The sequence below is a fragment of the Nocardia tenerifensis NBRC 101015 genome (assembly GCF_000308715.1).
Classification (GTDB): Bacteria; Actinomycetota; Actinomycetes; order Mycobacteriales; family Mycobacteriaceae; genus Nocardia; species Nocardia tenerifensis.
On sequence record NZ_BAGH01000608.1, the window covers coordinates 1 to 55,205 of the forward strand.

Annotated in this window: 61 protein-coding genes and 1 pseudogene (1 of these 62 running past the window's edge); 33 read left to right on the forward strand and 29 right to left on the reverse strand. The window is 66.3% G+C overall.

Annotated features, from left to right (window positions below):
- Nucleotides 1-325: 325 nt before the first annotated feature.
- From ON39_RS42995 to ON39_RS46590, 3 genes are all read right to left on the reverse strand, one after another.
- Complete coding sequence (locus tag ON39_RS42995) at nt 326-2,341, reverse strand: hypothetical protein (protein WP_146251226.1); 2,016 nt, start codon at nt 2,339-2,341, stop codon at nt 326-328.
- Between the two features lie 170 nt (nt 2,342-2,511).
- A complete protein-coding gene (locus ON39_RS43000; RefSeq protein ID WP_146251225.1) occupies nt 2,512-3,756 on the reverse strand; it encodes a hypothetical protein in 1,245 nt (414 codons plus the stop codon).
- Nucleotides 3,757-3,838: 82 nt separating this feature from the next.
- A complete protein-coding gene (locus ON39_RS46590) occupies nt 3,839-4,825 on the reverse strand; it encodes an HNH endonuclease (protein ID WP_157195639.1) in 987 nt (328 codons plus the stop codon).
- Nucleotides 4,826-5,146: 321 nt separating this feature from the next.
- Here ON39_RS46590 and ON39_RS43010 point away from each other — a divergent pair, with 321 nt between their 5' ends.
- The 5 genes and pseudogenes from ON39_RS43010 to ON39_RS51630 all read left to right on the forward strand — a co-directional run bounded on the left by ON39_RS43010 (nt 5,147) and on the right by ON39_RS51630 (nt 8,435).
- Nucleotides 5,147-5,506 carry a hypothetical protein gene (locus tag ON39_RS43010; RefSeq protein WP_040742846.1) on the forward strand — a complete coding sequence of 120 codons (360 nt, stop codon included), beginning with the start codon at nt 5,147-5,149 and terminating at the stop codon, nt 5,504-5,506.
- A 132-nt stretch (nt 5,507-5,638) separates the two neighbouring features.
- Complete coding sequence (locus ON39_RS43015) at nt 5,639-6,733, forward strand: tyrosine-type recombinase/integrase (RefSeq protein ID WP_218006206.1); 1,095 nt, start codon at nt 5,639-5,641, stop codon at nt 6,731-6,733.
- Nucleotides 6,734-7,171: 438 nt separating this feature from the next.
- Nucleotides 7,172-7,447, forward strand: coding sequence for a MarR family winged helix-turn-helix transcriptional regulator (locus ON39_RS43020; protein WP_051187850.1), 276 nt, complete (start codon nt 7,172-7,174; stop codon nt 7,445-7,447).
- A 390-nt stretch (nt 7,448-7,837) separates the two neighbouring features.
- Nucleotides 7,838-7,957, forward strand: a pseudogene (locus ON39_RS51625) (hypothetical protein); the annotation flags it as partial.
- A 70-nt stretch (nt 7,958-8,027) separates the two neighbouring features.
- On the forward strand, nt 8,028-8,435 hold the full coding sequence (locus ON39_RS51630) for a glutamine amidotransferase-related protein (protein WP_373283795.1): 408 nt from the start codon (nt 8,028-8,030) through the stop codon (nt 8,433-8,435).
- 9 nt (nt 8,436-8,444) lie between these two features.
- On the opposite strand, the gene ON39_RS43030 is transcribed toward ON39_RS51630, so the two are convergent.
- The gene (locus tag ON39_RS43030) at nt 8,445-9,161 is read right to left on the reverse strand and encodes a TetR/AcrR family transcriptional regulator (protein ID WP_040742892.1); all 717 of its coding nucleotides are present in this window, start codon (nt 9,159-9,161) and stop codon (nt 8,445-8,447) included.
- Nucleotides 9,162-9,270: 109 nt separating this feature from the next.
- On the opposite strand from ON39_RS43030, the gene ON39_RS43035 reads away from it, so the two are divergent.
- Nucleotides 9,271-9,969 carry an NAD(P)-dependent oxidoreductase gene (locus tag ON39_RS43035; protein ID WP_040742848.1) on the forward strand — a complete coding sequence of 233 codons (699 nt, stop codon included), beginning with the start codon at nt 9,271-9,273 and terminating at the stop codon, nt 9,967-9,969.
- A 98-nt stretch (nt 9,970-10,067) separates the two neighbouring features.
- Here the strand turns inward: ON39_RS43035 and ON39_RS51080 are convergent, their stop codons facing one another.
- Nucleotides 10,068-10,193, reverse strand: coding sequence for a hypothetical protein (locus tag ON39_RS51080; RefSeq protein ID WP_255219348.1), 126 nt, complete (start codon nt 10,191-10,193; stop codon nt 10,068-10,070).
- A gap of 120 nt (nt 10,194-10,313) precedes the next feature.
- Nucleotides 10,314-10,472: a hypothetical protein gene (locus ON39_RS50315; RefSeq protein ID WP_169335971.1), complete on the reverse strand. Its 159-nt coding sequence runs from the start codon at nt 10,470-10,472 to the stop codon at nt 10,314-10,316.
- Nucleotides 10,473-10,552: 80 nt separating this feature from the next.
- Between ON39_RS50315 and ON39_RS43045 the strand changes: the two genes are divergently transcribed.
- Complete coding sequence (locus tag ON39_RS43045; protein ID WP_040742850.1) at nt 10,553-11,986, forward strand: ATP-binding protein; 1,434 nt, start codon at nt 10,553-10,555, stop codon at nt 11,984-11,986.
- 59 nt (nt 11,987-12,045) lie between these two features.
- Here the strand turns inward: ON39_RS43045 and ON39_RS43050 are convergent, their stop codons facing one another.
- From ON39_RS43050 to ON39_RS51085, 3 genes are all read right to left on the reverse strand, one after another.
- On the reverse strand, nt 12,046-12,723 hold the full coding sequence (locus tag ON39_RS43050) for a PAS and ANTAR domain-containing protein (protein WP_040742851.1): 678 nt from the start codon (nt 12,721-12,723) through the stop codon (nt 12,046-12,048).
- Between the two features lie 400 nt (nt 12,724-13,123).
- The gene (locus ON39_RS43055) at nt 13,124-13,501 is read right to left on the reverse strand and encodes a hypothetical protein (protein ID WP_040742852.1); all 378 of its coding nucleotides are present in this window, start codon (nt 13,499-13,501) and stop codon (nt 13,124-13,126) included.
- Between the two features lie 443 nt (nt 13,502-13,944).
- Nucleotides 13,945-14,232, reverse strand: coding sequence for an EthD domain-containing protein (locus tag ON39_RS51085; RefSeq protein ID WP_051187851.1), 288 nt, complete (start codon nt 14,230-14,232; stop codon nt 13,945-13,947).
- A gap of 9 nt (nt 14,233-14,241) precedes the next feature.
- On the opposite strand from ON39_RS51085, the gene ON39_RS51090 reads away from it, so the two are divergent.
- From ON39_RS51090 to ON39_RS43075, 3 genes are all read left to right on the forward strand, one after another.
- On the forward strand, nt 14,242-14,544 hold the full coding sequence (locus ON39_RS51090; RefSeq protein ID WP_246003030.1) for a MarR family winged helix-turn-helix transcriptional regulator: 303 nt from the start codon (nt 14,242-14,244) through the stop codon (nt 14,542-14,544).
- A gap of 81 nt (nt 14,545-14,625) precedes the next feature.
- Nucleotides 14,626-14,898: a hypothetical protein gene (locus ON39_RS43070; protein ID WP_040742854.1), complete on the forward strand. Its 273-nt coding sequence runs from the start codon at nt 14,626-14,628 to the stop codon at nt 14,896-14,898.
- 173 nt (nt 14,899-15,071) lie between these two features.
- Nucleotides 15,072-15,677, forward strand: coding sequence for a class I SAM-dependent methyltransferase (locus tag ON39_RS43075; RefSeq protein WP_051187852.1), 606 nt, complete (start codon nt 15,072-15,074; stop codon nt 15,675-15,677).
- 13 nt (nt 15,678-15,690) lie between these two features.
- Here the strand turns inward: ON39_RS43075 and ON39_RS43080 are convergent, their stop codons facing one another.
- Nucleotides 15,691-16,041, reverse strand: a complete 351-nt coding sequence (locus ON39_RS43080; protein ID WP_040742855.1) for a hypothetical protein — start codon at nt 16,039-16,041, stop codon at nt 15,691-15,693.
- Nucleotides 16,042-16,678: 637 nt separating this feature from the next.
- A complete protein-coding gene (locus ON39_RS43085) occupies nt 16,679-17,128 on the reverse strand; it encodes a MarR family winged helix-turn-helix transcriptional regulator (RefSeq protein ID WP_040742856.1) in 450 nt (149 codons plus the stop codon).
- 64 nt (nt 17,129-17,192) lie between these two features.
- Between ON39_RS43085 and ON39_RS43090 the strand changes: the two genes are divergently transcribed.
- The 4 genes from ON39_RS43090 to ON39_RS47995 all read left to right on the forward strand — a co-directional run bounded on the left by ON39_RS43090 (nt 17,193) and on the right by ON39_RS47995 (nt 19,475).
- The gene (locus ON39_RS43090; protein ID WP_040742857.1) at nt 17,193-17,561 is read left to right on the forward strand and encodes a VOC family protein; all 369 of its coding nucleotides are present in this window, start codon (nt 17,193-17,195) and stop codon (nt 17,559-17,561) included.
- 416 nt (nt 17,562-17,977) lie between these two features.
- The gene (locus ON39_RS43095; protein WP_040742858.1) at nt 17,978-18,493 is read left to right on the forward strand and encodes a YbaK/EbsC family protein; all 516 of its coding nucleotides are present in this window, start codon (nt 17,978-17,980) and stop codon (nt 18,491-18,493) included.
- 76 nt (nt 18,494-18,569) lie between these two features.
- Entirely contained in the window at nt 18,570-19,145 is a 576-nt protein-coding gene (locus ON39_RS43100; RefSeq protein ID WP_040742859.1) for a helix-turn-helix domain-containing protein, read from the forward strand.
- A gap of 162 nt (nt 19,146-19,307) precedes the next feature.
- A complete protein-coding gene (locus tag ON39_RS47995; RefSeq protein ID WP_083895062.1) occupies nt 19,308-19,475 on the forward strand; it encodes a DUF4236 domain-containing protein in 168 nt (55 codons plus the stop codon).
- Nucleotides 19,476-19,482: 7 nt separating this feature from the next.
- On the opposite strand, the gene ON39_RS43105 is transcribed toward ON39_RS47995, so the two are convergent.
- Nucleotides 19,483-20,793, reverse strand: coding sequence for an alpha/beta hydrolase (locus tag ON39_RS43105; RefSeq protein ID WP_040742861.1), 1,311 nt, complete (start codon nt 20,791-20,793; stop codon nt 19,483-19,485).
- Between the two features lie 57 nt (nt 20,794-20,850).
- On the opposite strand from ON39_RS43105, the gene ON39_RS43110 reads away from it, so the two are divergent.
- Nucleotides 20,851-21,384, forward strand: a complete 534-nt coding sequence (locus tag ON39_RS43110) for a helix-turn-helix domain-containing protein (RefSeq protein ID WP_040742862.1) — start codon at nt 20,851-20,853, stop codon at nt 21,382-21,384.
- A gap of 237 nt (nt 21,385-21,621) precedes the next feature.
- Here ON39_RS43110 and ON39_RS43115 read toward each other — a convergent pair whose 3' ends face one another.
- Nucleotides 21,622-22,839, reverse strand: a complete 1,218-nt coding sequence (locus ON39_RS43115; protein WP_110293730.1) for a helix-turn-helix domain-containing protein — start codon at nt 22,837-22,839, stop codon at nt 21,622-21,624.
- A 456-nt stretch (nt 22,840-23,295) separates the two neighbouring features.
- On the opposite strand from ON39_RS43115, the gene ON39_RS43120 reads away from it, so the two are divergent.
- From ON39_RS43120 to ON39_RS43155, 8 genes are all read left to right on the forward strand, one after another.
- Nucleotides 23,296-24,330 carry a polyprenyl synthetase family protein gene (locus ON39_RS43120; RefSeq protein WP_051187853.1) on the forward strand — a complete coding sequence of 345 codons (1,035 nt, stop codon included), beginning with the start codon at nt 23,296-23,298 and terminating at the stop codon, nt 24,328-24,330.
- Entirely contained in the window at nt 24,330-25,286 is a 957-nt protein-coding gene (gene mvk / locus ON39_RS43125) for a mevalonate kinase (protein WP_051187854.1), read from the forward strand. Before ON39_RS43120 ends, mvk begins: the two co-directional genes overlap by 1 nt.
- Nucleotides 25,283-26,299, forward strand: coding sequence for a diphosphomevalonate decarboxylase (mvaD, locus tag ON39_RS43130; RefSeq protein WP_040742865.1), 1,017 nt, complete (start codon nt 25,283-25,285; stop codon nt 26,297-26,299). The genes mvk and mvaD overlap by 4 nt, the downstream gene beginning before the upstream one ends.
- Complete coding sequence (locus ON39_RS43135) at nt 26,296-27,357, forward strand: phosphomevalonate kinase (RefSeq protein ID WP_040742866.1); 1,062 nt, start codon at nt 26,296-26,298, stop codon at nt 27,355-27,357. The genes mvaD and ON39_RS43135 overlap by 4 nt, the downstream gene beginning before the upstream one ends.
- Entirely contained in the window at nt 27,354-28,430 is a 1,077-nt protein-coding gene (locus ON39_RS43140) for a hydroxymethylglutaryl-coenzyme A reductase family protein (RefSeq protein ID WP_110293729.1), read from the forward strand. Before ON39_RS43135 ends, ON39_RS43140 begins: the two co-directional genes overlap by 4 nt.
- Nucleotides 28,427-29,659: a hydroxymethylglutaryl-CoA synthase gene (locus ON39_RS43145; RefSeq protein WP_051187855.1), complete on the forward strand. Its 1,233-nt coding sequence runs from the start codon at nt 28,427-28,429 to the stop codon at nt 29,657-29,659. The genes ON39_RS43140 and ON39_RS43145 overlap by 4 nt, the downstream gene beginning before the upstream one ends.
- Nucleotides 29,656-30,270: an isopentenyl-diphosphate Delta-isomerase gene (gene idi, locus ON39_RS43150; protein WP_040742867.1), complete on the forward strand. Its 615-nt coding sequence runs from the start codon at nt 29,656-29,658 to the stop codon at nt 30,268-30,270. Before ON39_RS43145 ends, idi begins: the two co-directional genes overlap by 4 nt.
- Before the next feature lie 222 nt (nt 30,271-30,492).
- Nucleotides 30,493-31,284, forward strand: coding sequence for an SDR family oxidoreductase (locus ON39_RS43155; protein ID WP_246003029.1), 792 nt, complete (start codon nt 30,493-30,495; stop codon nt 31,282-31,284).
- Nucleotides 31,285-31,291: 7 nt separating this feature from the next.
- Here ON39_RS43155 and ON39_RS43160 read toward each other — a convergent pair whose 3' ends face one another.
- Nucleotides 31,292-32,539 carry an MFS transporter gene (locus ON39_RS43160; protein ID WP_040742869.1) on the reverse strand — a complete coding sequence of 416 codons (1,248 nt, stop codon included), beginning with the start codon at nt 32,537-32,539 and terminating at the stop codon, nt 31,292-31,294.
- 86 nt (nt 32,540-32,625) lie between these two features.
- The gene (locus ON39_RS43165; protein ID WP_040742870.1) at nt 32,626-33,129 is read right to left on the reverse strand and encodes a DinB family protein; all 504 of its coding nucleotides are present in this window, start codon (nt 33,127-33,129) and stop codon (nt 32,626-32,628) included.
- Between the two features lie 400 nt (nt 33,130-33,529).
- Between ON39_RS43165 and ON39_RS43170 the strand changes: the two genes are divergently transcribed.
- Nucleotides 33,530-34,582, forward strand: a complete 1,053-nt coding sequence (locus tag ON39_RS43170) for a fatty acid desaturase family protein (RefSeq protein ID WP_040742871.1) — start codon at nt 33,530-33,532, stop codon at nt 34,580-34,582.
- A 62-nt stretch (nt 34,583-34,644) separates the two neighbouring features.
- On the opposite strand, the gene ON39_RS43175 is transcribed toward ON39_RS43170, so the two are convergent.
- A complete protein-coding gene (locus tag ON39_RS43175; RefSeq protein WP_040742872.1) occupies nt 34,645-35,451 on the reverse strand; it encodes an LLM class flavin-dependent oxidoreductase in 807 nt (268 codons plus the stop codon).
- Between the two features lie 923 nt (nt 35,452-36,374).
- Here ON39_RS43175 and ON39_RS43180 point away from each other — a divergent pair.
- The 3 genes from ON39_RS43180 (at nt 36,375) to ON39_RS49445 (ending at nt 39,830) form a co-directional block, all read left to right on the forward strand.
- Nucleotides 36,375-37,196 (forward strand): hypothetical protein, encoded by an 822-nt coding sequence (locus ON39_RS43180; protein ID WP_040742873.1) that lies wholly within the window; start codon nt 36,375-36,377, stop codon nt 37,194-37,196.
- Nucleotides 37,197-38,278: 1,082 nt separating this feature from the next.
- A complete protein-coding gene (locus ON39_RS49440; RefSeq protein ID WP_146251224.1) occupies nt 38,279-38,809 on the forward strand; it encodes an RICIN domain-containing protein in 531 nt (176 codons plus the stop codon).
- A 217-nt stretch (nt 38,810-39,026) separates the two neighbouring features.
- Complete coding sequence (locus ON39_RS49445) at nt 39,027-39,830, forward strand: glycine-rich domain-containing protein (RefSeq protein ID WP_146251223.1); 804 nt, start codon at nt 39,027-39,029, stop codon at nt 39,828-39,830.
- Here the strand turns inward: ON39_RS49445 and ON39_RS49450 are convergent.
- The 4 genes from ON39_RS49450 to ON39_RS43195 all read right to left on the reverse strand — a co-directional run bounded on the left by ON39_RS49450 (nt 39,827) and on the right by ON39_RS43195 (nt 41,883).
- A complete protein-coding gene (locus tag ON39_RS49450) occupies nt 39,827-39,994 on the reverse strand; it encodes a hypothetical protein (RefSeq protein WP_157195641.1) in 168 nt (55 codons plus the stop codon). The genes ON39_RS49445 and ON39_RS49450 overlap by 4 nt on opposite strands.
- Nucleotides 39,995-40,339: 345 nt before the next feature.
- The gene (locus ON39_RS49455; RefSeq protein WP_157195642.1) at nt 40,340-40,501 is read right to left on the reverse strand and encodes a hypothetical protein; all 162 of its coding nucleotides are present in this window, start codon (nt 40,499-40,501) and stop codon (nt 40,340-40,342) included.
- Nucleotides 40,502-40,745: 244 nt separating this feature from the next.
- Entirely contained in the window at nt 40,746-41,216 is a 471-nt protein-coding gene (locus ON39_RS46595) for an RDD family protein (RefSeq protein ID WP_157195643.1), read from the reverse strand.
- Between the two features lie 73 nt (nt 41,217-41,289).
- Entirely contained in the window at nt 41,290-41,883 is a 594-nt protein-coding gene (locus tag ON39_RS43195; RefSeq protein ID WP_040742875.1) for a helix-turn-helix domain-containing protein, read from the reverse strand.
- Between the two features lie 91 nt (nt 41,884-41,974).
- Here ON39_RS43195 and ON39_RS43200 point away from each other — a divergent pair, with 91 nt between their 5' ends.
- Nucleotides 41,975-42,934: an NAD(P)/FAD-dependent oxidoreductase gene (locus tag ON39_RS43200; protein ID WP_051187858.1), complete on the forward strand. Its 960-nt coding sequence runs from the start codon at nt 41,975-41,977 to the stop codon at nt 42,932-42,934.
- Nucleotides 42,931-44,148, forward strand: coding sequence for an MFS transporter (locus ON39_RS43205; protein ID WP_051187859.1), 1,218 nt, complete (start codon nt 42,931-42,933; stop codon nt 44,146-44,148). Before ON39_RS43200 ends, ON39_RS43205 begins: the two co-directional genes overlap by 4 nt.
- Nucleotides 44,149-44,221: 73 nt before the next feature.
- Here the strand turns inward: ON39_RS43205 and ON39_RS43210 are convergent, their stop codons facing one another.
- Entirely contained in the window at nt 44,222-44,953 is a 732-nt protein-coding gene (locus ON39_RS43210; RefSeq protein WP_051187860.1) for a helix-turn-helix transcriptional regulator, read from the reverse strand.
- Between the two features lie 300 nt (nt 44,954-45,253).
- Here ON39_RS43210 and ON39_RS43215 point away from each other — a divergent pair, with 300 nt between their 5' ends.
- Nucleotides 45,254-45,661, forward strand: coding sequence for a hypothetical protein (locus ON39_RS43215; RefSeq protein WP_146251221.1), 408 nt, complete (start codon nt 45,254-45,256; stop codon nt 45,659-45,661).
- Here ON39_RS43215 and ON39_RS43220 read toward each other — a convergent pair.
- The 4 genes from ON39_RS43220 to ON39_RS43235 form a co-directional block, all read right to left on the reverse strand.
- Entirely contained in the window at nt 45,651-46,832 is a 1,182-nt protein-coding gene (locus ON39_RS43220) for an acyl-CoA dehydrogenase family protein (protein WP_040742905.1), read from the reverse strand. The two genes, ON39_RS43215 and ON39_RS43220, sit on opposite strands and share 11 nt — an antisense overlap.
- Nucleotides 46,833-46,942: 110 nt before the next feature.
- Nucleotides 46,943-47,557 (reverse strand): TetR/AcrR family transcriptional regulator, encoded by a 615-nt coding sequence (locus ON39_RS43225; protein WP_040742878.1) that lies wholly within the window; start codon nt 47,555-47,557, stop codon nt 46,943-46,945.
- Nucleotides 47,558-47,637: 80 nt separating this feature from the next.
- The gene (locus tag ON39_RS43230) at nt 47,638-48,720 is read right to left on the reverse strand and encodes a winged helix DNA-binding domain-containing protein (protein ID WP_040742879.1); all 1,083 of its coding nucleotides are present in this window, start codon (nt 48,718-48,720) and stop codon (nt 47,638-47,640) included.
- Nucleotides 48,721-48,724: 4 nt separating this feature from the next.
- Nucleotides 48,725-49,141: a VOC family protein gene (locus ON39_RS43235; RefSeq protein WP_040742880.1), complete on the reverse strand. Its 417-nt coding sequence runs from the start codon at nt 49,139-49,141 to the stop codon at nt 48,725-48,727.
- A gap of 89 nt (nt 49,142-49,230) precedes the next feature.
- Between ON39_RS43235 and ON39_RS43240 the strand changes: the two genes are divergently transcribed.
- A complete protein-coding gene (locus tag ON39_RS43240; RefSeq protein ID WP_040742881.1) occupies nt 49,231-50,187 on the forward strand; it encodes a helix-turn-helix transcriptional regulator in 957 nt (318 codons plus the stop codon).
- A 115-nt stretch (nt 50,188-50,302) separates the two neighbouring features.
- Here the strand turns inward: ON39_RS43240 and ON39_RS43245 are convergent, their stop codons facing one another.
- Together ON39_RS43245 and ON39_RS43250 are read right to left on the reverse strand one after the other, a co-directional pair.
- Nucleotides 50,303-50,731: a DUF6010 family protein gene (locus tag ON39_RS43245; RefSeq protein ID WP_040742882.1), complete on the reverse strand. Its 429-nt coding sequence runs from the start codon at nt 50,729-50,731 to the stop codon at nt 50,303-50,305.
- A gap of 145 nt (nt 50,732-50,876) precedes the next feature.
- Entirely contained in the window at nt 50,877-51,887 is a 1,011-nt protein-coding gene (locus ON39_RS43250) for an NADP-dependent oxidoreductase (protein WP_063713487.1), read from the reverse strand.
- A 252-nt stretch (nt 51,888-52,139) separates the two neighbouring features.
- Here ON39_RS43250 and ON39_RS43255 point away from each other — a divergent pair, with 252 nt between their 5' ends.
- Entirely contained in the window at nt 52,140-52,769 is a 630-nt protein-coding gene (locus tag ON39_RS43255) for a TetR/AcrR family transcriptional regulator (RefSeq protein ID WP_040742883.1), read from the forward strand.
- Between the two features lie 58 nt (nt 52,770-52,827).
- Here the strand turns inward: ON39_RS43255 and ON39_RS51745 are convergent, their stop codons facing one another.
- Both ON39_RS51745 and ON39_RS43265 read right to left on the reverse strand, forming a co-directional pair.
- Nucleotides 52,828-53,352 (reverse strand): STAS domain-containing protein, encoded by a 525-nt coding sequence (locus tag ON39_RS51745; protein ID WP_083895065.1) that lies wholly within the window; start codon nt 53,350-53,352, stop codon nt 52,828-52,830.
- Between the two features lie 114 nt (nt 53,353-53,466).
- Nucleotides 53,467-53,937: a MarR family winged helix-turn-helix transcriptional regulator gene (locus ON39_RS43265; RefSeq protein ID WP_040742885.1), complete on the reverse strand. Its 471-nt coding sequence runs from the start codon at nt 53,935-53,937 to the stop codon at nt 53,467-53,469.
- A gap of 138 nt (nt 53,938-54,075) precedes the next feature.
- Between ON39_RS43265 and ON39_RS43270 the strand changes: the two genes are divergently transcribed.
- Nucleotides 54,076-55,205, forward strand: partial view of a PP2C family protein-serine/threonine phosphatase gene (locus tag ON39_RS43270; protein ID WP_040742886.1) — the 5' portion only. 52 nt of this gene lie beyond the right edge of the window; the window shows 1,130 of its 1,182 coding nt (coding positions 1-1,130); its start codon is at nt 54,076-54,078; its stop codon lies beyond the right edge, outside the window.

Below are 55,205 nucleotides of genomic sequence, written 5' to 3' on the forward strand. Positions count from 1 at the left end.
AAACTGCCCTCGCGAGGGCCGTCGATGAAGGCCTGCCAGGTCGACGGTTTGCCATCCTCGATGAGGGGGTTCCTCGACTGATGACTGTGGGTCCGCGTGCTGGTCGGGTGTACTGGTGGTCTGGTCGTGGGGCTTGGATCCGGCGCACCGCCAGTCATCCGACAACCGGATATAATCCTTCCAGGACCGGAGCACATGAGGTGCAGCGATTCGTCATCGCGCCAGTCCACCAGGGAGAGATCGGGGTTCGAGTCCCCGGCCGGCGCTCACCGTGCTCGTTCAATTGGCAGGACGCTCCCGCTCTACATGCAACGTAGACTGCCGCCTACAGGCGGTCCCAGCCCGTTGATGTCGGGCTGGTCAGATGGCCGAGGTTCAAACGCTTCCGCGTCCCGCTGCGAAGTTTCGCCGCAATCGTCGTTTGTCGTTCTGCCAGATGGCTGATGACCTCGATCGCTGTCCAACCGGCTCGCTCGGGCGCAGAGTTGACTGCCGGCCCGTACCAGTTACCTAGGAACTCCAGGGTCAAGTCAACGAGTGCACGTCCGGCGTGCACATCCAGCATGTCGGTCGAAGTTTTGAACCTTCCGTCGTGCAAGGCCGTGTTGCGCAGTACATACAGCCAGCTGAGGTTCTCTTCGAACCGCTTCGCGTTGTCCTCGATCCACTCGGCCAGAGATGCAGGAGCAGCCAACATCGCACGCCAAGTCTGTAGCCGCACCCCGGTTTCCCCACCTAGGCAGTCGGCAAGGGCAGCTAAAGCGTCGGCGGCAGCTCGCAGTTCCGGCTCCGCACCGCAGGGGGCAGCGAAAACATCCAGCCAGCGATCTGGATCTCGCAGCTTTCCGTCATCCTTGACACGCGTCCATGCATCCACCGCCGCACGATGCGACTCGACTTCCAGCGCCCATTCCAACTTGGCACGCCGATCGAGTACAGCGACGCGGGCTGCCTTCGCATGCGCTTCTAGCGCTGCGGCTTTCGCGCCGACGGCGGCCAGAGCCGAGGCCTCCCATTTGCCGGACCTGTTCTCAGCGGAATCGAAGGCGTCTCGTGCCGCCCGCACGGTAGCTGCCACCTGAGTGCGCATCCTCTGATGCAGGTCCACAAGCTGCTGGCGAGTTGCCTGAAGGCCCAGCGCGCGGGCCAGCTTATTGCAGTCGCCGGGCTTCACCTCTAGCGCCTCGAGTGCAGCCCAGCACAATCCTGCTGCCGTCATAGGAGCTTCGGTGACCCGGGCGATATGAGCGGTGCGCAAACTTTCGCGTAGTGCCGACGGCCAGTCGGTGGTCAGGGGCCGCACGAAGCCTGACCCTAGGACGGGCACGGTCAGGCGCAGCGCGCGGCCTGTATCTGGGTCGTAGGCGAGAGTTTCAGGGCGCATCCGGATTTCTGCGATCCGTTGCCCTGCCACGTACTGGTCGAGCGACTCCGATGCCTGCCGCCGACCGAGCGCCGCGGCACCGCCTAAGTCTCGGGTGCGGACGCTGAATGTCAACAGCATGTAGCCAGCAGCCTGGTCTCCCGACCAGTTGCGGCGCGTGGCGGATGCCGCCGCGGCAAGGCTCGCCAGCGCTTTCAGATCTGTCGTGAATCCGCCTGCACCTATCGCCGCCTCACCGGACGCGATTTCTACTGGGGCGGCTGCTAGGTCCATCAGGCTGGCCACCGAACCCAATGACGAGGCGCCTTCGACAACTACGGCAATCCGGAAGTCCCGAACTTCCGGCAGCAGGATCGCCCGCAATCGGTCGACGCCAATCGGACCTTGGCTCAGCGCGGTGCGCACATCGTTGACCAACTGCGGGTGCTGGCGATTCTCCATCATGCAAAGGGCGGCTACTTCCTGTGCCAACCTCCATGCGCTCGAACAAGGCATCCCCTGCCAGACCTTCAGGAAGTAGTCGACGAGAACGGTGCGCACTTTCGCCATATGTCCTGCCAACTGCACAGCAAAGACCGCGCAGTCCGACGGGGCCTTCAGACCTGTTTCCCCGCCGGCCGCAATGGTTCTCAGGAACTGAGTTGCGTCATCGAGCTCTTTCGCCGGGAACATCACACGCGTCGACTCGAACGCGGTCAATACTGAAGAAACCAACCGAAGCGACAGCCGTTCGAACGGCTGCGGAACCCTCCGGTCCGGTCGTGCCCGCGACTCCAACACAGAATGCACACGAGCGAGACCCGCGACTGCGGGCAGAGCAGAGACGACATGCCGGGTGAAGACAACGTCCGGATCGCACGCCGTCAACAGGGTCTCCAGCAAGACTTGTTGGTTGACGTCGAGTCGACCCGCTTCGCACAGCCGGATCCAGGCTGCTTGATCCCGCACCAGTGACATGCCCCGACTCTATGCGCACCAACCCGACCCAACGGCGTCTTGAGCATTTCTCCATCAAAGGCCGTTAGCGTATGCGGCTTCCGCCTGGTTCTGCCGCGCTAGGAAGCACTTTGATACGCCAGATCCGGTGAATCATTGCCAGCAAGTGCTGTCCAGGACACAATGCCGCGTCAAGGAAAGAACTGTTGCGGGCTGCTCATGGCCAACCGCCACTCGGCCCCGTCCTCGCCCGGCATTCCAGCGAATCCATCGACGGTATAAAGCACCATGCGGAATGTGATCCGGGTTTTCGTACCGTTCACCGTCGCATCGGCAACAACCTCGGCAGAGCTGGCTTGGGTGTACGAGACAGTGCAAATCTGGAATGAACTCAAGTTGTACCGCTGATATAGTTCACGAGCTTGGAAAGCACCAGCTTTCCTCCCGCTCACCCCACGCCCTTCCGGCTGCATGAACGGCACCACCAACGCCCACCGCCCGTGTTGCCAGGCGTCGAGAAACTGCGTCGTGCGTGCCACGAGTTCATCGGTATCGAAGCCGGAGTCACCCGCAGCGATCTGCGATGGCTGGAAGTCATCCTTGTATTGCCGGTAGCGCTTTTGGCGCTCTAACGCAGACAGCACTTCGCCCCAAGATGGTTTCGACTCAACGGGTTTCGACGCTTTCGCGGTTGCAACCGACCAATCAGCGACTGCGAACAGCATGTTCCATGCTTTCGTCGCAACCACGACGTTGTTGAAATTAACGACCGATCCGTGCACGATCCCGTGCCGGAACAGATCGAACACCTCGTGATCGATCCGCTTCTTGAAGGTCTTCCCGAACGTCTTCAAAACATGAGTGAGCCCCAGATGATGACCGACAATGCTGTCCCACACCGTCATACCCTCAGGGTCGCGAGATACCAGCCCCTTCCGGACGTCCGGCTCAAAGTCGTTGACGAACCCGTCCATCACAGCAATCAAATGCAAAGCACAGCTGTCGAATTGGCCAGCATGGTAGTGCTCGCGCGCTCTCTCGACTTGGTGCCAGCGATGCTTCATCCCGTCCAACTTCCGGATCTGCGATAGCCACCACTGGGTGATCTCCTCATCGCGGTAGAGGTCGATCAGGCGTTCCTCCGCGGAGGCGGCATCGGAGGTTTCAGACAACAGTGCTTCCACCCGATCCAGGCTGAGGGAGTCGTGGAACACCCAGTTACGGGCGCCCAGGCATTCGTAGAACTGGTCAACGACCACGACCAGTCGCTCCAATTCCTGTTCGGCTCGCAGAAGCTGGGCACGCTGGTCACGAACCACGAATCGTGTGACAACCTTCCCCACCTTGATCTTTCGGGACAGTTCCAGGTAGGTAGGAAGATCCCGCGCTGATCCGTAGGGCCGCAGATCACTCGCTCCAGGTGGCGTCGCTGACATAGCTCGATTCTATTACTGCAAACCCATGGGCGGCCACACGTTTTTGTACCTATCAGGTCGATTTCATGCAGCGATAGACACCTTACTTCGGCAGCAATCGCCAACGCTCAGGCTTCTTCCACATCGCTTCACAGAAACCCTCTATACACTTACCCTTGTCCGGATCATCGATAATCCGGAAAGCCCACGGACCTTGGAAGTCATATCCGTCATTTACTGCGGAATCAGCCACCAGCCTGGTGTCGAAGATAAGAGTGTGGAGCTTACGAGGTCCAGTGCCGTAGCCACCGCGCCATTCGGGTAGTTCCAGGTCAGGACGATAGCCGTGCTTAGTAATTTTTCCTTTTTCGTCGATGGTGACACGGATACCGTAAGGCGGTCGAACGTGGCCCGGCATGAGAGTGAATGTCATCCGGCGAGCAGTGTATTCGTTGATTTCGTCGGCAGGGTCAAATCCGAGTCTCCACCAAGTGTTTTCAGCGGAGACCCCGGTGCCATCGAGCGCAACCTCGAACATCTGCTCAAGGTCGAGGAGGAGCATGTCGAAACCTTCTGGGACGGAGTAGCCCTCCTCCTCCTCCTCTCCGCTCCGGCTGACAACGAACTCCTTCTTGACCGGATACGCAGTCAACACAACATCACCCTCGGCGATCTGGATCGCCTCAGCTAGACGAGATCGAGCAGATTGAACCAGTTCGTTTGCGGCGTCATCGACTTGGGCGGGACGACTGTCAGCGGCAAGCTCGCCGAACTTGGCATGGGCCCATCGCTCATGCTCGGCCTTTAGCTGTCGAAGGTGATCGACTGTATAGGTAATGGGCTGGTCGTCGACTTGTTTGTGGTGCACCTTGCACAGGAGGATGAGGTTTTCATACTTGTCGAGGTCCGAGCTATTGATCAGCCCTGCCCTGGGTCCCCCTTTGGACCGTGCAACGATGTGCGCCTCGTCCCCAACGACCGACTCGCGGTCACCCTTGGTCCCGCCCAGGATCAGAGTCGTCTTGCAGACCGCACAGGAGTTATGGGCGCGAGCCCACAGGATCTTTCGATCTCGATCTTCGATCGCCACACTCGAAGTGTCGCAAACCATTCAGCGACATCGCGACTGTGTCGCGATATTCGACCGACGGGCCTGGCCAGGCCGACGGCGCCACTAGCTTCGAACCAACTCGCCTGTGCAAAACGCCGGCGACGACATGGTCCAATGCGCCGTCACTGTTAGCGCATCCGGCGGTACGGCTGACCGCACCCTGGGCCGTGCTGTCGAGTGCCTCACCCCTGGAGGCAGCATTTGGCTCACCCCGTCACACCACAACCCCAGAACACACCCTCGCGCGGACAACAGCGCCACGCTGAACTGCAACGGCATCACCGCGGAAAAGTGCGTGCCGTGCTGGTCCCGCCGGCCATCCCACCCCTGACACCGATCGCCGAACTGATCGAAAACCTCCGTAGCGCACCAGCACCGGTCCGTGAACCGATCGACAGCAACATCGTCTACAGCATGTGCACCGTGGGCGATGCCGGACGCATCCACGACAAGCACCTGCTGACGGCATTGGGCTGGAACATCGGCACCCGACTCGACATCGGCTGCGACCCCGACAGCGTCGTGATCGTGCACCCCACCGAGCACGGCCATACGCACATGAGCACAGCCCACCAGTTCCGTATCCCGTTCCGGCAGCGCCGCATCACGGACCTCAACGTCGGCGACAAAGTCCTGCTCGTCGCCCACCCCAACGAATAACAACTCCTTATTTACCCGCCACCGGCACTACACGCCCGCTTCGGCCAGCCACGAAACCCGGCGTCATAGAAGATGACCATGCCCGTCCGCACCGTCGCGGACCCCGCAACCATCGCCGCCACCCGAATCCTGTTGTCCCAGATCGGCATCACCCCCGCCGACATGCTCACCGACACCGGATCGGTGCCCACTTTCGGTGAGGCGATCCCGGAAACTCCGCACCACCCTCACCCCAGGCACCCTGCGCACCTACAACACCCACCTGCGCTGGCTCGAAAACACCTGGCCCACCGGCGATTGGACGAAATCTCCACAGCCGAACTCGACCACCGAGCACGACACGTCCAAGCCAACATCCGCACCAACCGCGCCACCCGCAACGGCGCCAGCGCCCGCCAACACTTCATCAGCGCCGCACGCTGCCTCTACCGCTACGCCGAAGACAACAACTGGATCCACCCCACCGCATACCCCGCCCGCAACCTCACCATCCCGGTGCGGCCGGCCTCACAGCGGCAAGCCATCCCCTCCCCCAAACTCGCCGAGATCTACCACATCACCTCGATCACCGGCGACGACCGCGAACTCGACACCCTGCTACTGAGACTGCACATCGAAACCGCCTGCCGCCGCAGCGGAGCTTTGAACCTGCGACCATGCGACCTCGACCCCCACAACTGCCTAATCCTGCTCCGGGAAAAGAACGGCATCGACCGCTGGCAACCCGTCTCCCCCACCCTCATGGCCCACCTCCAACACCACGCACGACAACGCCACAGCCCATCCGAGGGTCAACTCCTGCGCTACCACAACGGCAAACCCATCACACGACGCCGATACGACCACCTCTGGCACCGCATCGGCACCCACCTCCCGTGGGTCGCAGCCCAACACATCACCACCCACTGGCTCCGCCACACCACCCTCACCTGGGTCGAACGCGCCTACGGCTACGCCACCGCCCGCGCCTACGCCGGCCACCACACCCGGACCCACGGCACCACCGCCACCTACGTCAAAGCCGACCTCTACGAAATCGCCACCGCCCTAGCAACACCCGAAAACCACACCGCCACACCACTCACACCACCAGCAACCAGATCGATCCTCACAAAAACCACTACAGCACAACAACATAAGCCAAAACTGGAAGCCAGCCCTGGCTATGTGCTACGCTTCAGCGACGTTAATGTACCGCCCTTGAACACATTCCGACGTCAACAGTGACGCGACCGCGGGTTCAAGTCCCCTCTCGCGCACAGCTTTGCGGCGGCATGGCGCAGCTGCGGTCGGGTAGCTCAACGAGCAGCTGCCATCCGCGCTGAACAGCGAAAATGCCGCGACTCCGCTTTTCGGCCGCTCAGTCGAAGATCGCCGAGAACTTGCCGAGCCCGCCCCGCCCACTCCCCCACACCCGCGCCGGCACCCATCCAGCAGAAACGAATGCACGACCAAGGACCGACTGACCAGGTTGTCCGGTTAGCTGAGGACGCTTTCCTCCACGGCGTGTCGCCGCCCAGCGATGGCAGCGAATCGATGACAAGCAGGTACCGACCGTACTAAGGTGCCACCCCTCTGTTCGCCTGGAAGTAGCCACTACGGAAGACGGTGCCCGCCTGCTTTTTTCGGGTGAGCACGGCAACATCGTCGTCACCAGCAGCGGTCATGACCCTCGCCGCCGAGATCGGCGTGGATCGCTCGGTGACCAGTCGCCATGCGACCCGCCTGGAACGGGCCGGGTTGCTCTGGCGCGCACCCGATCCTGGTGATGCCCGGGCGACGCTGCTCGGACTGACCGATCACGGGCAGCGCGCGGTCGAGCTCATGCGCGAGCGCCTGGCCGGTCGTCTCGACCGGCACCTGGCCGCCTGGCCCGAGGATCAGGCCCGCGCCTTCGCGACCGCGCTGACCCGATTCGTCCGAGAAGAACCCTTCGACTGAAACCTGCGGTCACCGACCTCGCCGAGATGCTGTCCGCGCCACTGGCATCGAAGCCGCCACCAGCGCGCGACCGGCGTCGGTGTGCAGCGAATACAAGTTCTGTGGCGGCCGGGACAGGTCCCTGCCACCACCCAATACTCTGCCCACAGTTCGGCTGGGTGTCACCGAACCACAGCCGCTCGGATACGAAGGAGGATCGTCATGGCCATGCACGTATCGAGGACCGGTATCTCGGCAGCCGTCGCCCTCGCCGGGTGGGGGATCATGCTCGCCCCGACCGGTGCGCCACAACCGGTTTCGAGGCTGGGCAGCTGGTAGCGCGCCGCTTGGCTGCACGGCGCGGCGACCAGCGCCGGAGTTTTCCCGGAAGTGGCCGGTCGACGAATACTGGTGGTCGACGTCGAAGACGCGTTCTCGGCGATGATCGCTCATCAACTGCGTTCGCTCGGCGCGCAGGTCCGCGTCTGTCGCGTGGACGATCGGTATCCGGCCGACGCCGCCGACCTCGTCGTGATGGGGCCGGGGCCCCGGCGACCCACTCGATATCGGCGATCCGCGCATCGCGCGGCTGCATCGGTGGATCGACGGACTACTGACCGACGGTCGGCCCTTTCTGGCCGTATGCCTGAGCCATCAGGTCGTCGGTCATCGACTCGGACTGCGGCTGCCGCGGCGAGAGGTGCCCAATCAGGGGGTACAAAAGGAGATCGATCTGTTCGGTCACCGCGAATGCGTCGGGTTCTACAACAGTTTCTCGCTGCGCAGCGCCGCTGACCAAGTGCTTGCGGCCGGCATCGGGCCGGTGGAGATCTGCCGGGACGTCTCTGGCGAGGTACACGGTTTGCGCGGACCGTTTTTCGCGACCATTCAATTCCACGCCGAGTCGGTACTCACCCGCGACGGAGTTCGCATACTCGGCCGTTTGCTGACCGACATCCTCGCCCACCACACCTCGTACGCGATGGCGCAGGAGCTGCCGATCACGTAGTCGAGGCGATCACTTCGCGCGCTCGGCGGTGTGGGCCGTCAGTCCGTCGAGGATGTAGACCAGTCCTTTCTCGAAATTGGCGTCCCAGTCGTTGTCCATCGGATAGCCATGACCCACCAGGACCGGATACCGATCCTGATGCTCGGCCAGCAGTTCCTGGCTCGCGCGGTAGTCCTCGGCGGAGAATCGGCGGCTGGATCGGCTGGCGGCATTGCCCGCGACGTGGCTGATCAATACCCAGGTGGCCGCGGAGACATGGCCGTCGGTGATTCCCGCCCGCACCAGCGCGGATTGGAGAAACTCCATCCACGCGAGGAAATTGGGGCCGAGCATCGGTCGACGATTCGCCGCCAACGCGGCGGTCCACGGGTGTCGCAGCAGCGTGGCGCGCCAGTTGGTGAGCAGCGTGACGATGTCGTCGCGCCAGTCGTCGGTGTGGTGCTCGGGTATCGGCGTTTCGGCGAAGATCGCGTCGACGGCCAGGTCGATCACGTCGTCCTTGGTGTCGAGGTGCCAGTACAGGGTCGTGGACCCGGTGCCCAAACGCTCGGCGAGCCGACGCATGGTGAGGCGCTCGAGCCCCTCCTCGTCGAGCAGCGCGATCGCCGCCTCGACGATTCTTTCCCTGGTCAGTGGGGGTGCGTTGCGTCCGGTCGGCATCGGGCGCAGCCAGACGCTACGCGTGCTGCCGGCTGCGGACGTGCCGCTGGTTGCCGCATCACCCATGAGATTCACCACCGTAGCTCGCTGTGTCGGTCATCCGGAGATCGTAGTACAGTGATCCGTACTAGATCGACGTTCTAGACATAGATCAATGTTCTCTAGGAGGAAATCGGTGAAGCTCGTTGTGTTCGGCGCCAATGGCCAGACGGGTCGGCTGATCGTCAAACAGGCCCTCGCCGCAGGCCACGACGTCACCGCGGCGGTCCGTCGCCCGCACGAATTTCCCTTGCAAGGCACGAGCTTGCGGGTCGAACAGGCCGACGCCATGAATGTGGACGCGGTCGACCGGGTCGTGGCCGGGCAGGAGGCCGTGATCTCCGCGTTGGGTGGCGCCGGCTACACCAAGGAACAAGTGAGCATCTACTCGCAGGGGATCGCGAACATCATCAAGGCCATGACCGCGCACAACGTTCGACGTTTGGCCTGCGTGAGCACCACCGCCGTCACCTTCCAGACCCCGCCGGGCGAAGACCTGGTACACCGCATTCTCTTCAAACTGCTGATCCGCATGGGGCGGACCGTGTACGAGGACAATGCGCGCATGGAGGAGAACGTCCGCGGTTCCGACCTGGACTGGACGATCATCCGGGCGGCCGGGCTCTTCGACCGGGACACCCGCACCGATTACGAGATCCGCACCCCGGGCAGGCCGGGCCACTACACCGCGCGTATCGACTTGGCGGACGCGCTGATTCGCGCCGTCGTGGAGAATCGTCACGCCGGTCAGGTGATCGAGGCGATCACGACCGAGGGCACGCCCACCGTCCTGGACATCGTGCGCAAGGAAGTGTTCGGCCGCGCTGACCGCTGAGCGGTCAGTTCGGCGCTGAGCGGTCGAATCTGCATCAGCCCGATGAATGTCATTCCGACCGCGAGAGAATCGGACCCCGATGCCCGGCGAGAAGCTTTCTAACCGCCTGCCCACCCGTCGGAGATCGGCCCATTGGCCAGTGCATGGACGGCAGAGGTGATGGCCTCGCGGAGTCGTTCCGGGGTGTAGTCGGGGCCGAGGATCATGCGGCGCAGCCGTGGCATGGCCACGCTCCAGCCGACGAGACCGAGGGTGAGGAACAACAGGGCGCGTGGGTCGTCGGCGCGTGCTCCGGTTGCGGTTTCGGCGGCGTTGATCTTGTCGAGGTAGTGCCGCGTGCGTGCCTATTCTTCCGGCACCGGGTCTTCGCCCAATTCCAATGCCTCCCAGAGCAATAGCCGTAAGGCTTCGGGATGGGCGCGGTGGTAGTCGAACAGGGCTCCGGCGTATCCGCCTGGCTTTGGCCGCGGCGGCGGGAGCCACGAGGAAGACGTTTCCCCCAGCCTGTCGGCGAGTCCCGCCCGATCTAAGTTAGATCAGATCTAACTTAGATATGATCTAAGTTAGATGAAGGAGGTTGGAGATGGAGTTCACAGGGAGAGCTAGCGACCTCGACCTACTGGGCCGTCAGCTGGCAATGACCGTCGGTCAGAAGGGTGACACACGAGGCCGAGCGGTCATCGTGACCGGGCGTCGGCGGGTTGGGAAATCACGACTGGTGCAGGAGTTCTGTGATCGGTCCGGCCGTGCATACGTGGTGTTCCAGGCCACCCGAGGACGCAACCCCGTGGCCGAGCGTGAAGACTTCATCGCCGCCATCGCTCATTCCGCGCTGGGCCAAGCGGAGCTGGTAGCCGGGTTGCACGCCTCGGATTGGAATCAAGCATTGCGTGCGCTGGCCATTGCCGTGCCTGACGACACACCCACCATCGTCGTTATCGACGAGGTGCCCTGGCTGACCGAACAAGACGGCGAGTTCGAAGGTGCACTACAGACGGTCTGGGACCGCCATCTGTCGGCTAAGCCTGTCCTTTTGGTGCTGGTCGGCAGCGACATTTCGGTGATGGAAGCACTGCAGTCCCGCGATCGGCCGTTCTTCGGCCGAGCGACGAAGATGACCGTCGAACCGTTGCATCTGGCCGACGTGGCGACCATGACCGATCTCGACGCCGCCGCTGTCGTGGACGCATCGCTGATCACCGGCGGATTCCCCGAAATCGTCCAGTCTTGGGAACCGGGAATGAGCAGAACCGATTTCCTGCGGGCATCCGCCGACAATCCGCTCTCACCGCTGCTGGTGGCCGGCGAGTTGTCGCTACTCGGCGAATTCCCCGAAGCATCGCGCTCGCGGGCGGTACTCGAAGCCGTCGGCGCCGGCGAACGCACGTTCAGCACCATCGCCGCGCAAGCAGGCAGCTCGGGCGCGCTGCCGGCGGGAACTCTCACCCCTCTGCTGAACACCCTGCAAGCCAAGCGAATCGTCGCCGCGGATCTGCCGCTCTCCACGAAACCTGACACCAAGAACAAGCGCTACCGCATAGCCGATTCGTACCTACGCTTCTGGCTGGCTTTTCTGCAACGAGGCATTCCGCTCATCGAACGCGGCCGCGGCGATCTCGCCCTGGCGCGCATCGAACGCTCCTGGACCTCATGGCGCGGGCGCGCCGTGGAACCACTCATCCGGCAATCACTGCTACGCCTGCTGCCCAACGATCAATGGCCGGAGACCGAGGCGATCGGCGGGTGGTGGAACCGCCAGAACAATCCCGAAATCGACCTCGTCGGCACCGACCGAGAACCGGTCGGCACGGCCATACAATTCATCGGCTCCATCAAATGGCAAGACGACCGCAAATTCGACCGCCACGACTACGACGCCCTCACCCGAACAATCCTGTCGGTGCCGGGTGCCGACATCCACACACCGCTGATAGCCGTGTCACGCTGCGGCGTCGACCCCGGCCTACCATTGGCGACCCACTGGGGGCCAGAAGATCTCGTCAACGCCTGGCACTGAAGCCTTTACGCGCTACGGACTCTCTCGCCACGGATCACGGAAGGGAGCCCACGCGGAGGTCAATCAGAACTGCTGTGTATGCGTTCGTGAATTGTGAGCAGTACATGGTCGAATGCCGTGACGGTGCTCGGTTGTGCGGGTGGGACCTGCGGAAGGGCGCCGATGAGCGCCTCGGCCAGGTCGCGGAGCTTCACGTTGGTTTCCTGGGATCGCCAGGAGAGCACTTTGAATGCCTGCTCGGCGTTGATCGAGTACATGCGCATCAACACGCCCTTGGCCTGTTCGATCACCGCCCGGGACTCCACGACCTCGGGGAGCACCGCGTCGAGGGCTTCGCGTTCGGCACTGGCGAGCGTCTCATCCAGGGCGACGTAGTAGCCCGCCGTGCCCACCACGGCGTCGGTGGCGTCGAGGATGCGATCGGAGACCACGATGACGTGGTGCGTGTTTCCCTGGGTGTCGAGGAAGCGGTGGCGGCTCGAGAACGGGCGGCCTTCGGACACCGACCGGGTGATCTGCTCGGTGACCTGGTCGCGGTCGTCTGGATGTTTGTGCGCGAGAATAAGTTCGGTGGTCGGCTCGACTTCACCGGGGGCATAACCGTGCATACGGTAGACCTCCGGCGACCACTCCCAGCGCTGAGTGGCGAACCAGAACCGGAAGCTGCCGAATCCGGGCCCGCCCGCGCCCGCGAGGTGGTGCTGCGCCTGGCCGGTCGGATCGCGGGACTCCTCCACACTCCAAGTATGACTTGGCGCCGCGGTGAGTCGAAACTCAGCACGCGGCGCTTTCCATTCGTGTCGCTGTCCGGCTCAGCTCAGGTAGCGACGCGATCGCGGACCAGAACCTGGCACAACGACCTCGAGCAAAACGAGGATGATACGCACCGGTCGTCCGTCTCAGAGTTCCGGAGAGATCATGCTTGAACCTGCGGCCCCGAACGTCACGGATCAGGTGGCGGACGCGCCGAGGTGCGCATGTGCTGACGCGAGCGTCCGCCGCAGAACGCACTGCATTGCGGCAGAATGGCAATTGCTCTCATGCGCTTCGTGATCGACTGGCATCACAGCTCGACGAACGCGACATCCTGGTTGTCGGCCGGTGATGTAGTTCGGCAGCGCCGAGCCGGGGAACCGATCAGCACAGGGCTGGGTCCATCACTGCGAAGACCTCGGCCTCTTCCGCGGGGTCCTTGGTTGTGACCTTTTCGGATACATTGTCGTCGTCGCATTCGCCCTGTTCGCCGGGTTGCGGCGTGCCGGTATCGATGACCACCTGCCATGGCACCGGAGTACCGGGGGTCGGAGAGCAATCGACATCGACCGATGTCTCTCCCGTCAGCCGGGAACCGGATGACGTGACGCCGTTGAACTTCAGATTTATCGTGCGGCGCACGTTCGGCCGACTGCTCGGCGATTGCAGCCTGGGCCATTTGTGCGGCGAGACGGACACCTGTCGACTTCTACGGAACACGTCACCGCCCAGCGGCGACTGCGGCACGGCGATGCCGGACATCGCGCTACGGCATCGCCGGTTATTCGGAGCCGACTGCCATTCGGATGGCCAACGCACTTCGCTATCGCCGAGTCGACCGCGCGGCTCCGGTCGACACCGCGCCAGCCGAAGCCGCGCGCTGGACGGTTCTTCGCCGTGAAAGCGACACTGAGCGCCGCAACCTAACCTTCATTCGCCGGTGGTGACCATCGAACGTGTCGGCGCGCGGACGCGGCCGAGTATCCCGATCGGGACCAGGGATGCCGACTGTCTCTCGGCACGGGTGGACGACCGGCCGATGACAGTGCTTCCGGGGCGCGGACGCGTGCTCCGGCGCAGCTACCGTGTGGCCGCCGAGGTCGATGGCCGTGTGCTGACATCAGCCTTCGGTATCGGTGCCCGGCGGTGCCATTGATTGTCCTCGAGTTCGTCGGGGCATTCGGTTGAGCACCTTCACAAGGAACTCAGCCGAAGATCGGAGTTTCGGTGGTGTAGAGGAATCCGGTCTGCGTGCGATCGATGAACTGCTCCTCGTCCGCTGCGACGGTCGTGGTGTAGGTGTCGGAGGTGAACCAGCGGGCGGCGTCGGCGATGTCGTCGACCCATACCTCGGCGACACCGTCGTAGAAGACGCTGTGGACGCCGGGAATCTCGTCGTCGGTGGGCAGCAGCTGGACGTAACGCCGGACCGGGACTTCGCCGCCGGGCAGGCTCGCGATCAGCGGGGTGTGCTTGTTGGTCCAGTAGCCCACGAACTCGTCGTGGGTGAGGTCCGCACGCCGGGTCAGGAAGATGACAGCACGCTCCCCCGGCTGTCGAAACTGATGGACCGATTCGAGGCGCGCGGCTGGATCACCCGCCGAGTCGACCCGAGCGACGGCCGCTACACCCTCGCCACGCTGACCGAGGCCGGTCGGCAGAAGGTGGTCGACAGCGCGCCCGGACATGTCGCACAGGTGCGCCGTCTCGTTTTCGACCCGCTCACGGCCGCGCAACGCCGCCACCTCGGCGCCGCGCTGTCCCGCGTCGCCGAGACGGTGCGGCGGGAGATCGCCGGAAACTGAGTTTCCCGTCCACGAAAGTGCGGGGCTATCAGGCCGGCAAGCCGCTGGATTGAATCGATTTCGCGTGGGTACGGCGAGACTATGCGCTCGACCGATACCGGCTGGGGTAGCGACAAATCGATGTTCATCGGGTTCTTCTTGGTGATCACCGGCACCGCCGCCGCAGGATTGTTCCTGGTAGCCGCCGGACTCGCGTTACCGGTCCGGGCGGTCATCGCCGGCGTCGCGACGCTGGCGTTGTTGACCGGCGGCACGATCGTCCTTCTTCGAGTTCGGCGCCGACGCGGCGGACTACTCGATCCCGAGCCGACCCGCGAAGAGGTCGACGACTATCGCGAGGACTACCGCCGTTAGCCGTCGACGCGGCTTGCCACAGGACCCGGAGCTGCGACACGCTGGAGGATAGGCCGAGGCGCTCGCGGCCACTGATCGGCAGATTTCCGCGTCGGCGTGCAAGTGCGGTTTGCTCGTGTGACGAAGGCGCGTCTGCCGGATTTCAGGGCTGATGACGATGCGACGATGAGCCGGTGCTCGATTACAACAGCGAATCCGCCGACTACGACCGGACACGAGGCGGCGTGCCGCGGGCCCAGGCGGCCGCGTCAGCTCTCGATCAGTTGCTTCCTGCTCGCTCGGTGATCCTGGATCTCGCCACCGGAACCGGAATTGTCGCTGCTCAACTGGAAGCACTGGGGCACAGAGTGATTGGATTCGACACCTCCGTTGGGATGCTGGCACACGCGGCCGGTCGACTGCCCGGGCGTGTGATGCGTGCGGACGCCGCCGCGCTGCCGGTAACCGACGGCAGTGTGGACGTGGTCACCGCAATCTGGTTGCTGCACTTGCTCACTGATGCCGAGCCTGTTCTCACCGAGGTGGCTCGGGTGCTACGGCCCGGCGGGCTGTTCCTCACCACGGTCGACAAACACGCTGCTTCCCATGCGCCCCAAGGCATGTCGGAGGATAGTCCACGCGCCGACGGTTGCGCGCGGCTCACCGCGGTAGGCGCACGCCACCATCTGCATCTCGCCGCCGCGACATCCTTCGTGGGCTATGGACAAGCACGCTCTGGTGGTGCCGAACCTCGTTATCCGATCTTGGGTTTCCGACTGCAAGCCGGCTCGAGCGGTTAGGTATCCGCACGGTTCAGGACGGTTCCGGTGGGCGGCCGGCGATGCGGTCCTGTTCGGCGGCGGCTCGGTGTTCGGCGGCGGACTGGCGATGTTCGGTGGCGGACTGGCGGTGTTCGGGGCCGTCGAGGGAGGCGGCGGCGGTGTCGTGGACATCGGCGGCCCGCTCGTGGGCGTCGGCTGCGGACAGACGAGCGTGTCGGGCCTGGGCTTCGGCCCGAGCCGCATTGTCGGCGGACCGCTCGACTTGCGCACTGGTGCTGGGCCGACCGGTCGTGAGTTCAGCACGCCGGCCGATGAGTTCGCGGATCCGCCGCGCCGCCTCGGCGGCACGCTCGGCGGCGCGCCGCCTTGCGGAAGAAGCCATACATCAAGGCTAAACCGTTCGGACGAAGACGTGGAGGTATTCCCTGTTCAGCGCCGGAATGTCGCTTTCACGTCACCCAACCGTCTCCGGCTGACTCATCGGTCTGCCGATCCTGACTCCGTTGTCGAGCCGTGATCAGCTGGCTCCGTTGATAGATGAACTCACCGCGTACGGCGTGCTCGAGCCGCGTGCAGTTGCTCGTACCTCAGCGGCCGTCGGCGCGAAACCCCTCTGTCATAGTGGAACTCGGTCAGTCGGCGAAGCCTGGTCATAGTGTCAGGACGGTCGGCCCTCAGCACGCGAGCCTGGTCAGCGTTCAGCTGCTCGTAGTCCGAAACGATGCTCACCGTCTACGACACGGCCGAAAACCCAGTCCCCTCAGCGCTTTTGGCCCCCTCCGAGTTCACGCTCGCCCGTCTACCGAATGGGTTCGATTTCATGGGTGGCACTCGTCGATCGCTGTCGCGGTGTTCCGATCACCCCCGGATGCAATCAAGGTCAACTTCCTATTCGATGCCGTACTAGAACCGGATGGGTCGAGGAAACCTGCCGTGGCGGTTCATTTCGATCGGGGTCTGGCTGCGGATCGGCGGGTGGTGGGCAAGGGAGCGACGCGGGCAGCGGAAACACCGGCGAGCTATGCCCCGTCGCGCAGGGAGTGGACCATCTTCTGCAGGAGGCGGAACGCGGCCGCCCGCTCGTCCGCTGTCATGTCGGCCACCATTCTGACCTCGACGGACCGGACCGCCGCGGTCGCCTTCTCGAGGCTCCGTCGGCCGCGAGGCGTGAGTCGGGTGGGCAGCGCCTTGCCGACGGGCGCCTGGGCGGGCCTGGTCACGTAGCCGTCGCGTTCCAGAGCTTGGAGCAGCACGTTCATGGTCTGCCTGGTCACGAACGCGCCCCGCGCGAGCTCGGAGTTCGACAGGCCCGGTCGTTGCGCCAGCAACTCCAGGCAGGCGTAGTGCGTCACGCTCATCCCGAGCGGTCGCAGCACCTCCTCCATGGCCGCGCGCAGGGCGCTCGACGCCTCTTTCAGCAGGTAGCCCAAGGACGTCTCCAGGTCGACACCGACACCTTCTTGACTCATGTCAGTATTCTGACATACATTGGTGCGTGTCAGAAGACTGACACAACACGAAGGAGCAAACACCATGCCCGTCACCGGACCCGACTTCATCTCGCTGCAAGCGCGCGACCTCGACGCCTCGCAGGCGTTCTACGAGCAGTACCTCGGCCTGGTCCGCTCGCAGGCCGGACCGCCGCACGCCGTCGTCTTCGAGACCGAGCCGATCGCGTTCGCACTGCGCGACGTCGTTCCCGGCACCGATCTCGACTCCGTCGCCCAACCCGGCATCGGCGCCGCGATCTGGCTGCACGCCACCGACGTTCAGGCCATTCACGACGCCCTGGTCGCCGACGGACACACCATCGTCGCCGAACCGATCGACGGCCCCTTCGGCCGGACGTTCACCTTCGCCGACCCCGACGGCTATCGGATCACGCTCCACGACCGCGCCTGACGCCACCGACTTCAAGAGCCATCAACGCGGAGGCGTCCCTTGACGTGGTCGCTCGGGGGGCTACTTCCGCGTGGCGCGACAGCCGGTGCGCGCCCGACCCACCATCCCGCACGGGCAATCGACGCCGACTTTCACCAGGACCGCCTCGCCGACGCATTCGACGCCACGTCACGGCACGTAAGCGAGGCGCCCTGCCGAAAGCAGCACACCATCTCGCCCGAATTCCGAAGCCGCCCTACATGTTTGGACCAGGACGAGCCGGACCGCCCCTCAGGTGACACACACTATAGTAGGCGGTATCGTTCAGTTTACTAAACCGCCGAACGCAGCAACCCCTGCCGAACAACCCGCGACGCCCTCCCGGTCGAGGAGCCTCGGCAGCTGCACGTCGGTCTCGCCGACAGAGGAAGGCCCGCATGACCCCGAGCGACCCGTACCAGCGCCTCATCGATTTCCTCGATGCCGGAGAGGCGAGCTACCGGCTGATCGACCACGAGCCGGAGGGTCGCACAGACCTGGTGAGCTCCCTGCGCGGGAACGCTGTCCACGATGCGGCGAAATGCATGGTGGTGATGGTGAAGATCGGGAAGAAGACGAAGAAGTACGTGCTCGCCGTGGTGCCCGGCGACGCGAAGGTCGATCTCACGGCAGTGCGAAATCTCTTCGGCGGCACCTATGTTTCCTTCGCCACGCCCGAGATCGCCGAGAATCTGTCCGGCTCGGTGGCGGGCACCATCCTGCCCTTCTCGTTCCATCCGGACCTCGAGCTCATCGCCGACCCCAGCATCAAGGAAATTCCGGAACTGTACTTCAACGCCGCCCGTCTCGACCGCTCGATGGCGTTGCGCACCAGCGACTATCTGACATTGGCGCAGCCGCGCACGGAAGAGATCGCCCTGTACGAGTCGGCTCCTGACCCGCGTGCGGACTGAGCACTCAGGGCACCCGGCCCACACCCGGGTGCGTTAGGTTGGGCCGACCTGAACCCATCCAGCGAACGGTGAGCCGATGTCCGATCCAGCAGACAGCACCCAGCTGGCAGGAGCCGCGGCGGCCATCGGCGCGCAGATCCGCAGGATGCGCGAGGCGCGCGGCATGTCGGCGGCCGAACTCGCCCGGCAGGCCGGGATCAGCAAGGCGACGCTGTCGACCTTGGAGTCCGGCGGTGGCAACCCCCGCATCGACACTCTCTCCGCCATCGCCGTGGCGCTGCGGTTGCCGCTCGGCGACCTCATCGTCGCGACGGCGCCCGCCCGCGCCGTGGTTCGCCACGGCACGCCCGAACCGGACTACAGCAAACAGGAACTGCTCCAGCGCGTCGGCGCGGGAGTGCATGTCGAGGTGTGGCGACTCCGAATTCGCCACGCGGGCAACCGGATCGATAGCCCGGCGCACACCGTCGGCACGGTCGAGCACTTGCACCTGGCCAAAGGCGGCCTGCGGGTGGGCACCGTCGACGCCCCGAGCGAGGTGTCCGCCGGCGATTTCGTGGTCTTCGGCGCCGATGTGCCGCACTTCTACGAGGCGACGACGGATGATGTGGAGGCCGTGCTGGTCATGACCTATCCGGTGTCCGGCTGGTAGATCGCCCAGGTGCGCAGCGCCCCAACCACTTTGCCGACTCGGCTCGGAACCCCGTTCTGCGCTCGAGGTCACGGTGGCACGGACCACAGAGCCGATCAGCCACCTGAATGCTTGGGAAACAACAGAACGGTTACCCCGGGGGAAAGATCAGGGAGGTTACCGATGCCCGTCAAGTTCCGCCAGCGTAAGTCCTTCGGCCCGTTGAAGTTCAACTTCACGCAATCGGGCCTCTCCTCGTGGGGCCTCAAAATCGGCCCCTGGACGTGGAACTCACGTACCAGGAAGAACAGCGTCGACCTCCCGGGTCCACTGAGCTGGCGTCAGCGCTGATAGCTGGTCACGACTGCCGCCGCCCGAGCCGAGACAGCAGTCGGGACATCGAAGAGCCGCGCCCGTCGGGCGCCAGCCACTGGACGATTGCGTCCACTACCGCCGGGTCGACATGCTGCGGCACTTCATAATCCGCCGGAGCCGACGGTCCCCTACCCGGAAAGAACATGTGGTCGTCGTCGGCGAAAACCTGAATCGTCGCGTCCGTCTTACCGTCCAGGGCCACCCGCCATGCGGGCAGGTCGTCGGCCTCGGTGACCTGATAGTCGCGGCCGCCCTGCAGTACCAGGATCGGCCGGTCCAGGGCTGCGGCGGTGGCTACTTGATCGAACTGGCGCAGGTCGAGCCAGTAGGAGGCGGGCCAGCCGAAAAGCAGTTCAGCGCCCGGAGTTTCGGGCGAGAGCGCAGGATCTTCGGTGCGGGCGATCGCCACGGCCGCCTGCGTGAGGATCGAGCCCATACCGGCGGCCGGGTCGAGTTCGGCGATGTAGTGGAAGACGCGCGCCGCGGCGCGCGGCAGCGGGACCGTGTCCGCGGCCAGCATCACCACCCCGGCGACGGCGGGCTCGGCGGCCGCGACACGAACCGCGGCCTTACCGCCGCCGCTGTGGCCCGCCACGACGACGCGGGTGGGATCGACCCCGCCCTGCTCCTGTAGAAACCGCACGGCCGCAGTCACATTGGGCAGATACTCCTCGACCATGGTGAAGCCGGGTTCGTGCTGCAGCTGGGTGTGCACATGAGTCACCTTGTCGAAGCGCAGCACGGCGACGCCGCGGCTGGCCAAGCCCCACGCGAGGTCCTTGAACGGCTTGTTCGGCCCCACGGTGACATCCCGGTCGTTGGCTCCCGACGAGATCAGCACCACCGCCGGCACGCCGCGCGCGCCCCGCGGCAGGGTGAGCGTGCCCGGCACTGTGAGCGGTCCACATTCCAGGGTGATCTCCTGTTCGACGAACCGCCGTGGCTCGACGTAAGGCGGTGGAGCCCAGGTTGATTCGACCGGCGCGAGACGCAGGCCGTGCAGCCGACCGGTCGCGTCGACGGCGAGCCGCACCTCGAAGCCGCCGCTCTCACCGTGCACCGGCACGATCGCTCGGGTGAGGTCGCCGTCGATCGGCGTGGCGATCACCTCCCCCAGCGTGCGGATGGCGCCGGTCTTGGCGATCGCCCCGGCCCACCCGGTCCGGACCGTCTCGGCGGACACCGCCGCGGCCAGAGCGGGCGCGAACAACTGCTCGACCTGATCGAATCGCCCATCGCGCAGCATTTCCACCACGGTGGCCGCCACCACCGCCGGATCAATCTGTGTAGTCACCCGGGACAACCTTTCTCGTAGTATGAGAACGGTATCAACACATGAGAACATTGGGAAGTGGATGCTTTAGAGCTGGTCGCCCACCCTGCCCGCCTGCGGATCGTGCATGCGCTGCGCGGCGGCCGCACGCTGACCACCGCCGAGCTGTGTGCCCTGTTGCCCGGGGTGTCCAAGGCGATGGTCTACCGGCATGTCGAGGCCTTGGCCGCGGCCGGAATCTTGGAGGTCGCACAGGAACGACGAGTGCGCGGCGCCGTCGAACGGCAGTACCGGCTGCGCGCAGGCCGGGCGACCATCGGCGCGGAGGAGGCGGCAGCGGCCACGGTCGAGGATCATCGGCGGGTCTTCGTCACGGCGATGGCGGTGCTGATCTCGGAATTCACGTCCTACCTCGACCACGAGAACGCCGATCCCGCAGGCGATCTCGTCGGTTACCGGCAGCATGCGCTGTGGCTCGATCGTGCGGAGCTGGAGGAACTCATCATGGAGTTGCGCCGGGTGATCCTGCCGCGACTGGACAATGAACCCGCTCCCGGCCGCGGGCGATATCTGCTCAGCCCCATCCTGTTTCCGGTCGAGGAGGCACCGTGAACGCGGAAGGCATCGCAACCCGGGAACGTCGCGCGGAGTAGCGCCGACAGTCGCCCTTCCACGCCGGCCGCTCGGCAGCGATCAGCTACTGAGCCATTCGCCAGGCAGCGTGAGTGAGCCGCCTACCTCGTACTGCCCGTCGCCGTGACATCACGCCGCCGCTCCGTGCCGTGCCGTAGCCGGACACCGGAAAGCCTTGCGGCTCGGCGCTTCAACGGGAAGTAGGTGTTGACGTACTCAAATGCCGGCGAGGTCGGCGAGGTCGGCCATCTTGGGGCTCAGCAGCCGGTTGTCGTGGCGGAGGATCTGTTGGAGCGACATGTGGGCGTCGTGGTCGTAGCGCAGGTTCTCGGCGCACGCTTCCGCGGCTTGGGTGAGGGCGAAAGCGGCGGAGACGATCTCGCGGCGACCGACGTAAGCCGCCGCTAGGACGGTGAAGTACCGCGCGCGTTGGCCGACGGGAAGCTTGTCCAACGCGTCGATCTCCGGTGCGACGGTGATCACCGTGTCGAAATCGTTACAGCGATAAGCGATCTCCATGCGGGCAAGCCCGATCTCGCAGTGGCCGAAGCCGATTCCGAGCACCCTGCGGTCGGGGCCGACCTCGTAGGCCAGCTGTTGCGCGGCGGCGAGCAACCGCGTGGACTCCGCCGGTGTGGCCGCGGCTCCGCGGGCGGCCATCAGAGTCAGCGCACCGTAGAGCACGAGTTCATCAGGGTCCGCATGGGCGGCGATGTCCTCGACGGCCGCCAGCGCGACTGCGCGGCAACGCTTTCCCTGGTCGAGGTGCAGCAGAGCGGCGGCCCAGTGCCAGCCGCCCGCCGCCCGCCAGGTGGGGCGGTCGAGATGGTGGGCGATGCTCAACGCGCGATCGGCGGCGAAGGCCGCGAGGTAATGATCGCCCACGCAGGTGAGCACCTCGCGGCAGAGGTGATACAGCCGGGCGAGCGCGTGGCCGGTCTCGGGTCGTTCGTTTTGCCAGTACGCCGACCGGCACATGATGAGCGGTTTCGGAAGCCGTTGCGACAGTAGGGTATAGCGCTGCGCGGACTCGGCCCAGATCTCCTCGCAACTCAGCACCTCCGCGTGCAACCACTGTTCGAGACAGTGGTCGATGACCGGAATGTCCGCATTATGGGCCGGATGATTCAGAAGTACCGGCTCGAGATATCCGATCAGACGATCGGCGGGATCGGCGGGTTCCGGGACATCGGGAACCGGAGATTCGATGAGGTCGCGATAGTCTTCGAGCTGAAGCACCTCAGTCAACCGCAGAATGGCTTGCACGCTGTCCAGGCGCAACTTGCCTGTCTCTATGAGCCTGAGCCACTCCTCGCTGCGGCCGACCAGGTTCGCCACCACGCGCCGGGGTAATCGTTGCCGGCGACGCGACAACTCGATACGCTCCCCGACTTTCAAAGCGTGCCGTTTCGTGACACGTTCCAGATGCATCATACTCTCCAGTTCACGGAGCGAGTAACCGCGTCTCGAGCGACGCGTATCTGCAATTCCCTGACTCGATGGTTACAGATGTTCGGTGTCGATCGGGACCGAATGCGATATGCCAGAGGGCATTTCATCGCCCGTGCAGATGCACTTACCGATGCGATCGCAAACACGCTGGCCCGCATCTCGTTTGGACCGGCCGGGCGCCGATACCGGTTCGTGACGGTCGGTTTCGATATCGGACGGTACCCGGTCCAAAGTTTTTTGGACTGCGCGTCGAGGCCAGACTTGGCAAGCCGTACACACAATTTCCGTCGCCATGCTTGCCAAGCATCATTGCAACTACGGGCACGCGATGTGTTTAACGTCTTCTGAGTACGTCACCCGCATGGACCGCTGGTTCAAAAAGATGGTTCGCAATGTACACGGCCACCCGAGTCGCGCCCTTAACTGAAACGGTGCTCGATGATAAATGCTCATGCCCCGGCCGTCGCCGACGATCGCGCTGATAAAATCTTGTCCCGTGCTCGCACCCTCTGTCAGCCGCAACTGAAAATTGCGGTCGGCGCTTTGTCCGAACCTTTGCAGAGAATCGCTGGTTACCATATCGGGTGGTGCGACGAAGACGGTACCGCGCGCAGTCATCGGAGCGGGAAAGCGCTCCGCGCCGCGCTGACGTTATGCGTGTGCCAAGCCTGCGGAGGTTCGCCGACCGTCGCTTTGCCCGCCGCCGCGGCCGTTGAGTTGATACACAATTTCACCCTGGTCCACGACGATCTCATGGACACCGACGAAACCCGCCGAGGACGCCCGACGGTGTGGCGGGTGTGGGGAGCCGACGACGCGATCCTGCTGGGAGATGCGTTGCACGCCTTGGCTATCAGCGTCTTGGCCACCGGCCTGCCGGGCGGGCTCGTCCCGGAGGCTGTTTCCCGGCTCGCGGCCGCGTCGGCCGAGCTGTGCCGAGGTCAGCACGAAGACTTGGCGTTGGAGACCGACGCGAGCGCCGGGGTCGAGGAGTACCTCCAGATGGTCATGGGTAAGACGGGTGCGCTGATGGGGTGCGCCTGCGCGCTCGGCGGATTGTGTGCGGGAGCCGACGAGCCCACCGTTGCCGCGCTGGACGCCTACGGCCGCGAGCTCGGGGTCGCGTTCCAGTTCGTCGACGACATCATCGGCATCTGGGGCGACACGGCGGCGACCGGAAAGCCGGTGGGCAACGATCTCGCCCGGCACAAACGCAGCCTGCCGGTGATCATCGCGTTGCGCTCCGGCGGGTCGGCCGCGGCCGAGCTGGCCGAGATCTACCGTTCGCCCGAGCCGATGACCACCGCGAGGATCGACCGCGCGCGAACGCTGGTCGAGGCGGCGGGCGGGTTGGCTGCGGCACGTGCGCACGCCGCACGGCAAGCTCGAAAAGCTCTGGCGGCGTTGCCCTCTCACGTGGTCAGTACCGATCTGGAAATTTTGACCGACGCTGTGACGCATCGAGTTCGGTAATGGCCGGCCAGCAGCATGCTCGCGGCGTCGGGGTCGGCCGGGCACACGCCAAGGCCGTTCTGCTCGGCGAGCACGCCGTTGTCTACGGGCAGCCGGCCATCGCTGTTCCGTTGCGCGACTTGACGATCGAGGCGCTCGCCCGGCCCTGCCCGGCCGGAACCCCGGACCTCGCCCGCAGGCCCCTGACGGTCGGTCGGCGTCGGCCATCGCCCCAGGTCTCGTGTCCGGGCATCGCCGCCGACGCGGCCTTGCGCGAATGGGGATCGGCCACCGAACTCATCGAAATCGACCTGCACGGCCATATTCCGCAGAGTCGCGGTCTGGGCTCCAGTGCCGCGTGCGCGACGGCCACGGTGCGCGCCCTCGCGGACCTGTGCCGGCGAGCGATCGACGCCGAAGAGCTCTACCGCTTGGTGCAGCTCGGTGAGCAACACGCACACGGACGCGCGAGCGGTGTCGACGCGCGCGCGGTCTCGGCCGACGGCCCGATCTGGTTCCAGGCCGGCGCGGCACGAACGCTCCCGGTAGCCGGCGCGGTGTCGTTGATAGTGGCGGACTCCGGTGTCGCCGCGAGCACCCAGCAGGCGGTGGCCGTGGCGCGCGCACGGCTACAGAAACAGCCCGCGGCCGCGCGCCGCGTGCTCGATCGCGCCGCGACGCTCACCCGGGCCGCCGCCGAGGACCTCGCGCGGGGAGACGGACAAGCATTGGGCGACAAGCTGATTCAGTACCACGACCTGTTACGCGAGCTCGGCGTGAGTACCGACCGCATCGAGCGACTGATCGCGGCGGCGCTGGCCGCGGGCGCCTTCGGCGCCAAACTCACCGGCGGCGGTCTGGGCGGGTGCGTGCTGGCTGTCACCGGCCGCGACAGTGCCGCGGCGGTACGCGCGGCGTTCTCGGGCGCGGGCGCGGTGCGGACGTGGGCGACGACCGTCGGAGAGGAGTCCTGGTGAATCGCACCTTCGGAGAGTTCAGCGCCGTCGCGGTCGCGCATCCGAATATCGCGTTGCTCAAGTACTGGGGCAAGCGCGACAGGGAGTTCGTGCTTCCCGTGACCGGCAGCATCTCGATGACGTTGGATATCTTTCCGACGACGACGCGAGTGACATTGGTGCCGGGGACCTCCGCCGACAGAGTCACGCTAAACGGCCGCCCCGCCGACGACGAGACCTTCGCCCGCGTCTCGACCTTTCTCGATCTCGTCCGGGATCGAACCGACCGGACCGATCGCGCCATGGTCGACTCCGCCAATACCGCGCCCACGGGTGCCGGGCTCGCGTCCTCGTCCAGCGGGTTCGCCGCGCTGGCCGCCGCGGCCGCCGCGGCCTACAACCTGAAACTGAACGCACGAGACCTGTCGCGGCTCGCGCGGCGAGGTTCTGGCTCGGCGTGCCGATCGGTGTTCGACGGATTCGTCGAGTGGCACGCCGGAATCGGCTCGGGCCGGCACGGCGACAACAGCTCGTTCGCCGAGCCGATCGAAACGCCGAGGTGGAACCCGGCTTTGGCCATCGCACTGGTCGACACCGGGCCGAAGGCCATACCGAGCCGCACGGCCATGCAGGCCACCATCCAGAGTTCACCGCTGTATCTGGCGTGGGCGTTCTCTACGCTGCACGATCTGCCCGCCATGCGCGCCGCGATCCGCGACGGCGACCTCACCACGGTCGGCGCGATCGCCGAGAGCAACGCGCTGGGCATGCACGCGACGATGCTCGCGGCACGGCCATCGATCTGTTACCTGTCACCGCCCACCATCTCGATACTCCACCGCGTCACCGAGCTGCGCAAAGGCGGTGTGGCGGCCTACGCGACCATCGACGCGGGACCGAACGTCGCCGTGCTGTGCGACGTTTCAGCGGCCAGCCAGGTCCTGAAGGAGCTGGGCGACATCGACGGCGTGCTGGCTACCCATCTCGCGCGCCCAGGCCACGGCGTCCGCGTATACGACGGGAATGTCGCATGATCGCATGCCGAGCACCGGGAAAGCTCTACATAGCAGGGGAATACGCCGTCATCGAGCCCGGCTTCCCCGCGGTGCTGATAGCGGTCGATCGGTACACGACGGCACATGTCGCCGAGGCGGATGCGACCGCTGTGACATCAGACTTGTTCGGGGACAAGCTGATTTCGCTCGAGCGAGTCGACGGTCGGCTCGTGGCACCCACCTGCGACGGACTCGATTACGTCACCTCGGCCATCTGGGTGGTCGAGCGGCTGCTGACCGAACTCGGACATCCCGTGCGCCAATTTCGTCTGCGGCTCACCAGCGCACTGCACGACGGACGCGGGATGAAATACGGTCTGGGCTCCAGCGCCGCGGTCACCGTGGCGACGATCGCGGCGTTGGCGCGGTTCCACGGCCTCAGGCTCGAGCTGATGGATCGCTACCGGTTGGCGATGCTCGCGACGATCCGCGTGGCACCCGACTGCTCGGGCGGCGACGTCGCGGCCAGCACCTGGGGCGGCTGGATCAGTTACCGGGGACCGGATCGCGGCACGCTCAGTCGCAGGCTCCGCCGCGACGGCGTGGAGGTGTTGTTACGCGAAAACTGGCCGGGTCTGTCCGTAAAGGCCCTTCCGACACCGACATCCGCGCGGGTGGTCGCCGGTTGGACCGGACATCCCGCCACGACCCGAGCCGAGGCCGGCGTTATCGTCGGCGACGATTCGTGCGCCGGGTTCCGCGCGGCCAGTCGTGACTGCGTGGATCGGCTGAGCGCCGCGATCGAGGACGACGACCCGATGCGTATCCGAGAACAGCTGCGCCGAGCCCGTCTTCTGCTCGAAAAGCTCGACACCGCAACCGGTCTGGGGATCATGACCCCGGAGCTGGCCGGGTTGTGCGCGATAGCGGAAAGCGTCGGCGCGGTGGCCAAACCGTCCGGGGCCGGGGGCGGCGACTGCGGAATCGCGCTCGTCACCTCCGACGCTCAGCTCACACAGCTGCGTGACCGCTGGCGCGCGGGCGGTATCCAGCCGCTCCCCCTACACACCCACCCGACCGAACAGGACCAGCCATGACCGTCACACACATCGGCGAGACCGCGCAGGCGATGGTGCCGTTGCGGTGGGTCGGCCCGATCCGCATCACCGGCAACACCGTCGAGGAGGAGATCGAGGTCCCGCTGGCCACCTTCGAAAGCCCGCTGTGGCCCTCGGTCGGTCGCGGTGCGCGGGTCTCCATGGCGACCGAGGCCGGCGTGGTCGCCACGCTGATCGATGACCGCATGACGAGATCGATTCTGCTCGAGGCCGACAACGCCCTCACCGCCCACACCGCGGTCCAACGGCTTCGCGCCGAGTTCTCCCGGCTGCGCGAGGTGGCCGCAGCCAGCAGCCGCTTCTGCGTACTGATCGACATGCACTCGCAGATCACCGGAGACCTGCTGTTCCTGCGGTTCGCCTTCGAAACCGCGGACGCCGCCGGCCACAACATGACCACCCTCGCCGCCGAGCGACTGATGGACTACATCCTGCGCACGGTCCCCGGACTGCGCTACGCCTCGATATCGGGGAACTACTGCACCGACAAGAAGGCCGGCGCGGTCAACGGAATCCTCGGCCGCGGCAAGAATGTCGTGACCGAGCTGCTCGTCCCGGCCGCGCAGGTCGAGCGGCAGCTGCACACCACCGCCGCCCGGCTGGTCACGCTGAACGTCCGCAAGAACCTGATCGGGACATTGCTCGCGGGCGGAATCCGCACCGCCAACGCCCATTACGCGAACATGCTGCTCGCGTTCTACCTCGCGACCGGCCAAGACGCCGCCAATATCGTCGAGGGCTCCCAAGGCATCACCCACGCCGAGGACCGCGACGGCGACCTCTATTTCTCCTGCACCCTGCCGAACCTGGTCGTCGGAACCGTCGGCAACGCAAAAGATCTCGACTTCGTCCAGCAGACGCTGTCCCGACTCGGTTGCCACCGAGAGCAAGCGGCCGGAACCGACGCTCGCCGCCTCGCCGTCATCGTGGCGGCGACGGTCCTGTGCGGCGAATTGTCGCTGCTGGCAGCGCAAACCAACCCGGGTGAGTTGATGCGCGCACATCTACGACTCGAACGCCAGCACAACCGACAAGGATCGGACCGTCCATGAACACCAGCGCCGGCATTCACGACCTGTCCATCGCCACCACCGAGTATGTCCTCGAGCACACCCGGCTCGCCGCGCACATCGGCGTCGATCCGAGGAAATTCACCCACGGCATAGGCCAAGACGCCATGAGCATCCCCGCCGAGGACGAAGACATCGTCACCATGGCCGCTACGGCCGCGCGCCCCATCCTCGAACGCCACGGCACCGACGGCATCCGAACCGTATTGCTGGCCACCGAGACCGGCGTCGACGAGTCCAAAGCCGCAGCCCTGTATCTGCACCGGCTGATCGGTCTGCCCGACAACGCGCGCGTCATCGAACTCAAACAAGCCTGCTACTCCGCCACCGCCGCACTGCAATTCGCCGCCGCGCTCACCGCAGGCGACCCCGAACACCGCACCCTCGTGATCGCCGCCGACATCGCCCGCTACGACACCGGCTCCGCCGCCGAGGCCACCCAGGGCGCGGCAGCCGCGGCCATGCTCGTGACCGCCGACCCGGCGATCCTGCGGATCGAGCCGGTCTCGGGCCTGTACTCGGCCCACGTCATGGACTTCTGGCGGCCGACCTATCGACGCACCGCCGTCGTGGACGGAAAGTACTCGGTCACAGCCTATCTCGACGCGATCGAGCACGCATGGAACGACTATCACAAGCGCGCACACCGGGAACTGCCGGACTTCGCCGCCTTCTGCTACCACCAGCCCTTCACGAAGATGGCCTACAAGGCCCACCGCCATCTGCTCGAACGCAACGGCCAAACACCCGCACCAGAGCAGATCGAGCACGCGATCGGCGCCACCACCCGATACAACCGCCTCGTCGGCAACAGCTACACCGCCTCGCTGTATCTGGCGCTGACCGCACTGTTCGACCACGCCGACGACCTCACCGGCAAACCCATCGCACTGGTCAGCTACGGATCCGGCTGCGTCGCCGAATTCCTCTCCGCCACCGTAGTTCCCGGCTACCGGCGGCATCTGCGGACCCGCGCCAACCGCGAAGCGCTGTCCCGGCGCACCCCGATCACCTACGAGCACTACGCGCGACTCGCCCGAACCGCCCTACCCGAAGACGGCTCCGAATACCACACACCCCACCAGACCAGCGGGCCATACCGTTTCGCCGGAATCACCGGACATATCCGCTGTTACGAACCCAGGCGAGCGAACCTCCGCTCCGCCATGGACGCCGATACCTCGGCCGCCGCACAGGGCGCGCGCCCATGACGGTAGAACGAACACCCGCAGACGCGTACGCCGAAAGCGTTGTGCTCTTGGATGACTCGGGCCATGCACGCGGCGTCGCCGACAAGGTCGGCGTGCACACCGCGAAAACCCCACTGCACCTGGCTTTCTCGTGCTACGTGTTCGACACCACGAGTCGATTCCTGTTGACTCGGCGTGCCTGGTCGAAGAAGACGTGGCCCGGCGTGTGGACCAACAGCTGTTGCGGACACCCCGCCCTGGGTGAGGCACTTCCGGATACGGTGCGTCGCCGCCTGGATACCGAACTCGGACTGCGCCCGATCGCCCTCGATCTGATCCTCCCGACGTTCCGATACCGTGCCGAAATGACCGACGGGACAGTGGAAAATGAGATGTGCCCGGTTTATCGGGCCATCGTCACCGACGACCCCGACCCGAATCCGACGGAAGTAGCGCAGGCACGCTGGATAGCGTGGCATGAATTCCGGCGTGCCGTGAGATCAGCGCGCCTGCACCCGGTCTCCCCCTGGTGCCTCGAACAACTCACCGCACTGGACGATCTCGGCACGGAACCGCCGGACTGGCCGGCAGCCGACACCCGTCGGCTCCCACCGGCCGCACGGCAATCCTGACCATCGCCGGAGGCCAGTGTCGTTTCCAAGAGCCGGCCAGGCGAAGGTGAGGCACCCACCCCGCGGCGCGAGGGGACGGCCTGCAGTGCCACGGTCGGCGTCCGCTACGCATTCTGCGGCACGTACAGCGCGCCCAAGCAAGCCCTCGGCTGGCGGGCTCGCGCGCCTGTGTGCAGTCTGCCTATCGTGCAGATGTACTCGGATTCGGCAGGAGAGGTAGCGATGGCATCGCACGCGGGTTTCGCTGGACGGACTTATGTGATCACCGGATCGGCTTCGGGGATCGGGGCGGCGACGGCGGCGCTGCTGCGCGAGCGCGGCGCGAAGGTCATCGGGTGTGATCTCGTCGAGGCGGAGATTCAGGCGGACCTGTCCTCGACCGCCGGCCGAAGGTCGCTGATCGATCAGGTCGAGGCGTACGGCTCGATCGATGGCGTGCTGGCCATCGCGGGAGGCGGCAAAACCGGTCTGCTGGAGACGAATTACTTCGGTGCGGTCGCGACGCTGACGGGGCTTCGGCCGTTGCTGGCGCGCAGTCCCGCGCCGCGGGCGGTAGCCGTCTCGTCGACGGCCTCGCTCGCGCCGACCGATGAACGAATCGTGCAGGCGTGCCTGGACGGCGACGAGGCCGCCGCCGTCGCCTATCTCGACGCCGACCCGTCGGCCGGTGGAGCGACGGGCGGCTACGGGATCGCCAAGCGCGCGTTGAATCGTTGGGTGCGCAGGGTCGCCCCGACCCCGGAATGGGCCGGTTCGGGAATTGCCCTCAACATCGTCGCGCCGGGCGTAGTCGACACACCCGCGGCCGCGAACATCCTCAACGACAACGATATTCGCGCAACCGTTGAAGCCGTTGCGCCGCAACCGTTCGGCGGCTTCCCCGGCAAGCCGGAGTGGGTGGCCGAACTCATCTGCTGGCTGGCAAGCGCAGACAACCGCTTCGTCACCGGCCAGATCATCTTCGCCGACGGCGGCTCGGAAGCGCTGGCGCTCGGCGACATCCACTGGCGATGAACGCCGCTCACTCCCGGTCCGCGGAGCGCTTCTCCGCTACCGCGCGGGCGGCGGCGATGGTGCGGTTGTCTAGCCTTCGCCAAGCCGCCCCAGTGAACACCACCGCACAGGCCAGCCCTATCCAGAATGGTGCGGCCAGGCCGAAACGGCCGGCGAGTAGCCCGCCGACCAGTGCGCCGAGGAACAGCCCGCCGGCGCCGACGAGGCGGTACGCGCTGTGCACCCGGCCGAGCAGTCCGGGCGGCACGAGCGACTGACGCAGCGAGGAACCGATGGTGGTGAACACCGACAGGTGGACGCAGAACGGGATGAGGATGGCCACGGCGACGGCCGCACTGTGGGTCGACGCCATCCCCACATAGGAGGCCATTTCGATGAGCAGCCCGATCCGCAGGGTCGTGCCAGGACCGAGCGCGGCGATGATGCGCGGCGCGGCCAGACCACCGCACACGCCACCGACCGCGGCGGCGATGAGCAGCACCGCATAACCGGCGTCGCCGACGCCGAGCCGCTCCCGGGCGATCAGCACCAGCAGTGAAAAGATCGCGCCCAGGCCGATATTGGACAGGCCGACGGTGAGCGTGAGTGTGCGGACAAGGGTGTCGCGCCACAGCCAGCGCGCGCCGTCGACTACGGCGGCGCCGAGGCGCTGGCGACCACCGCGCGCGGGCGTGGCCGGTAACGTGCCCGCCAGCACGGCGACCGCGACAAGACCCACGGTGTCGACGAGAAACGGTGTCCAGGCGGCGATCCCGAACAGGGCGACGCCGAGGGGCCGGGCGAGCACCTGTTCGGTGACCGAGCGGGTGGCCTGCAACCGTCCGTTCGCGCGTTCGAGTTGGGCAGGCGCGACCAAGCCGGGAAGGGCTGTGGTGCAGGCATTGTCGAAGACCAGACCGGCGCAGCCGACCACGAAGAAGGCGAGGTAGAGCAGCGGCAGGCTCGCACGGTCGGTGGCCACGGCGGCGCTGACCGTCCCGAGCACCGCGATGCGGACGACCGTAGCGATGATCATGAGTCGCCGCCGGTCCAGGCGGTCCACCAAGACCCCGCTGGGCAATCCGAAGACGATGAACGGTGCGATCTGAACGACCATCAGTCCCGACACCGCTATCGGCTCGCGGGTGATCGACACGGCCAGCAGGTTCGCCCCGATTTGGGTCACTCCGTCACCGAACCCGGAAAGCGTTGCCGCCGACCATAATCTGCCGAACTGAGCTCCCAGGCGGGTCTCGGCGGCGTTCCGGCGCTCCATCGGCCCAACCTATCGCGTCCGGGATGCCGTTGGGCGCAGGCGTGAGTGCATCACGCCGCGTCACGCTCTTGCGGGGCAGGCGCCTTTCATGAAGTCGGCTTCGCGGGTGTGGGGTGGTCGAGTTGTTCGCGGAGGATGTCGCCGTGTCCGGCGTGCCTGGCGAACTCCTCGATCATGGCCAGCAGGGTCCAGCGCATGCTCACCTCTCCTTCGCGGGGGAAGACCTTGGTGTCGTCGAGGTCGAAGCGGGCGGTTATCTCCCTGGATCGTGCGCTGGCTCGTTCGAACTCGGCGATGACGTCGGCCAGGGACTCGTGGTCGGCGACGGCGAAGGTGCCCTCGTCTCGCTTCGAGTATCCGTCGCACTCGGATTCGTCCAGCTCCGCCCAGAAGCGTTGGAACCAAATGCGTTCCGCGGCGGCGGCGTGCTTGATGACGGAGATCGGCGTCGTCAGCGAGGCAACCAGCCGTCGACGGGCCTCGGTCTCGGACAGGCCGCGTGCGGTCGCGATGAGTGCCTCGCGGTTGCGATCGAGCATGTTCTCGATGATCGTTCGTTCGGGTCCGTTGGTGATTCGTTTGGTACGCAAGGGTTTTCACTCCATTCTTCCGAGGGGACGGCATAGGACGGCTGTGGTCGATCCGGAGGGCGGACGAGACGTCCGGCGACAGGGAACTAGCGGAGAGCTTGCGGATTCGCTCGCGCGGAGAGCGGCGATAACGGGCTGCGTCGACACAACGGCCCGGGCAGCGGGCTGAAGCCGCTGCCGCCTGATGGCAGTATGCCACAGGTTCCGACTCGGCACGCACAGGCTCCCGATCTCACCCCGTGGTCCGATTCCATGTCATACCAAGGGGTTACCCGCAACGAGAATCCAGCCGATAGCTTCGGTGTAGCGAACCCGTACCCGCCGCACGCCCGCTGGTGAAGCGGCCGATCGACCGGCTCGGGTGACGGGTGCCTCTCCGACTCAGCTTCCAGGAAGATCTATGACGACACCGACTTTGCTCTCCGAGTCATCTCCACGCTCATCGCGGCGCGGCGGCGCAGGCGGTGACTACGCCCGCCTGTTGCGCCGGATCTCCGCCGCGGGCCTGATGGACCGGCGTCCCGCCTATTACGCCGTCCGGCTCACCGCCGTCGGTCTCGCGTTCGCGGCCGGCTGTACGGCGTTCTTCCTCGTCGGTGACTCCTGGTGGACGCTGCTGGTCGCGGCGTTCATGGCGGTGATGTGCGCCCAGGTCGCGCTCGTCATGCACGATGTCGCCCATCGCCAGGTCTTTCGGTCGCGACGGTTGACGGAGGTCGTCGGCCGGGTCGTCGGCAACGCCGGCATCGGCCTGGCCTACGGCTGGTGGCAGGACAAGCACACCCGCCATCACGCCAACCCGAACCACGAGGAGCTCGATCCCGATGTCGCGCCGGACGTTCTGGTGTGGTCGCAGAAGCAGGCGCGGGCCAGCCGCGGCCTGCCCCGGCTCATCGGCAGGGCCCAGGCGTTCCTGTTCTTCCCGTTGCTGATGCTGGAGGGCCTCAATCTTCATGTCGCGGGCGTCCGCGCGCTCGGCAATCGGTCGGTCAAACGTCGTGGCCTGGAGGGCGCGCTGCTCTTCGGACACTTCGCGGTCTATCTGGCCGCGGTGTTCGCAGTTCTGCCCGCCGACAAGGGATTTGCGTTCGTCGCCGTCCATCAGGCGCTGTTCGGTCTGTACATGGGCTGCATCTTCGCCCCGAACCACAAGGGCATGCCGACGCTGTCCGGCGACGAGCGGCCCGATTTTTTGCGTAAACAGGTTTTGACGTCGCGCAACGTCCGCGGCGGTGTGCTCACCGATTTCGCCCTCGGCGGGCTCAACTATCAGATCGAGCATCACCTGTTCCCGAGCATGCCGACGCCGAATCTTCGCCACGCCCAAGTGATCGTGCGCGACTACTGTGCCGAGATCGGCGTGCCCTACCACGAGACCGGCCTGATCTCCTCCTACCGTGAGGCGCTGCGACACCTGCACCAGGTCGGTGCGCCCCTGCGCGCCGCGGACTGAACGCGGATCGGCGACTGTCCTGCCCGCCGATCCGCGGCGCCGCCCCACGGTCGCATCGCCGTCTAACGTCCCGCGAGTTCGGCTACGACGGGAGCCATCGTGTCGGCGGAATCTCCGCCGAAGACGAAGTAGGAGAAGCCGAGTTCCGCACGCCTGCGCTGGATTTCGTCGATGGCGGCGGCCGGATCGCTCGGCAGTATGGCGAGTGAATCGGCCGCGCGGAGGGCGGCGGGGTCGGTGTCGGGCGGCGCCATGAACGGCGCGACGGAGTCGCCGACGACCGACACGTGCAGCGCGAGCTCACGGTCGCCGATGGCGCGGAAATCGCTTACCAGCCGGGCGACGTCGGCACGGGACTCCTCCGGCATCAACGCGAAGGTGACGGTGTCGGCGACCTCGGCGGCCAGCGCCTGAGCCTTCGCGCCGCGCACGGCCATCGCCACCGGCGTACGAAGATCGGAACCATCGAGTTCCCTTAGCGCTCTTACAGTCTCACGGATCTGGGTCAGCCGCTCACTCGGCGCAACCACGGGAATTCCCTTCGCGCGCAGCTCATCCTCCATGCCCGGCCTGCCCGTGCCGATGCCCATCTCGAAGCGTCCCTCGGTGAGCACCGACAGCGAGTGCGCCTCCCACGCCGTCATCCAGGCCGGACGCAGCGGTGAGGCATACACCCACGTGCCCACCCGCAGGTCGGTGAGGGCCGCGGCGGTGGCCAGCGCGGGCCCGGGCGCGGGCTGCCACTGCGCGACGTCGGGCATCAACAGCGTCGAGTAGCCGCTGTCGGCAATGCGGCGCACGTGATCCCGCCACGTCGGCAGGTCGGTCCTGATCGGGGCGACAACTCCGAATCGAAACGGTCTGGTCATGCTGGATTCCTCTCCCACGGTCGGCGACAGCCTCTGCCCGCCAACGTTTTTCGTTGTCGAAACCACAGCCCTCTGGATGGAAGGTCCATGATCATCTCATCGAACGTGTAGACGGCGCACCCATCCGGAATTCATCGGGGCAGCCCGAACAAGTACGTATCCTGCTCGGCTCGGCGTCCTCCGAGGATGGTGCGCAAACGCGCGGAATTGCCTCTCCGATGCAACCTCGGCCCAGCTCCGCACTGGCGTGTACGCCGGCCGAACCGCAGGCCCGTGTCTTGCCGGTCCGGTCACGACGGCAGCAGGCTGTCGACCAGAGTCCGGGCGAACTCGTCAGCGGGCTGATTGCGGTCGCCCGTTCGGCGGAGTCGTCGGGTGCGTCCTCGTGGGCCGCGAGCACGTGCGCTGTTCCTCGGCATTCGGGATGACCGTCGACTCGGCGCGCAGCCCGAATGCGGGAAAATATTGAGCCAGCCAGTCCGTAGACGTGTCGGCTCCGAATATGGCAGGTGAGTCCTCGTGGCCGGGCCGCGCGGCTGACCGGTTCGTCCGTTGTCCGATTTCGCGGCGGGCCGGTGGATCGAGGTGGCACATGCGCTGCGGGTGTATGCGCTGATCGTGTGGTCGTGGTCGTGGTCGCGGCGGTGGTCGGTGTGGTTGAGCGTGAGGTAGGGCAGGCATCCGAATTCCGGGGGAACAGGGCCACGCTGCAGAAGTGCCCGTCCCAGAGCCGAATGAGCCGCTCCGAACAGGGCGGTCGTCGAAGGAGGTATATATGCACGGTCGCCAGGCACGTCGGACGAGACGAGCCGCCGTGGTCAGCTCGGTGCTGGCGCCGGTCTTGTTCGTCGCGCCCCAGGCGGACGCGGACGCGGCGCCGGAGCCCAAGCTGTTACTCGTCGAGCAGAGCTGCACCCTCAGCCATGTGCAGGATCCAGAGCCATGGCAAGCAGGCGGTGTTCACCATGTTCGGTTTACTGCGAGGCTGGCGCTGGGGTGGCAGAGGAGACGTGGTCTCCTTCGGGGTCGCGAAAGGCTCGGGTAAGGCGACGGCCACAGTGTCGCCTGGCCGCACGGAAACCGGCACGTTCGAACAGGCCCGATTCAGTGTCCAGGTGGAAAAGAATGGGTCGTTCAGCTCCTGGTCGGGGACGTGGGTGAATGTGGACGCAGTCATCCAAGCCGACCCGGACCAAGCGCCGAGCGCAGCCAGTGCCGGCGTGCAGATAACCGCGAGTAATCAACGCACCGGTCTCACTAAAACCTTCGAGTTCAAAGCAGGGTGCAGCGTCCGGTCCAACCCTGAGGGCGCATCCAGCGGTGACCCCACGGTGGAAGCCAAGCCGAGATGCTTCTATCAACGAGCCGAAGCTCCGGAGAATACTCTGACCGTGAGCCGTCTCACCCACCTCGAGGGGCAACACTGGCCGACGGGCGTGCCGATCGAAGTACGCTACGTCGACCAGGTCACGGTGACCTACCAGGACGGCACCTCGGACACGGCCCAACCCTATCGCTCGTTGGCCCAAACCGCCGCCAGTACCTTTCACAATAGTGTTGGCCAACTCGACCCGATACAGGCCGCGCAGCTGCGCCTGGCCAGTGCCGGTAGCCGCACCGTTGCCCCAGGAAAGAAAATCCAGAAGGTCGAGGTAGAAGAACTGGACACCCTCACCGCCCAGGGCACCGGCGTCCAGCGAAAAGTCAATTCCACCTCCCCCTGCGCTCCCGCGCCGGACCTGTGATGAATCGCCGGGCACCGGTACCGAGCAGCGGAGGACGGCTCGGCCGGATACACCAGTCGCTGACGCACTGTTCATAGATTTGGCCCAGCCGCGGCCGCTACGGCGCCGAATACCCTGTTGGCGCATTGGTCTTGCCGATGCCGCCCTGCACGACACCGGCATTTCCCTTGCGCTGATCGGATACCAGTGATGCCGCCGCGAACAGCTCGTTCGGGGCGGCATCACGCCGTATAAGCCCCGAGGCAACCGCTTACGGCCTCTACTGAGATCGGTGACGGTTGATCGAGTCGGCTGCACGCTGGGCACGGAGCGAGGTCCGACTGCGGCAACGTCCCTATCGTGTCTGGGTGAGACAGGGATTATGCCGCGACTGCGGCGCAAGCACGAGCATGTGGCGACGGCTAACGGCACCGAAATCCTTCCCGCACAGAAGTTCGGTCGGTCCATGGTACCGAGGGCGAACTCGGCAACGCGCGCGATACTTCACCTCCTCGCGGCCGCCTACGCCGGTCGCCGCGAAATCGTCTCCGCCGCCTTCGCGCTCACTCCTACCCGCGGAAGCGTGCCTGGACAACCCGCGGTTCGACCGCGACGCCCACCACGCCCTCGCCCAGATCCCGCGCCAGGACAACCGGCTGCTGAACTCGAAGATGGCCGTCCTCGCCGACCTCGCCGGGCTCTGATATTCAGTGCGGCAACCTCATCCCGCACGCACCCGCCGTCACCGGGCATAGTCGGCTCTGGGAGTGGGTCACCAGGACCCGCGGAACGCCGAAACCCACGAGGCGGATCGAGATTGCTGGTGTTCGCGCGCCGTCCTCTGCGATAGCGTGGTCCAAATTGCTTTGGATACATAATCGTCCACCGCCGCATGTGTGGGCGGACAGTTGCCTGGTGAACACGGCCGGGCACGAGGTGATGGTCGGGTTTCTGTGGCCCGTCTCACGTCTTCATTCCATCCGGCGGGTGGACTGCTCCGAATACTCGGTGTGCATGTCTGCTGTCCTGGCTCCTCGAGATCCCGGCAGACGAACACGCACCGTGTGAAACACCACTACGAGCTTTTGCCGGAGGTCTCAGACATGTCGATCAGGTCAGCCCTCGTGCTATCGATCGCGCTGCTCATGCCGACTATCGCATCACCGATGGCAGCGGCGACCTTTCCGCAGAACGGGACATTTTCTATCGCCAGCGCGCAGACCGGCCAATGCGCCTCGGAAGCCGACGACCATTCGATCGCGCTCGTGGACTGCGCACCACAGGACAAACACCAACAATGGCGCACAGAGGAGACCAATGATACAAAGGACGAGTTCTTCCTCCAGAATTTGGCGACCAGCCAGTGTATTTCGTTCCAAGGCGGGGGCCGCGATTTTCCGCTGAACACTCGTTCCTGCCAGAAGGGCGCGGCGAGGTACTGGAAGTGGAATTCGACGACCGCCATCTCCACCCCGTACAGCCTGCCGGCCGGTCCCAACTCGCCCAGCCGCACGACCACCGCGTGCTGGTATGCCGTCCGCAATACGGTCCGTGCAGCACCTTGCCGATATACCGAAAACAAATTGTGGGACGAATTCAAATGGAAAGTGCAGAAGCAAAAACCAGCCAACTAGGCAGTGATGCTCGGCGCACCACGCGAAGTACAAGCCAACGGTTGCATCCGGTGCAGTATCGAGAAAGCAGTCGCCGAGAGGTGAGCCGCGTGGTGATCTGTCCACTATCTTGAAGGAGCTTCTTGTCATGTGCGCACTTCTCTGGCGCCGCGGCCTTCGCGGTGCGCTCGGCTCACCAGGCCAGTTCGTGACCAGTACACGGCGTGCTGTAGCCGCTATGACGGTGACTGGAGGGCTGCTGGGGTCGGCGACCGCGCTCGCCGACCCCGCAGCACCGGTCGGCAGCGACCAGAGCTTGTCCGACGAGCAGAAACCCTGTACACAAGCCCCGGCGTACACCTCTAGTGGAAAAGGGCAGTGCTATCTCGTTCCCGAGGATGTCACCGCATTGGAGGTCGTATTGATCGGGGCCGGCGGCGGCGGAAACAGCGGACGGGGATACCTGCGTGGCGGCGGTGGGGATGACTTCTATTCCGGCAATGGCGGAGCAGGCGGCCAAACCGGCACCATCACCCGCTGCACGCTGACCGTCAAACCGAAATCAAGACTGCATCTGGGCGTGCCTGCCGGCGGCAAGGGAGGAACGGCAGGCGGATATAGTCCTGCGGCGGGTAACAGTACGGTGCTCTACGACGGCAAAAGTCTCCAGGATCCGTCCGACACCGTCAGAGCCTCCGCCGCGGGCGGCGGATTAGGCAAGCAAGGCCCCATCGGAACAGCTAAAGCCAAGTCCGGTAGCGGATGCGTATCCGCAGACGAGAAGGGTAAAACCGCCACTATTATCGTTGGTCGTGGCGGTGCACCCGGTACCGAAGGCACCGCCGACACCGCGGGCCAGGGCGGGGCGGGCGGCCGGTTCGCCCCCGGAGAGGTTCCCGACCAATGCCTGGCCCTGGACCCGAAAACCGGTGAAGGCGGCGACGGCGGCGACGGCACAACCACCGACAACTCGGTCACGCCGAAGAACGGCCGCCCCGGCGGCCCCGGTTGTCTCACCATCACCCCCGTGCCCCCCAGTTAGCGCGGATACCAGTCGGCGAAATCCTCGTTGCTCCACCGGCTTTCGAGCCGGTCACGCATCCACATCGCCGTGGTGCGGCGGGGATTGCCGGCACGGGTCACGTGCGCGGTCAGCGGCGCGACCGACCTGGCCGGTCCCGGTCCCGGTCCCGGTCCGAGCGACATTCGCCAGTTTCTTCGCCGATGCAGTGCTGTTCGTGCCTCGCGGTGTGGCTGCTCGCCGGCCGCGACAAATTCCAAGATCACCGACAGAGTCGAGTTCATGCAATGCACGACGCAGAAGAAAGTGAAGACAGCACTGCGAAGCGCCAGACCATGACGCCAGGGCTGGGGTCGGCCAGCCTCGTGTCCAGTGCTGCTCCGCCTCGTATGGTGGGTGGCGCGCACGAAGCTGACCGGCCGCGCTCGAGGTTGCGGTAGAAAGGACGACCGAGATCGACGGCATTTGGATCGATGTCGGCGGGCAGGGTAGATCCTGATCGTGCTGGCGCAGGTGGGCTGCCGCGTCCGTCAGTTGGTGAGGACGTCATCGAAGGTGCCCTTGATGCGTGGGCGGTCGAGGTCGTAGCGGCAGACCGTCACCACGCTGTATGACTCCGACGGCCCCGCACAAGCCGACCCCGCCGTGCTGGCGACCGTCGCCACCGCCTGCCGCGACCACGAGGTACTCACCTTCGACTAAACGGACCGTCCGCGACGGGTAGAGCCCCACTCCTCGTCGCCATGGACGCCGGCTACACGCTCGACGCCGATCCTGCCGTCATCGAGCACCGTCGCCGACTGAATCCACGAGAACACGCTTCGATGAAGGTGCGGCGGGAAGCACTTCGCCTCGGTGCGTTGCCTATCGAGATGTGCTCGGCCGGTTGGCTTTCGAGTGTTCGGGTCCGCCGCTGAGCAACGCGGCAAAAGACATTCAGATGGCATTGCGCCGTTCGTCGCGTCTGCGCACGGTGCGCAGGCCGCAGGCTTGGCCGACGCTCGCTCCTTCCAGCAGGATTTGGAGCACGATCATGAGGTAGCCGAACAGCCATCTGGCCAGTGTTTGGAGGACGCGGGGACGGCGGCCGTCCTTCCAGCGGAGCACCCGCATGCCGAACAGCAGTTTGGCGAGGCTGCCCCGGAATAGCAGGGTGCCCACTACATGGTTGACGAACGAGACGGCGAACAAGCAGGGCAGGAACACCGGTGCGAACTCGGCGATGCCTGCGTGGGCGTGAAATACCCTGACGGCCAACGCGAAAGCGATGATGAACGCCAGCAGTCCGTCCGTCATCGCCGCCAGAGCGAGCCGGTTCTCCCCCGCCTCTTTCGGCACCCACACTCGGCCCGGCGGCGATTGCCGACGCGAATAGGCAGCTGCGGGTTCGACATACGGTGCGTTCACGGACCACATTGTGCACACCGCCGCCACTCGTGCCCAGCAGCGAGAATTGGGGGCCGGTCGATGCGCGGCGACGTCAACTCGTCTTGCTCGACGCGGTTCGAGCGCGGACGTGAATGCGCTCCCCGTGTCGGCCGAACAAACTCAGCACCTCGACGGTGCCGCGCCCGGCGGCTCCGAACCAGTGCGGAATCTGGCAGTCGAACTCGGCCGCTTCCCCGGTGTTCATGACGAAATCGTGCTCGCCGAGCCGCACGCGCAGTTTGCCGCGCAGGACGTAGAGCCATTCATAACCCTCGTGGGTTCGCAGGTAGGGCTCTTCGTCGTGGGCGGGGATGATCATTTTGTAGGCGCGGGGATCGCCCTGGTGCCGGGACAGCGGAATCAGTATCCGGCCGTCCTTCTTGGTCGGCTCCTGCGGTACGCGGGGGTCGACGATACGGGGTGTGGCGACGATCTCGTCGAGGGGGACGTCGAGCGCGACCGTGATCGGCAGCAGCAACTCCAGACTCGGTTTGCGCTGACCTGATTCGAGCCGCGAGAGCGTGCTGGTCGACAGGCCGGTGGCGCGGGCGAGGTCGGCCAGGCTGAAGTTCTTCTGCTCGCGGGCGCGCCGTAGCCGGGGCGCGATCTGTTCGATCACGGCGCCGATGGTCGGTTGGGCATCCATGGATCCAGTGGAGCAATCCGTCCCAGAATCGGCAACGTTCTTTGCCGATACCGCACGCTCGCGCCGATGCTCGTCTCGGAGGTGATGACGGATGTCAGAAGTAGTGGATACGACGACGTGGGACGCGCTGGTGATCGGCGGCGGCGCGGCCGGGCTGACGGCCGGAATCGTGCTCGCGCGGGCCCGGTTCGCGACGATGATCGTCGACGGCGGGCCGCCCCGGAACGCGCCGGCGGAGGCGATGCACGGTTTCCCCACCCGCGATGGCATGCCGCCGGAGGAGTTCGTCGCGACCGGCAAGGCCGAGTTCACCGGCTACGGTGGCATATTGGCGCGGGCATCGGCGGTGGACGCGCGGCGGACACCCGAGGGCGAGTTCGAGATACGTCTGAGCGATGGGCGATTGACGCGCGCGCGGTCGGTGCTCGTCGCGACCGGGATCACGGACGAACTGCCCGATATCCCGGGATTGGCGCAGGGCTGGGCGACGGTGGTGCACCATTGCCCGCACTGTCACGGCTATGAGGTCCGCGGTACGAACGTGGCAGTCATCGGCGGTGCGATGGCGGCGGTGTCGATTCATCTGGCGGCACTGATGCGCCGGCACACGAAGTCAGTGACGTTCTGCGCCAATGGGTTCGAGGTTTCGGACGCCGACCGGCAACGGCTCACCGCCTACGGGGTGCGCCTGGTCGACGGGCTCGTGCGAGCGGTCGCCCCGGAGGGCGATTGCGCGCGAGGGGAATTGACCGCCATTCGACTCGAAGGCGGCGAAACGGTGATCTGTGACGCGATTTTCGTCGCGCCGCGGCCGATCCCACACGACTCGATTCTGACCGCGTTGGGCGCGAACGCGGATCCGGCGAGCGGGCTGATAGCGGTGGATTCGCAAGGGGCGACGAGCGTTCCGGGACTGTGGGCGGCCGGGAACGTCGTCAATCCCCGAGCCCAGGTGGTCACCGCGGCAGGCGCGGGCTCGACCGCCGCGGTCAATATGACCGGCTGGCTGCTGGAGAAGGAAATGTCGGCAGCAGGGGGTGATCGTCCATGACCACTCAGGCGAACCGCAGGCTGCCCACAGGGGTATACCTGCTGGGCTTCAGCCTGTTCGCGATGGGTAGCGCCGAGTTCCTGCTCGCCGGTGTGCTGCCCGAAGTGGCCACCGATCTGGACGTCCCGCTGTCGTCGGCCGGAATGCTGATCACCGCCTTCGCCATGGGCGTCGTCCTCGGCGGGCCGCCGTTCGCGGTATTGAGCCTGCGCTGGCCGCGCCGCACCACGCTGGTGGTCACTCAGGCGGCGTTCGCCATAAGCATCGGCGTTGGGCTGCTCGGCGACTATCCGGTGCTCTTGGTCTCCCGGATCGTGGCGGGCGTCGCGTACGCGGGATTCTTCGCCGTCGCGTCGGTGACCGCGATCGGCCTGGTCACCCCGGACCGGCACGCCCGCGCCTCGGGCGCCGTGGTGAGCGGGCTCAGCGTCGCGATGGTCGCCGGTGGCCCCATGGGAACACTGCTGAGCCATTTCAGCGGGTGGCGGGGTGGATTCTGGGCCGTGGTGGTTCTGACCCTGGTCGGGATTGCCGGCTGCGTCCTTGGAATACACTCTGTTACAACAGGTTCCCGGCCGAGTACCGATGTGACACGCGAGTTCGCCACGATCCGCACGCCGAGGCTGTGGGTGATCTACGCGATCACCATCCTGACCACCGCGGCATACATGATCACGTTCAACTATTCGGCCGCCATGCTCGCCGACATCACCGGTCTCGCTGAGGTCTGGATACCGGCCGTCCTCGCGCTGTTCGGTATCGGGGCCTTCGCCGGACTCTCGATCGGCGGCCGGATCGCCGACCGCCGGCCGCATCTGGCACTCGCCACCGGAGCGGGCTCGATCGTGGTCCTGTCCATCGTGCTCGCAGCGACGATGCGGCACGCCTGGATCGTCGTGCCGACAATATTCCTGCTGGGTGTCGCCGCCTTCGTCCTCAATCCCGCCCTCTACGGCCGAGTGTTCGCCATCGCAGGCAGCGCCCCGACCCTCGCGGGCGCCACCACGGTGTCGGCCTTCCAACTGGGCATCAGCGGCACCCCGGTGCTGGCGGCCGTAACCCTCAGCCACGGAACGGCTCTCACCTCGGTGTGCCTGATCGGAGTCGTCCTCGCGCTGCTGGCGCTCCCGCTGATCCGACTCGACCAGTCACGACAGGACCGAACGCCGGCACAGCACGCCGCCGCGCAACCATCGGCCGCCGAACTCGGTTGACCCAGTGGCACTCCCGTCGCGCTACCAACGGGAGTGCCACTGTCGCAAGGCCCTTCGTCGAGCAGACCGGTCTTCACTCGGCGAATTCCGGCCCGACGACGTCGAAGACGACTCCGGTATGGAGTAGCTCGGTCGCGGACAGCCCGAAGGTGTTGCGGAAGGTGTCGCTGAAGTGCGACGGCGAGGCGAAACCCGCCTCGACCGCGCCACGCGTCAGATCCTGACCGGACGCCAGGGCGTAGACGACGCGGCGCAACCGGGCCCACTGCTGGTAACGACGGAACGTGGTACCGGTGCCGCGGGCGAACAGTCGCAGGAAATGCGAGGTCGACAATCCGAGTTCGGCGGCGAGTTCGGGAGCGCGGTAAACCCGCTGCGGGTAAGCACGAATAGCGTTGGCCACGGCCGTGATTCGCGAATCCACCGTAGCCGCCGCGGGCCCCGCGAGCCGCCGGACGATCATCTCCGGCGGCTCGCCCGCTCGGCACGCCGCGGCGATCTCGGCCTCGGCGCGGTGGCCGACGCCGAACCGCCCGACCGTTTCGTCCATGGCCGCGCCCATGCTCGACGCCGAATGCCCTGCGGGATCGGCGAAGAGCAGAAGCACCCTGCCTTCGGGCGCGAGCACGCGATGCGGAACGCGAGCGGGCGCGTAGACGCTGCGCACGCGCCGCGTGCCGAGGCCGGGGGACTCGAAGATCAGCGGCGCGTCCACCGCGATATTGAGCACGTCGACCGCCGCCGCATGGTCGACGACGGGGATATTGGGCCCCAGGTATCCGGCGTGATCGGGCCGGATCCACACCCGTGGCCGAGCACCGCACGTTTTCGGAAGCGCACCCGCGAGCACACTGCGAGGCTAACGCCACGACGCGCCCGGCGTCGAACCATGCCGGAAAGAGTGGTGACCATGCATCTGCGTGCCCGCAAGACGATTCGCGAACGTGCCGAGCGCGTCGGCGCCCTGTCGGAACCATTCCGGCTGTCGTGGGCGACGACGGTGCGAGCCCACACGGACTCGGAGTTCGGTCTACGCGGCCTGCGTCTGTACCGGCCAAGCCATTTCGTTCAAGCGGCCCAGTGGCCCGACCGGATTCTACTGAGCGTGAACGAGTTTCGACCGCACACACTCACGGAGGTAGTCCCCGTCTCGATCATCTCCGCGCGTCTGGAGAAGCAGGTGCTGCGCACGGAGGGGGCGCTCGCGATCGCGACCAGCTATCAGCCGTGGGGCCGCATCACCTACTCGCTGTCCCTGTGGGCGGATGAACAGGCCCTCGAGGAGTTCACCGGAAGCCCCGAGCACGTCGCGGTGATGGACGCCTACCGCTCCCGCGGCTATCTGCGCCACATTCACTGGCGGGGCACGCATCGAAGCATCGGCGCGTCCATGGCCGAGGCGCGCCGCCGCCTCGACGCGGGGCAAGGCCGGCGGGTGGGCGAACCGCGCGATAGCTGGGCTCGCCGGGATCAGCGCCGACTGGCCGCCATCGCGGGCGCCGTCAAATCATGATGCGTTGGCGCGGACGCGGTTCGATGCCCATGCTGGTGAGCGCGGTGGCGTGGTAGATCAGGCCCGAGGTGTGGATGGCGTGTTGCAGGCCGGTGTGCGCGTCACGCCAGAACCGTTGCACGGGGTTGCTGCGGCGCACCGCGTTTCCCCCTGAGCGCGCGAAGATCTCGTCGACGGCGGCCACCGCGCGCCAGGCGCAGCGGACCTGGTTGCGCCGGGTCACGGCGCGGTCGGCGAAGCTGACATCCTCGCCCGCCTCGATGAGATCGTAGAGGCGCTCGATGCCGGTGACGAGCTGGGTGCGCGAGGCGGCGATCTCGGCGGCCGCCTCGGAGATGGCGGACAGGGTGTACGGGTCCTCGGTGATACGGACGCCGGTCGAGGTGGTGCGGTCGCGTTGATAGGCCAGGTGCACGGCGAGCGCGCCTTCGGCGATACCGATGACCGCGGCGGTGATTCCGAGCGGGAACATGGCCCAGAACGGCAGTCGATAGAGGGTTTCCTCGCGACCGACGACCGCCGCCCGCGCCCCTTCGGACATCTCCTGCGCGTCGACGGTCCGGTAGCCGGGCACGAAGGCGTCCTCGACCAGAATGTCCTTGCTGCCGGTGCCGCAGAGGCCGACGACATCCCAGGTGTCGTCGAGGATCTGGTAGTCGGAACGGGGCAGCACCACGTGCAAGGTGGTGCGCGGTTCGGCGGGCCGGCCCTCGGCGTCACCGAGCATGGCGCCCAGGAAGATCCAGTCGCAGTGGTCGGTGCCCGAGGAGAAACTCCAGCGCCCGCTCAGCCGGTACCCGCCGTCGACCGGAGTGGCGATCCCCTGGGCGGCATAGGGCGAGGCGATCCAGGTGTCGGGGTCCTCGCCCCACACTTCCTGTTGCAGACGCCGGTCCATCAGGCCCATCTCCCACGGGTGCACGCCACCGACGCCGCAGACCCAGCCGGACGAACCGCAGCGCTGGGCCACCGCCATGACGGTTTCGGCGAAGACGCGCGGGTGGGCCTCGTACCCACCGAACTCGGCGGGCTGCAGCAGCCGCATCACGCCGGCTTCGCGGAGAAGGGCGACGCTGTCGTCGGACAGCCGCCCGAGCGCCTCGCTCTCGGCGGCGGTGGCGGCCAGCCGCTCGCCCAGCTCCTCCACCCGGTCCAAGACCTTGTCCGTCATGTCGTTCACCTCTCCAGACGATGACGCGACCGCGTCACAAACTAGAATTAATTCTAGTTTGCGCGTGAAGTCAAGGCCAGCAGCGACATTCGATAAGGGACCGTGCGGTCTTAGGCGACGTAGTTGGCCAGGATCAGCGAAGCCGCCCGGCACAGCTCACGCTCGGCATGGTCGGGCGACATGCGTCGGCTCAGACTCGACGTGAGCACACCCCACCAGCTGTAGATCAACAGCAGTGTGGTGCCGTGATCATCCGAGTTCGGCTGCTCGACGCCGAGCGTGTCCAGAATCGCTTGTGTCAGCGCCGATTCCGACTCCAACCACAGCAGTTCCGGCGGCGGCTGCCCCATATAGGCGGCGGCGGTGGCGCGCAGCATGGCCGAGCACAGCCGCGGGCTGCGCAGCAAGGTCGCGTTCAGCGCGGCCAGATTGCGCCCGATCTGCTCCAGCACATCCGCACCGCTCGGCGGCCGCCACTGGTCGGCGACGAAGGTCGCGATGCACTCCTGGAAGAGGGTCGCGAAAACCTCGGTCTTGGTGGGGAAATACCGGTAGAGCGTGCCCAGCGCCACGCCTGCTCGATTGGCGAGATCGGCCATCTGGACCCGATCGAACTCCGCCTCGGCGCCGAGTTCGGCCGCCGCCCGCAGAATGGCCTGCCTGCGCGCCGCCTGCCCCGCCGAGGCCGGAGTGGCGGCGGGGCGCCGCTGTGCGATTCGCCCCATCGGCCCGCCCTTTCTACTCTGTTGCAGGACTTGACGATAGCGGTCGACCCGACGAGCCGGGCGAGCGCCTGATGTGTCGCTCAGCGCACCTGTGTGCGCTGGCTCGCACCGTCGGAGAGGAACGAGGCCAGTTCCTGTCCTTCCTCGGCGACGGTTGTGCGCTCGGCTCGGGTGAACCGGCGCAGCGGGGCGACGACCACGGTGTCCGCCTCCGTGGTCCACGTGGCGGCGACTCGGCCGTCGACCAGCACGACGCGCTCGCCCGCTACCGACAGGCCGCGGTGCGCCTGGTCGATGATTCGGCCGCGGTCGTGGTAGCCGAGGATCGCGTTGTCGAACGCGGGCAGGAACCGCACCGGGGCGGGCGTTTCGGGGTCGGGGCGCGGTGCGTCGGGGAGATCGAGTAGCTCCCGGCCGGATTCGTCGCGAAAGGTGAGCAACTTTTCGCGGGTCGCGGCTACCGCGCCGGGGAGTCCGGCCAGGCCGCACCAGGCGCGCAGATCGGCCGAGGCGGCGGGGCCGAAGGCGGTGAGATACCGCTTCACCAGCGTCTCTCCGACCGGATCGGCGCCCTCCTCGAGCAGATCGATCTCGCGCCCGAGCCACGAGGCGACCGGCACTATGTGCGCACCCGCCCTCCTGCGCCACAGCCCGCGCGGTGGCAACTGCACGGTGGGGACGAGGGCGATCACCATCTCGCCGAGTGCCCGCGGTCCGGCGGCCGGCCAGCGTGCGCTGAGCGTCCGGCCGAGTTCGGGCATCGTGCGGGGCTGCTCGTCGGCCAGCACCGCCCGTGCCGCCGCCGCGAGTTCATCGAGGTCGACGCCGTCGAGTTCGCGGCGGTAGACCCCGAGTACTCGTTGGCGCAGCATGGCGTCGTGGCGGGCCCGCCATGCCAGCGCGTCGTCGGCGGTGACGAGGTGGACCGTGCGGCGCATGAGGTGGGTCCGCACCACGCGCCGCGAGGTCATCAGGTCGTCGAGTGCGGCGGGGTCGAAGGCGCGCAGCCTGGACCAGAGGCCGATGAACGGTTCCTGGGGTTCCTGGGCCTGCAGGCCGCACAGATGTGCCACGGTGTCGAGCACCGGCAGGTCGGCGCGAGTGAGCAGTAACTGGCGGGCGAGCGTTGCCCGGTTGAGCGCACGGGTGGTCAGTACGGTCATCGGTTTATCCGTTGTATTCGCTGACGACGTCGACCACCCAGACGACGCCGAACCGGTCTCGCAGCATCCCATACGCGGGCGCCCACCCCGCCGGGCCGAGCTGGATCACGACGGTCGCCCCGTCGGAGAGCTTCTCCCAGTAACCGGTGACCTCCTCGACGGTCGCGCCGCGCACCGAGACGAAGAACGAATTCTCGCCCTTGTCATAGGCCGTCGCCGCGGGGACGTCGTAGGCCATGACGTGAAACCCGTTCTCCGCCAGCACTTGTCCCCACATGACCCGGTCGGCCTCCTCCTGCACGTTCCCCGCGTCCTGGTAGGTGACGACGGCCAGGTCGCCGCCGAACACGGACTGATAGAACTCCAGCGCCGCGCGCGCGTCGCCACGGAAGTTGAGGTGAGTGGTGGTGGTGATGGACATGGTCGCTCCTTGTTCCGACTTGATGATGCAGCAACCGTCGCAGGGGAAGCGGCCAGGTTGTGTCCTCTTCTCGAGGCAGAATGAGAAATGTGCCGAAGACCTCAGCCCGGCTGCTTGCGCTGCTGTCCTTGCTTCAGGCGCGTCGGAACTGGCCGGGAACGCAGTTGGCCGAGCGCCTGGCGGTCAGCCCGCGCACCGTGCGCCGCGACATCGACCGCCTGCGCGAGCTCGGCTACCCCATCGTGACCACGAAGGGCCCGGACGGCGGGTACCGGCTCGGTGCTGGAATGCAGTTGCCGCCGTTGCATTTCGACGACGAACAGGCGGTCGCGCTGGCCGTCGCGCTCCAGCTGGCCACCGCCACCGCCGGGATCGAGGAGGCCGCGGCGCGGGCGCTGCACACCGTACGGCAGGTCATGCCCGCGCGACTGCGCCACCGCATCGATACTCTGCAGGTCACCGCAGTCGAAGAGGTCTCGGCACCGCCGCTCGACCGCGGCGTGCTGCTGGCGCTCAGCGCCGCCACGCACGCTCGCGAGGTGCTGCGCTTCGACTACGCCACCGCGGCGGGCGACGATCGACCGCGCCGAGCGGAGCCCCACCACCTCGTCACCCGGGGCGGCCGCTGGTACCTCGTCGCCTGGGACCTCGACCGCGACGACTGGCGCACTTTCCGTGCCGACCGCATAACCCCGCGCACCCCCACCGGGCCTCGCTTCGCTCCGCGTGCACTGCCCGGTGGGGATGTGGCTACCTTCGTAGCCGATAGGTTCTCCGGCGGCCGGCCCTGCCGCGGCGAGGTGATCCTCCACCTGCCCGCCGCCGAGGTGTCGCCGTTCGCCGGCGACGGGATTGTCGAGGAACTCGGGCCGAACCGCTGCCGACTCATCGTGGACTCGTGGTCGTGGATCGGGCTGGCCACCGCCGTCGGCGCGTTCGATACCGACATGGAGGTCGTCGGGCCGGCCGAACTCGCGGACGCCTTCGCCCAGTTGGCCCGTCGCTACGCCGATGCGGCGACCGACAGGTCGGCCGAGCCCCGATGACCGTGCCCGTCGCGAATCATCGCCCGCCCCACCAAGATCAGGGGGCAACTGTGGTGCTCGCTACTCGGGCGATACCGCCCTCAGTTCCCCTTGATCATGCGCGCCCGAGGAGGGGTTATGTGGCGAGTTCGCCGCCGCGGGCCGATGAGCGGCCGCGGAGGAAGGCGAGCAGGTCGGGGCCGCCGCGGAGGCACCAGAGCGCGATCACGGGATCGCAGATCGCGCAGCCCAAAGAGGAGTCGTGCGCGAAGGGGACGATCGGGTGGCCTTTGAGGTGATGCAGCACGTCGGAAGCGGTGTGCAGCAGCCAGGCTATACCGATGAACGTCCATGACTGCAGGCCGCGGAACGCGCAGTAGGTGATGAGGGCGGCGAACAGGTACTCCCAGCCGCCGAGGCCGCCGCCGCTGAGATAGGCGGCTCCGGCCCCGGCCACCATGATCGCGTTGAAGGCGCGCCGGTGCGGCTCTCGGATCATTGACATCAGCAGGGCGTAGAGCGCGCCGATCAGCAGCGGCGCGACAACGGTGGCAACGGAACTCATAGCTGGCGACTCCTGGTGACGGCTCCGGGATTGGATCGGTCACGAAGCTATCCCGCCGCCGAGACGTGTCCCAGTGGCTTTTCTGCCACATACCCACGGATTATCGCCACTACGAATCCTGGGTGCCGACAGCCGCTTTCGCGGCCTACTTCGCTCTTGGCGGCGCGTCCGCGGACCCGGCGTGGGTCGGGCGACCGGTGGCGTCGAAGCGGGCGGGGTCGCCGACGGTCAGGACGACTTTGCCGGTGGTGCGGCCGCGCCCGATGAGTTGATGGGCTTCGGCCGCCCGCGCCAGCGGCAGTTCGCTGTCGATGTGCACGCGCAGCTGTCCCGCGTCCACGAGCCGCGCCAGGTCCGCCAGCCCCGCGTGGTCGGGTTCGACCAGGAATCCGGATGCGCGCACCCCCAGTTCGGTTGCCCTGGAAGTCATTCCGGGCGTCCAGGCGCTTTGCGCGTTGACCATGATCGCGCCGGGGCGCAGGCAACGCAATGCGTCGAGAGCGGCCGTGCCGCCGAACATCTGGATCGCGACATCGATGTCGCCGACCGCATCGGCGATATCGACGGCGGTGTAGTCCACCACTTCGTCGGCTCCCAGGTCTCGAACGAAGGCGTGCTTGGCAGCGCTGGCCGTGCCGATGACGTAGGCGCCAAACGACTTCGCGATCTGCACCGCCAAGTGTCCGACGCCGCCGGCCGCCGCGGTGATCAGCACCCGCTGGCCGGACCGGACCTCGGCCACGTCGACCAGCATCTGCCAGGCGGTCAGTCCGGCCAGCGGAAGCGCGGCCGCCTCCGAAAAGCTCGCCCGCTCCGGCATTTTCGCGAAGTGGCGAGCAGGAGCGGTGACGTACTCGGCGTAGGCGCCCGCGGCGCGCGGAAACCACGGCATGCCGAACACCCGGTCGCCGGGCTGGAATCGGGTGGCGCCGTAGCCGACCTCGGTGACCACGCCTGCGACATCCCAGCCCTGGACGAACGGCAGCTCGAGCACGCGGTTGTAGGCCTTGCCCAGGGCGGTGTAGTAGTCGACCGGATTCACCCCTGCCGCAGCCACTTCCACGAGAAGCTCGCCGTAAGACGGTGCGGGGCGGTCGATCTCGGTCACCCGCAGCTTCTCCGGACTTCCCCATTCTTCCTGCAGCACAGCCAGCACGACGGATCCTCCTCGATCAGCACCCAACAATGTGGACGACTGTACTATTAGTTTGACGGTGATGTACAGGACTTTTGTCCTGGATCGATCTAGTACTTACGGCAGGCTCGAGTCCAGCCGTCTAGGCATTCGACACCCTTATGTCGAATCATGGGCTGCTCATTCGGCCGACGCCACTTCCTCTGCCCAGCACTGGCAGACCGACTCATGGCACGCTGGATCTTCGGACATCTGTCCTAGTACCCTGGCGCCATGGACATGCGGGTGCAGCGCGGGCTTCGATCGCGGCAGATCATCCTGGATCGGGCGATGGACATCGCCTCGGTGGAAGGGCTGGAGAGCCTGTCCGTGCGACGGCTGGCCACCGAGGTCGAGGTCAGCAAGAGCGGTGTCTTCGCGCAGTTCGGGTCCAAGGAGGAGTTGCAGCTGGCGACGGTTCGGGCGGCGGTCGATGTGTTCTCCGCCCGGGTGATCCGCCCGGCCATGAAGGTGCCCGCCGGAATCCGCCGGGTCCGGGTGCTGGCGGAGTCGTGGCTGGACTACGCGCAGCAGCCCGTCTTCGAGGGCGGCTGCTTCTTCCTCTCGGTGGCGCCCGAGTTCGACACGCGCCCTGGGCGCGTTCGCGACGCCCTCGCCTCGGCACGTCGCGACTGGCACACCCTCTACGCCGCCACGGTCGCCGAAGCCCAGCGGCTGGGCGAGATCCGCCCCGAAATCGCCCCGGACGACCTGGCTTTCGAACTCGACGCTCTCGCGCGCGTCGCCGCGGAGGACGCGGCCCTGCTGGACGACGCCGCCCGATACGACCGAGTCCGGCGAATCATCGCCGATCGCCTGTCCGCCGCAGCCGTCGAACCCGACCCGCCTCGGCGGGCGACCTAGCGGCTACCGCAGTGCGACCTCCGACACGACAACCGTCAAGCCTTGACCCGCCCGATACTCAGGCCAGACGCCACTGAGCCAGATCGGTTGCCACGGTGCGGGTTTCGGTCGGAGCCAGTTCACGGTCGCCAGCACTCCCCAGGAATCCCGCGAGCTCGAGCAGGCGCCGCGCGGGCGTGCTCGGCGACGGTATGACCAACCTGTGCCCGGTCGGCGACAGCCGTGCGGTCAGCGCGACCAGCAGCCGCAGTGCCACACATCCCAGGAACGTGACCTCGGTCAGGTCGAGTACGACATCGGCGGGGGGCGACTGCGCAAGTTCCGCATAGGCTTTGTCGAGTTGCCACTCGGTGGTCAGGTCGATGTCACCGCGCATCGCCACCCGCGCGGGCTGTTCCTGCGGGAAACACCGGACCTCTCCCGGCTCGGGATACCACTGAGACCTTTGAGCGTCCGCCACGATGGCGCTGGATGAACTCACGACCGACCTCACCTCCTCGAGGACCGGTTCGGGCGCGATCCATGCCATAATTGTCGCACGACAAATGTTGAGAAGCCAGTCCTGGCTGCGTCCAACGTGCATGATCCGCGAGCCTTACGAGGCAACTTGCCCGTGACACCGCCCGCCGAGGTCAATCCAGCCAGATTGCTGTACGGAAACTATTGAGGTGGCGGGGGTTTCGAGCTCGGCGCGGTATCAAGCTCGGCGCTGCTGTTGTGCGGCGTCGGCGCTCGCGGTGAACTCCGCCAACCCCGTCAGTAGAGCTTCGCGTCCAGCGGAACTCATCCCCTGCAGCACCCGGGCGAGTTCCCGCCTCCGAGTGCCGCTGACCTCGGTGAGCAGTCGCTGCCCGTCCCTGGTCAACGCGAGCATCACCTCTCGGCGATTGGCCGGACTGGCGGTGCGGGCGAGCAATCCCGCGGCCTGCAACCGGTCACACAGTCGGCTCGCCGAGGACGGCATCGCGTCCAACTCCGCGGCCAAGCCGTTGAGGTTGATCTGCCCGTGTCGCTGCACGATGGTCAGCGCTTGCAGCTGCGACGGTGACACCGTGGTCCCCACCGCTTGCTGGGCCTGCCCCCACAGCGCGACCAGCCGTGCCGCCGCCTGTTCCACGGTCGCGGCGAGATCGGTCCCGGATCGATCCGGCCGCCGCGCACTGTTCATGCCACTACTGTTACACGTCGCCACGTCCTGACGACACCCCTGGCACGAGGTAACGTCGTCGGACTGGTGTCGCACGACAATTGTCGCCGATCCCTCACAGCCACACAGCCCCGCGGGGCTCCCATCTCGGAGGCCGACATGACCCGCATCGGTGACTCGCTCGGTCGTGCCGAGAGAGCCTTGCGCGCCAGCGCACCCCATGCCCTGCTCGACGTATTGCGCACCACGCTGGAGACCGATTTCGCGGCGACCGCGGTCGACCTGCTGCTCGCCGACTACCGGTTGTCGATGCTGCAGCCGGTCACCGACCTCCCCCATACCGCAACACCTTTGCCGATCAGAACCACGACCGCCGGCCGGGCGTTCACCGCCCAGCAGGTGCTGCTGGAGCCCGGACCGGCCGCCGACGGGGTGGTGATCCACCTTCCGGTGGCCGTGCGCGGTGACCGGCTCGGCATTCTGCGGGCCCACCTGCCGACGGCACCCGCCGACGATCAGCGGAAGGCTTTGGCCGCCTTGGCCACTCTGCTGGGCCACGAACTGATCGTCGCCGAACGCGACACCGACCTCTACCTGCAAGCCCGCCGCCGCGAACGCCTGAGCCTCGCCGCGGAGATGCAGTGGCAACTGCTGCCCGGACGCGGCTGTGCCCGCGCGGAGTACTCCCTGGGCGGGCAGCTCGAGCCCGCGTACACCATCGGCGGGGACAACTTCGACTGGAGTACCTCGGCGGAGTACCTGACCGTTACCGTGTCCAACGGCATGGGACAAGGTATCGCTGCGGCTTTGCTGACCAACCTGGCCATCAGCGCCCTGCGGAACGCGCGCCGCGCCGGACTGGACATCGCCGACCAGGCTTGCCTGGCCGACCAGGCCCTCTACGCCCAGTACAGCGGCGGCCAGCACGTCGCGACTCTGCTGCTGCGCTTCGAGGTCGCCACCGGCCGGGTCGGAGTGGTCGACGCGGGCTCGCCCCGCGCGCTGCGGCTGCGCGACGGCGCGGTCGAGCTGATCGAGTTCGAGGCCCAGCTACCGCTGGGCATGTTCGACGGCACCGACTACCGCGAACAAACCTTCCAGATCGATCCCGGCGACCGGCTGGTCATCGTCAGCGATGGCGTGCACACCGCGCAGGCCCCCACCGGCGTCGAGTACGGCACCACCAACCTCGACCTCGCTATCCTCGCCTCCAGTAACCTGCCCGCCTCGGAGGCCGCGCGGGCCATCATCACCGAGTTGCTCGACTACCACGAGGGCACCGACCTACT

What these genes read in the sequence shown, in the direction of transcription:
- ON39_RS47995 (WP_083895062.1), top strand. Translation starts at nt 19,308, where the DNA reads ATGCCCGTCAAGTTCCGCCAGCGTAAGTCCTTCGGCCCGTTGAAGTTC.
- ON39_RS43135 (WP_040742866.1), top strand. Translation starts at nt 26,296, where the DNA reads ATGATCGCATGCCGAGCACCGGGAAAGCTCTACATAGCAGGGGAATAC.
- ON39_RS43195 (WP_040742875.1), bottom strand. Translation starts at nt 41,883, where the DNA reads ATGGATGCCCAACCGACCATCGGCGCCGTGATCGAACAGATCGCGCCC.
- ON39_RS43180 (WP_040742873.1), top strand. Translation starts at nt 36,375, where the DNA reads ATGTGCAGGATCCAGAGCCATGGCAAGCAGGCGGTGTTCACCATGTTC.
- ON39_RS43140 (WP_110293729.1), top strand. Translation starts at nt 27,354, where the DNA reads ATGACCGTCACACACATCGGCGAGACCGCGCAGGCGATGGTGCCGTTG.
- ON39_RS43265 (WP_040742885.1), bottom strand. Translation starts at nt 53,937, where the DNA reads ATGAACAGTGCGCGGCGGCCGGATCGATCCGGGACCGATCTCGCCGCG.
- mvk (WP_051187854.1), top strand. Translation starts at nt 24,330, where the DNA reads ATGGCCGGCCAGCAGCATGCTCGCGGCGTCGGGGTCGGCCGGGCACAC.
- ON39_RS49450 (WP_157195641.1), bottom strand. Translation starts at nt 39,994, where the DNA reads ATGTCGCTCGGACCGGGACCGGGACCGGGACCGGCCAGGTCGGTCGCG.
- ON39_RS43055 (WP_040742852.1), bottom strand. Translation starts at nt 13,501, where the DNA reads ATGTCCGGCATCGCCGTGCCGCAGTCGCCGCTGGGCGGTGACGTGTTC.
- ON39_RS43070 (WP_040742854.1), top strand. Translation starts at nt 14,626, where the DNA reads ATGCGCTCGACCGATACCGGCTGGGGTAGCGACAAATCGATGTTCATC.
- ON39_RS43170 (WP_040742871.1), top strand. Translation starts at nt 33,530, where the DNA reads ATGACGACACCGACTTTGCTCTCCGAGTCATCTCCACGCTCATCGCGG.
- ON39_RS43100 (WP_040742859.1), top strand. Translation starts at nt 18,570, where the DNA reads ATGTCCGATCCAGCAGACAGCACCCAGCTGGCAGGAGCCGCGGCGGCC.
- ON39_RS43120 (WP_051187853.1), top strand. Translation starts at nt 23,296, where the DNA reads ATGATAAATGCTCATGCCCCGGCCGTCGCCGACGATCGCGCTGATAAA.
- ON39_RS43245 (WP_040742882.1), bottom strand. Translation starts at nt 50,731, where the DNA reads ATGAGTTCCGTTGCCACCGTTGTCGCGCCGCTGCTGATCGGCGCGCTC.
- ON39_RS43200 (WP_051187858.1), top strand. Translation starts at nt 41,975, where the DNA reads ATGTCAGAAGTAGTGGATACGACGACGTGGGACGCGCTGGTGATCGGC.
- ON39_RS43230 (WP_040742879.1), bottom strand. Translation starts at nt 48,720, where the DNA reads ATGACCGTACTGACCACCCGTGCGCTCAACCGGGCAACGCTCGCCCGC.
- ON39_RS43115 (WP_110293730.1), bottom strand. Translation starts at nt 22,839, where the DNA reads ATGATGCATCTGGAACGTGTCACGAAACGGCACGCTTTGAAAGTCGGG.
- ON39_RS43080 (WP_040742855.1), bottom strand. Translation starts at nt 16,041, where the DNA reads ATGGCTTCTTCCGCAAGGCGGCGCGCCGCCGAGCGTGCCGCCGAGGCG.
- idi (WP_040742867.1), top strand. Translation starts at nt 29,656, where the DNA reads ATGACGGTAGAACGAACACCCGCAGACGCGTACGCCGAAAGCGTTGTG.
- ON39_RS51080 (WP_255219348.1), bottom strand. Translation starts at nt 10,193, where the DNA reads ATGCCACGGCTGCGCCGCATGATCCTCGGCCCCGACTACACCCCGGAA.
- ON39_RS43255 (WP_040742883.1), top strand. Translation starts at nt 52,140, where the DNA reads ATGGACATGCGGGTGCAGCGCGGGCTTCGATCGCGGCAGATCATCCTG.
- ON39_RS43030 (WP_040742892.1), bottom strand. Translation starts at nt 9,161, where the DNA reads ATGGGTGATGCGGCAACCAGCGGCACGTCCGCAGCCGGCAGCACGCGT.
- ON39_RS43090 (WP_040742857.1), top strand. Translation starts at nt 17,193, where the DNA reads ATGCCCGTCACCGGACCCGACTTCATCTCGCTGCAAGCGCGCGACCTC.
- ON39_RS43145 (WP_051187855.1), top strand. Translation starts at nt 28,427, where the DNA reads ATGAACACCAGCGCCGGCATTCACGACCTGTCCATCGCCACCACCGAG.
- ON39_RS43225 (WP_040742878.1), bottom strand. Translation starts at nt 47,557, where the DNA reads ATGGGGCGAATCGCACAGCGGCGCCCCGCCGCCACTCCGGCCTCGGCG.
- ON39_RS43045 (WP_040742850.1), top strand. Translation starts at nt 10,553, where the DNA reads ATGGAGTTCACAGGGAGAGCTAGCGACCTCGACCTACTGGGCCGTCAG.
- ON39_RS43155 (WP_246003029.1), top strand. Translation starts at nt 30,493, where the DNA reads ATGGCATCGCACGCGGGTTTCGCTGGACGGACTTATGTGATCACCGGA.
- ON39_RS43205 (WP_051187859.1), top strand. Translation starts at nt 42,931, where the DNA reads ATGACCACTCAGGCGAACCGCAGGCTGCCCACAGGGGTATACCTGCTG.
- ON39_RS43160 (WP_040742869.1), bottom strand. Translation starts at nt 32,539, where the DNA reads ATGGAGCGCCGGAACGCCGCCGAGACCCGCCTGGGAGCTCAGTTCGGC.
- ON39_RS43085 (WP_040742856.1), bottom strand. Translation starts at nt 17,128, where the DNA reads ATGAGTCAAGAAGGTGTCGGTGTCGACCTGGAGACGTCCTTGGGCTAC.
- ON39_RS51745 (WP_083895065.1), bottom strand. Translation starts at nt 53,352, where the DNA reads ATGCACGTTGGACGCAGCCAGGACTGGCTTCTCAACATTTGTCGTGCG.
- ON39_RS43175 (WP_040742872.1), bottom strand. Translation starts at nt 35,451, where the DNA reads ATGACCAGACCGTTTCGATTCGGAGTTGTCGCCCCGATCAGGACCGAC.
- ON39_RS43020 (WP_051187850.1), top strand. Translation starts at nt 7,172, where the DNA reads ATGACCCTCGCCGCCGAGATCGGCGTGGATCGCTCGGTGACCAGTCGC.
- ON39_RS49445 (WP_146251223.1), top strand. Translation starts at nt 39,027, where the DNA reads ATGACGGTGACTGGAGGGCTGCTGGGGTCGGCGACCGCGCTCGCCGAC.
- ON39_RS49440 (WP_146251224.1), top strand. Translation starts at nt 38,279, where the DNA reads ATGTCGATCAGGTCAGCCCTCGTGCTATCGATCGCGCTGCTCATGCCG.
- ON39_RS43235 (WP_040742880.1), bottom strand. Translation starts at nt 49,141, where the DNA reads ATGTCCATCACCACCACCACTCACCTCAACTTCCGTGGCGACGCGCGC.
- ON39_RS43220 (WP_040742905.1), bottom strand. Translation starts at nt 46,832, where the DNA reads ATGACGGACAAGGTCTTGGACCGGGTGGAGGAGCTGGGCGAGCGGCTG.
- ON39_RS43095 (WP_040742858.1), top strand. Translation starts at nt 17,978, where the DNA reads ATGACCCCGAGCGACCCGTACCAGCGCCTCATCGATTTCCTCGATGCC.
- ON39_RS43000 (WP_146251225.1), bottom strand. Translation starts at nt 3,756, where the DNA reads ATGTCAGCGACGCCACCTGGAGCGAGTGATCTGCGGCCCTACGGATCA.
- ON39_RS42995 (WP_146251226.1), bottom strand. Translation starts at nt 2,341, where the DNA reads ATGTCACTGGTGCGGGATCAAGCAGCCTGGATCCGGCTGTGCGAAGCG.